Source organism: Streptomyces sp. NPDC059373 (assembly GCF_042751495.1).
GTDB lineage: Bacteria > Actinomycetota > Actinomycetes > Streptomycetales > Streptomycetaceae > Actinacidiphila.
Genome location: NZ_JBHYXC010000001.1, coordinates 316492 through 371996, shown reverse-complemented (window position 1 = coordinate 371996; position 55505 = coordinate 316492). Strand labels below are relative to the sequence as shown.

Genomic DNA, 55505 nt, shown 5'->3' with positions numbered 1-55505 from the left:
GCCGGGTCCTCCGGGAGCGCGACGTAGTCCGTCGTGGCGGAGTACTCGGCGGCGGCGATGCCGGCGCGGCGTCCGAAGACGTTGATGTCGAGCAGCGAGTTGGTGCCGAGGCGGTTGGCGCCGTGCACGGATACGCAGGCGACCTCGCCGGCGGCGTACAGGCCCGGGACGACGGTGGTGTTGTCGGACAGGACCTCACCCTCGACGTTGGTCGGGATGCCGCCCATGGCGTAGTGCGCGGTCGGCTGGATCGGGATCGGGTCCGTGTAGGGCTCGATGCCGAGATACGTACGCGCGAACTCGGTGATGTCCGGGAGCTTGGCGTCCAGCTGCTCCGGCGGGAGGTGGGTGAGGTCGAGGTAGACGTGGTCGCCCTCGGGACCGCAGCCACGGCCTTCGCGGATCTCGGTGTAGATGGCGCGCGAGACGACGTCACGCGAGGCGAGGTCCTTCATGACGGGCGCGTACTTCTCCATGAAGCGCTCGCCGTCCTTGTTGCGGAGGATGCCGCCCTCACCGCGGGCGCCCTCCGTCAGCAGGATGCCCATGCGCCAGATGCCCGTCGGGTGGAACTGGAAGAACTCCATGTCCTCCAGCGGCAGTCCGCGCCGGTACGCGACGGCCTGGCCGTCACCGGTCAGGGTGTGCGCATTGGAGGTCACCTTGAAGAACTTGCCGGTGCCGCCGGAGGCGAAGATGACGGCCTTGGCCTGGAAGACGTGGATCTCACCGGTGGCCAGCTCGTAGGCGACGACGCCGGCGGTGCGCTGCACCCCGTCGACCTCGGCCAGCAGCAGGTCCAGGACGTAGAACTCGTTGAAGAACTCCACGCCCTCCTTGACGCAGTTCTGGTACAGCGTCTGGAGGATCATGTGGCCGGTGCGGTCCGAGGCGTAGCACGAGCGGCGCACGGCGGCCTCGCCGTGGTTGCGGGTGTGCCCGCCGAAGCGGCGCTGGTCGATGTTGCCCTGCGGCGTCCGGTTGAACGGCAGGCCCATCTTCTCCAGGTCGAGGACCGCGTCGATGGCCTCCTTCGCGAGGATCTCGGCGGCGTCCTGGTCGACCAGGTAGTCACCGCCCTTGATCGTGTCGAAGGTGTGCCACTCCCAGTTGTCCTCCTCGACGTTCGCGAGGGCGGCGGCCATGCCGCCCTGGGCGGCGCCGGTGTGGGAGCGGGTGGGGTAGAGCTTCGTCAGCACGGCGGTACGGCTGCGCTTGGTCGACTCGATGGCCGCGCGCATGCCGGCGCCGCCGGCGCCGACGATGACGGTGTCGTACTTGTGGATCTGCATGAGGGGTCGCTTCCCTGTCCCAGCCCTGGCTTAGCGGATGTTCGGGTCGAAGGTGAAGATCACCAACGTGCCGAGCAGGATGGTGAACGCTGTCGCCGTGAACAGCAGCGTCTTGAGCCAGAACCGGGTGTTCGCCCGTTCGGCGTAGTCGTTGATCACGGTACGCAGGCCGTTGCCGCCGTGCAGCATGGCCAGCCACAGCATGATCAGGTCCCAGCCCTGCCAGAACGGCGAGGCCCAGCGGCCGGCCACGAAGGCGAAGCCGACCTTGGTCACGCCGCCGTCCAGCACGAGCTGGATCAGCAGGTGGCCCAGGACCAGCACGACGAGCACGACGCCGGACAGGCGCATGAACAGCCAGCCGTACAGCTCGAAGTTGGTCCGGGTGGCACGCGGGGTGCGCTTGGTGCGGGCCCGCGGGGCCTCGATGTACGGGGCCGGGTTGTCCGGGCTGAAGGCGGCGCTGGAGGCGCTCAGCTCCACGGAGTCGGTCGAAGACATGTGCTCAGCTCCCGAACAGGACTCGTGCGGCGTGGCCGAGGACGGGGTAGATCGCGCCGAGCATCAGCACGATCCAGACCCCCATCACGGTCCACAGCATCTGCTTCTGGTACTTCGGGCCCTTGGACCAGAAGTCGACAGCGATGACGCGCAGGCCGTTCAGGGCGTGGAACAGGATGGCCGCGACCAGTCCGTACTCCAGCAGGCTGACGATCGGCTGCTTGTAGGTGGCGACCACCTTGTCGTAGTCCTCGGGGGAGACACGGACGAGCGCGGTGTCGAGGACGTGGACGAACAGGAAGAAGAAGATGAGGACACCGGTGACTCGATGAGCCACCCATGACCACATGCCTTCCCGGCCGCGGTAAAGCGTTCCAGCCGGCACGGAAAAAACCCTCCGGGAGCGGGGTGGGGGCCTGCCGGCTTCGGTGTCGGTCGCGACCCGGCCGGGTACGGTCCACCGGCCCCGGCCATCGTAGCGACGGCTTGTCGGGTCCGTCCCGCCGGGTCGGCCAGGTGTGATCGATCCCGCACGGTTGGGTGCATGTATCAGGGAACCGGATGCCTACGTCCGGCTCGGGGCATGGGCTCCGGCCACCAGCCGGGTGAGCCGGCCCCGGGTGACGCGGCGCAGCTGGTCGGCTGCCGTGGCGCGCTCCTCGTCGGGCTCGTGGAGGAGCCGGGCGCGGATGCCGGCGAGGAGGTGGTCCAGCAGCTCGTCGGGGTGGACGCCGTCCAGGGCCATCACGAAGACGTGCCCGAAGCGCGCCTCGTACGCGGCGTGGGCGGCCCGCAGCGCGGTGAGCGCCGCCAGCCCGCCCCGGGGCGGCAGCGGGGCGGTCGCGGCGGCCTCGGCGGCCAGCGCCGCGCAGAGGTCGGCGGGGGCCAGGTCGTACGCGGCCTCGTCGGCGGCGGCCAGCAGGGAGGCGAGGTCCGGGTAGGGGCGGTGGGCCGCCACACGTCGGGCCCAGCGCAGGCTGCCGCAGCACGCGAGCAGGGTGGCCTCGGCGGCGTCGGCCGGGGCGTCGTTGAGCAGGGTGAGGCCGGTGGGCCGGTCCGCTCCGCCACGGGACTGGGGCGGGAGCCTCGGATACTCGGGCACGCCGGCTGGGGTGTCGCTGGACAGCGGTGGGCTCCTGAGGGACCTGATGAGGACGGCTGTGGGACGTGTTGTGGGATTGCTGTGGAGCGCGGGCGCAGCCACCGTATCGGCGGATGTTCGCGAGTGTCCGACGGATGCGCGAATTTCACCCGTACGTGAGCGAAAGCGGACGGACGACCTCCGGGCAGCGGCGTTCACCGTTCCGGCTTAGCGTTCACGCATGGTGCATCTGTGGTCAAAGTTCGCTTCCGTCGCCGGTGTGGTGTCGGTCATCGCGGCCGTATTCGCACCCGAGCCCGTCACCGCGGCAGCCGCCGCCGTACCCGCGATCCCGTCGATCCCAGCGGTCCGCTCCTTCACCCCCAGCGCAGGCGGGACCTGGCATCCCGGCCCCGACACCCGGGTCGTCGCCCCCGCCGGCAGTGCCGTCGAGGACGAGGCGCGGCTGCTGGCGTCCGAGCTGAGGGTGCCGTACGCCAATGGCCCAGCCCGCCAGGGGGACGTCTCACTTTCACTCGAATGGGTTAACGGCAATCCTGAGTCGTACGAGATGACCAGTTCGGCGGCCGGCATCACCGTGCGCGGCACCACCGACGCCGGCGTCTTCTACGGCACCCGCACCCTGCTCCAGGTGCTGCGCGCCAAGGGCGGCTTCCCGGCCGGCGTGATCCAGGACCGGCCCGACCGGCCGCAGCGCGGGCTGATGGTGGACGTCGGCCGCAAGTACTTCACGCGCGGCTGGCTGGAGGCGCGGATCCGCGAGATGGGCGACCTCAAGCTCAACGAGCTCCAGCTGCACCTCAGCGACAACCAGGGCTTCCGGATCCAGAGCACCACCCACCCGGAGGTCGTCTCGGCCCGGCACCTCAGCAAGGCCGACATCCGCGCCATCGTCGCCCTCGCTGCCCAGCGGCACATCACCGTCATCCCCGAGATCGACAGCCCCGGACACCTCGGCGCCGTCCTGGCCGCCCACCCCTCGCTCCGGCTGCGCAACGCCTCCGGCACGGTGGTCAAGGGCGCGCTCGACATCTCCAGGGCCGGGTCCGCGACCCTCGTCGACGACCTGCTCAAGGAGTACGCGCCGCTGTTCCCGGGACCGTACTGGCACCTCGGCGGCGACGAGTACGGCGCGCTGACCGTGGCCGACCCGCAGAGGTCCTTCCCCCGGCTCGCCGCCTACGCCCGCGCCCGCTTCGGCCCGCAGGGCACGGTCGCCGACGCCGCGACCGCCTGGCTCAACGACCGCGCGGCCCTGCTGCGCGGCTACGGCAAGACCACCGAGGCCTGGAACGACGGCTTCTTCACCAGCGGCCGGTCCTGGCCCGACGCCGGCCGCCAGGTCGACTACTGGTCCAGCAACAAGCAGCGCGGCCCGCTGCCCGAGACGTATCTGAGGGAGGGCCGGCAGCTGGTCAACCTCAACTCCTGGTACCTCTACTACGTGCTCGGCGGACCGGCCAACTTCCCCTACCCCACCGGCCGGGCCATCTACGAGCGCTGGACCCCCGCCCTCGTCTACCGCAACCGCACCGTCCCCGCCGCGCTCGCCGGCGCCGACCGCATCCTCGGCGGCCGGCTCGCCATCTGGTGCGACGACGCCGCCGCCCAGACCCAGGGCCAGATCACGGACGGCATCCGGATGCCGCTGCGCGCCCTCGCCCAGAAGACCTGGGACCCGCGCCGCCCGACGCTGACCTGGACGGACTTCAAGAACCTTGCCGCCAGGGTGGGTTAGGCGGACTAGGCTCCGCGTCCGTGACGAAGTCCCTGGCCTTCATGACCGCCACCGTGCTGGCCGCCTGCGTCGCGGCGAACGCCGCCCTGCTGGTGGCCCAGGTGCGCCAGTACGGCACCGCGTACGGCACCGAGGCCGCGAACCGGGCGAGCATGTGGACCGACAACCTCACCGGCATCCGCAGCGGGCTCATGGCCCTGACGGCGCTGGTGTTCCTGCTCTGGCTGCGACGGGCCAGGACCGTCGCCGAAGCGCTCAGCCCGGAGGGCCACCGGCACGGCTTCGGCTGGGTCGTCGGGGCGTGGCTGATCCCCGTCGTCCAGTACTTCCTGCCCAAGCGCGTCATCAACGACATCTGGGCGGCCAGTTGTCCCCCGGACCGCGTACGGCGGACGAGCGTGCCGCTCACGTCATGGTGGCTGTTCCTCGTAGCCGCGGTCACGTACACCGGCTGGGGCTGGAACCACACGCGGAACGCCCGGGGGACCGACGAGGTCAGGGCGGCGCTGCAGGACGCGATGATCGGCGCCGGGCTCTACCTGGTGACGGGGGTGCTGGCCGTCGTGGTCGTGCTGGAGCTTTCGCGCATGCAGCGGGAACGGCTCGCCGAACTGTGAGGCGGCCGGGGTCCGCCTCCCCCCACAGGAGCGTCCCCGACCGCCCTGTTAAGTACAGCGCCGCCGGAGCCGAAAGTGTCACACCTTCGAGGTGTGACGATTTTGTTCGATTCCACGCTGTAGAACTTGGGGGTGGTTGTGGGGGAAAGCGGACCGAGCCTCAAATAAAGGGGACGGCGTGGTCAGGAGCGGGGGGCGGCGTCGTTCACCCATGGACGACGACGCGGAGCTCGGAGCGGCGGTCGAACGTGCCCAGGGCGGCGACGAGGCCGCGTTCACGGTGGTCTACCGCCTGGTCGACCCGCTGTTACACGGCTACGTACGCGCCATCGTCGGCCCCGCCGACGCGGAGGACGTGACCTCCGAGACCTGGCTGGAGATCGCCCGCGACCTCGGCCGGTTCCGGGGCGACGGCGCCGGATTCCGTGGCTGGGCGGCCACCATCGCCCGCCACCGCGCCCTGGACCATCTGCGCTGGCAACGCTCCCGCCCCCGGGTCACCCTCCTCGAACAGGACGTCCTCGAACTCCCCGGCGCCGAGGACACCGCCGCCCAGGCCCTGGAGAACCTCGCCACCGAGCAGGCCATCGCCCTCATCGCCACCCTCCCCCCGGACCAGGCCGAAGCCGTCCTGCTGCGCGTCCTCGTGGGCCTCGACGGCACCTCGGCCGCCCGCGTCCTCGGCAAGCGACCCGGCGCTGTCCGTACGGCCTCGTACCGTGGCCTGAAGCGGCTGGCACGGCTGCTCGGCTGAGGCCGGACGCAGCGTGGCAGGATAGGGCGCCTGTGCGAGGGGGGTACCGAGACGTGGATCTGGCGACCGCGGTGCGCGCGGCGCAGGAGGGGGACGAGGAAGCCTTCCGGGTCCTGTACCGCGCGGTGCAGCCGCAGCTGCTGCAGTACGTACGGGGCTTTGTCGGCGTCGCCGACGCCGAGGACGTGGCATCGGAGGCATGGCTGCAGATAGCCCGCGACCTGGCGTCCTTCCGGGACCCCGGGTCCGGCGACACCGGCGACGCCATACGCGGCTGGACGGCCAGGATCGCCCGCAACCGTGCCCTCGACCATCTGCGGGCGGTGGGGCGCCGCCCGGCGACCGCCGTCGGGGTGGAGGAGCTGCTCGACCGGCCCGCCGAGGAGGACACGGCGGAGGAGGCGGTGGCGGCCGTGGGGACAGGCCGGGCGCTGGCCGCGATCGCGTCCCTGCCCAGGGACCAGGCCGAGGCGGTCCTGCTGCGGGTCGTGATGGGCCTGGACTCCAAGAGCGCGGCCAAGGTGCTGGGCAAACGGCCTGGCGCGATGCGGATGGCGACCAGCCGGGGGCTGCGGCGGCTGGCTGAGCTGCTGGAATACGACGAGGGGCCTTCGAGTGTGACGTTTTCGGTGTCTCGAACGCTTGAGGACATGAGATGAGCGATAACCGAGGACCCGCCCGGTCGGACGACTGGCTCGACGCCGCCACCGCGGAGCGGCTGCTGCGCGGTGCGACGGACCTGGACACGGCCGACACGCGCGCTGACATGCGCGCCGACATGCGCACCGCCGATCGCACCGCCGTGCTGGCCGGGTTGCTCGCCGCCGCCTCGGCACCGGCCGCCCTCGACCCGGTCCGCGAGGAGGCGGCGGTCGCCGCCTTCCGTTCGGCCCGCGACGAGGGCACCCTCGCCGCGGGCGTACGCCACCGGAGCCGGGCCGACGACTGGCGCCGGCCCAGGGGGCTGCGGCACGTCGCCCGTTCGGCGAAGGCGGTCACCGGTGCGCTCTTCGCCACGGCCGCGCTGGGCGGGGTCGCGGTGGCCGCCGCCGTCGGCGCGCTGCCGACCTCCTTCGGCGGCGGTGCCCCGGGTCCCGCGCCCGTCCACAGCGGCGGCTCCGCCCACCGTTCCGGCTCCGCTGCCCCCGGCGGATCCGCGTCCTCGGCGCCCGACCGTGAGCGCCCGGCGGGCGGCGCCTCGCGCGGTGTGGCCAGCGGCACGCCGTCCTCGCCCGCCGGCACCACGGACTACCAGGCGCTGTGCAGGGCGTACCAGGACGGCAAGGGATTCGAGAAGCTCAGGAGCGTGGCGGGCGGCGGCCGGCACCAGGTGCGCCGCTACTGCGCCGGGCTGCTGGGCGGTGGCGGCTCCGGCGACTCCCAGAACACCGGGCAGGACGGGAACGACGCGAACAACCAGCAGGACAGCACGAGCGACAAGAGCCAGCACGACGGCGGCGCGAGTGACAACAGTGGCAACGACCAGCCCAACGGGCCGGACCAGAACGCGAACTGATGACCGAGTGACGTTTCTTCGGTGCCCCGCGCTGTAGGAGGTGGGCCGATTGGTCATCGGCCAAGCGGGTCCGGGTTCTCCCCGTACCGAACGGACTCGCGCCAGGGCGTGGCCGGGCACATGCACCAACCCCCCGGCCCGGCCACGCCCCCGGGTGTGACATTTTCGGTCCACCCGGCGCTGTAGTGAATAGGCCGACTGGTCATCGGTCTGTCTGGACGCCTGGTCCCCCCGTACCGGGTGTCCTTCCGAGGAACGCGGGCGGGGCGTCTTTCCCCCCGCCCCGCCCGCGTCCTCTTTTTTTTCAGGCTCGTTCGCCTCCGCTGCGCTGAGCCACTGTCGACGGTCGATCGTGCTCGACTGCTCGTTCCTCGCAGCCTCCGCGCGTTCTCCCTCTCGACAGCGGCCGCTCCGCTTCGGCTCACTCGCCGACCCGGCACCGCAGATCCGTGGTGAACGCCGGCTGTCAGGGGCTCACCAGTAGACGACGACCTTGTCGCCGATCCGCACCTGGTCGAAGAGGGCGGAGATCCCGCTCAGGTCGCGGACGTTGACGCAGCCGTGGGAGGCGCCGGCGTAGCCGCGGGCCGCGAAGTCGGCGGAGTAGTGGACGGCCTGGCCGCCGCTGAAGAACATCGCGTAGGGCATGGACGTGTGGTAGATCGTCGAGACGTGGTGGCGGCTCTTGCTGTTGACCGTGAAGGTGCCCTCGCGGGTCGGGGTGTACTGCGAGCCGAAGCGCACGTCCATGGACCTGAGCACCTTGCCGTTCACGACCCAGGACAGGGTGCGGCTGGTCTTGCTGATGCACAGCACGCGGCCGGTGAGGCAGCGCTTGTCCAGCTTGGCGACCGGGCGGGTGGTGGACGGATACATGGCGGCGTGCGTCGGCTGCCGGGTCAGGGAGCGCAGGGTGCTCCAGGTCGTCCTGGTGACCGTGCCGGAGGCGGTGAGGCCGTGCTTGGCCTGGAAGGCGCGGACGGCGGTGGCGGTCACGCTGCCGTAGTAGCCGGTGGGGGAGAGGGTGAAGTGGCCGAGCTGCTTCAGCCGGGCCTGGAGCTCGCGGACCTGGGCGCCGTTGGAGCCGGGAGCCATGAGGGGCTTCGGGGCGACGGCCTGCTTGGTGGCGGTGGGTGTGGCCGTGGCGGTCGTGGTGGGCGTGGGCTGGTTGGACGTGGGAGCCGCGCTCGGCGAGGCGTCCGTGGCGGACGCGGACGCCGGGGCGGAGGACTGCGTGGCCTGTGCGGTGCAGCCGACGACCGAGGCCATCGCCAGGACGGCGGCTGCGGCCAGAGCTATTCGTGCCGACACATTGTCCCCCTCAATGTCTTCGTATCCCGTAGACACAATTCCCGGCGGTGTAGTTCCGCGAACATGGCATAAGACTGTGAGCAAGGTCCCAGCGTGCGGGCCTCCACCGGCCGCACGCCCGCGACTACAGTCCGTTGCTGAGAGCAGCACCCTTACTGAGCGGTAGCAAAGTCGCTGCAAGCCTGAGCGGGAGGCGTGAACCCATGGCGCGCGAGTCTGAGTCCGGACTGCCCATCGAGCCGGTCTACGGTCCGGACGCCCTCGACGGCTGGGATCCGGCGGAGAAGCTGGGTGAGCCCGGCGCGTACCCCTTCACCAGGGGTGTCTACCCGTCCATGTACACCGGCCGCCCCTGGACCATGCGCCAGTACGCCGGCTTCGGCACCGCCATCGAGTCCAACGCCCGCTACAAGCAGCTGATCGCCAACGGCACCATGGGCCTGTCCGTCGCCTTCGACCTGCCGACCCAGATGGGCCACGACTCCGACGCCGCCATCTCGCACGGCGAGGTCGGCAAGGTCGGCGTGGCCATCGACTCGGTGGACGACATGAAGGTGCTGTTCGACGGCATTCCGCTGGACAAGGTGTCCACGTCGATGACGATCAACGCGCCCGCCGCTCTGCTGCTTCTGCTCTACCAACTCGTCGCCGAGGACCAGGGCGTCACCGCCGACAAGCTCACCGGCACCATTCAGAACGACGTCCTCAAGGAATACATCGCGCGGGGGACGTACATCTTCCCGCCGAAGCCCTCCCTGCGGCTGATCGCGGACATCTTCAAATACTGCAAGGCCGAGATCCCGAAGTGGAACACCATTTCGATCTCCGGTTACCACATGGCCGAGGCCGGCGCGTCCCCCGCGCAGGAGATCGCCTTCACGCTCGCGGACGGAATCGAATACGTTCGTACGGCGGTTGCCGCCGGCATGGACGTGGACGACTTCGCGCCCCGGCTGTCCTTCTTCTTCGTATCTCGTACGACAATCCTGGAAGAGGTCGCAAAATTCCGTGCGGCCAGGCGCATTTGGGCCCGCGTCATGCGCGACGAATTCGGCGCCAAGAACCCCAAGTCCCAGATGCTGCGCTTCCACACCCAGACCGCCGGCGTCCAACTCACCGCCCAGCAGCCCGAGGTCAACCTCGTACGCGTCGCCGTCCAGGGCCTCGCGGCGGTTCTCGGCGGCACGCAGTCCCTGCACACCAACTCCTTCGACGAGGCGATCGCGCTCCCCACGGACAAGTCCGCCCGGCTGGCGCTGCGCACGCAGCAGGTCCTGGCGTACGAGACCGACGTCACGGCGACCGTGGACCCCTTCGCGGGGTCGTACGTGGTCGAGAAGATGACCGACGAGGTCGAAGCCGCCGCCCTGGAGCTGATGCGGAAGGTCGAGGACCTCGGGGGCGCCGTCAACGCCATCGAGCACGGCTTCCAGAAGAACGAGATCGAGCGCAGCGCCTATCGCATCGCCCTCGAGACCGACTCCGCCGAGCGGGTCGTCGTCGGCGTCAACCGGTACAAGCTCGACGAGGAGGAGCCGTACGAGCCCCTGCGCGTCGACCCCGCGATCGAGGCCCAGCAGGCCGACCGCCTCGCCGCGCTGCGTGCCGGGCGCGACCAGGGGGCCGTCGACAACGCCCTCGCCGCCCTCCGTAAGGCCGCCGAGGGCACCGACAACGTCCTCTACCCCATGAAGGACGCCCTGCGCGCCCGCGCCACGATCGGCGAGGTCTGCAACGCCCTCCGCGAGGTCTGGGGCACGTACGTCCCCACCGACGCCTTCTGATCTTCTGACGCCGCGGCTCAGCCCAGCGCCGCTCGCTTCAGCGCCATCGCGCGCCGTGCGACCCGGCGGACGGCCGGGCTGCGGGGGATGAAGGCGAGCGGGGCGGGGACGGCGCCGGGGAGGGCCAGGGCGGTGAGGCGGCGGCGCTTGAAGTAGCGCCAGGAGCCGTTGTCGAGGCCGGCCGCGAGAAAGGCGACGGCCTCGTCGCGCAGGTGGGGGTAGGAGTGGGACTGCATGCAGTAGCCCACGGCCCGGAGCAGCGGGTTGAGGTCCGGCCGGACGGCGGCCGGGGCGCCAGGGTCCGCGACGTCGGGGATGAGGGCGTCGACCAGCGTGACGGGGATCCGGTTGCTGTTCTGGTAGGGCGAGAGCCGGTCCAGGAGCAGGCCGGTGCCGGTGCGGGCGACGGGGATGCCGTAGAAGGCGGACGCGGTCATCAGGGCGGTGGAGAAGCAGCCGATGACGATCGCCGGGCGGAGGCGTTCGTAGACCACCTCGGCCAGCACCGGTGAGTCGAGGACGGTGAGCTTGGCGCCGAGCGCGTCGGCCGCCTCCTCCAGCCGCCGCGACCAGTGCGCCGGGGCCGAGGGATGCGGCTTGAAGACCACGTCGCGGTGCCCGAGGGCGACCGCGCCGCGCAGCATCGTCAGGTGCAGCTCCTCCTCCTCGGCGGCGGTGAGGATGTCGAGCGCGGTCAGATACTGGCCGAGCAGCAGGGCCGCCGCCTCGGGCAGGCCTGCGAGATCCGCCCCGGGCTCGGACGCCTCGGCCACCTCCACGAGGACCTTGGTGAAGGCCCCGGCCGGCACGACCTCCGCCTCGACCCCGTACTCCGACAGCAGCAGCGGCCGCAGGCCCGGCACCAGGTCCAGGTGGAGCAGGCGGTTGATCCGGGTGGTGACCAGCGGTTCGAGCTTGTTGCGGGTGGGGCCGTACGACATGAGGCCGTCGGCGTAGACCTCCACCTGGGCGGAGGGGAAGACGTTGACGAGCGCGAGGGCGGGCTCGACCTGGATCGACTCGACGACCAGCCGCAGCTCGTCCTCGCCGAGGTCCCAGAGCTGCCGCAGATTCCGCTCCCACAGCGGCACGTCCTCGTTGCGCGGGGACCAGCCGCCGGGGTGGAGCGGCGCGATCGCCTCGTTCCAGTGCAGGACACCGTCGAAGCGGCCGCGCAGCGCCTCGAAGCCGGGCGTGGTGTCCAGCGCCGGGGTGGTCTCGGGCACGGCTGCGTTGTTGCTGACCAGCAGCAACCGCCGCTCCGCCGGGGGGAATCGGCCCGCGTCCAGGGCGGCGGCCAGGGTGGCGGCGCCGTAGAGGGTCGACGCCATGAAGATCTGCGTACGACGCATCAGGCGGCTGCCTTTCCGGTGCCGGTCATGGCCACCCGGCGACGCAGCCGGCGCAGCCGCACGCTCCGCTCGACGTCCATGGAATCCAGCGCCTCCGTCAGTACGTCCTGCGGCATCGCCTTCAGCGCGGCGGCGCTGAGCGTCTTGAGCCTGCGCGCGACCGGAGCCTCGAAGCGCTCGATCGAGTTGAGATGGTGGGCGATGATCGCGCAGTACGTGCGCACCGCCTTGGGCATGAAGCGGTCGGCCTCGGGGTCAGCGGCCGTCTCGGCGAGCACCTGATCGAAGGAGCGGATGAAGTCGAGTTGACGGACGTCACCGATCTGGGTGAGAGATGTGGAGACTCCACGCCGGTAGAAGACGCCGAGCAGCCCGACGACCGCGAAGGACTTCGCCTCGCGGTGCAGCCGCCAGATCCACGGCCGGTCCTCGGCGGTGCGCAGCCCGTCGGGGAAGTGCAGCAGCCCGGCGTCGACGAGCCGCCGGTGGTAGATCCCGGCCCAGGCGTACGCGTAGTCCACCGAGGTCGACCGGTCGGCGGGCAGGATCGCCTCGCGCGGGTCGAGCCGCACACCGCGGCGGCCCTGCGGGACACGGGCGATGGTGCGCTTGCGGCCGTGGCAGACGACGTGGTCGGTGCGGACGAAGTCGGTGCCGAGGGATTCGACGGAGTCGAGCAGTTGGGGCAGATAACCCTCGGCGAGCCAGTCGTCGCCGTCGAGGAAGGTGAGGTATTCGCCGCGTGCCGCGTCGATTCCGGTGTTGCGGGCGGTGGCGAGACCACCGTTTCTCTCGTGCGAGATCAGCCGGGCTCCCGGAAGTGAAGGGACCGCCCGTTCGAGGATTTTCGGAGTTTCATCCGTCGCCCGGTCATTGACGAGAATGAATTCGAAATCCGATCGGGCGTTCGCACGGAGACTTCGGAGCATGTCCGGTGCGAAAGTCTGAACATTGTAGAACGGCACGATTACCGAGAGCTTTACCACCTTCCGCACTTTAGGGCGGTGGCGCCCGAAGGCGCTACGCGCCACCCACTTCAGGGTGAACGTAGGGTGCGGAAAGTGTGAATCCGCTGCCATAGCGGACAGGTTCGCCATTCGGAGGTGTGTTGTTAACCTTCCGTTGTCCTTGTGTATGAGACCCGCTCGGAAAGGATTCCTAGCGTCTTGGACGTGCCAGAAAGTACCGCCGACCCACTTCGGGTCATCGTGCTCGCCGATTCGGACACCCGTTGGAAATGGGGTGCGCTGACGGCTCGCCGTATAGCCCCCGGTGCCCGCCTCGACGGACGACTGCTCCGCGGCCGGGCCACCCCTACCGCGCGCCAGCTCGCCGAGGTCGGCATCCCCGCGGACTCCCTGCGCGAGGTCACGGCCGCGGCCTTCCTGGACGAGATGAAGGGCTCGGCGGACAGCTCCCCGGACACCCCCGACGTACTGATCCTCTCCTGCGTCGGCGGCACCGTGCAGGCGCTGCTGCACGGCCTCGCCCGCGCCTGGTGCGGTGCCCCCGCCCGCCCGGTCGTCGTCACCGGCTATGTCGGCGTCGTCTACGAGAAGCTCGCCGACGGCCTGTTGCTGCGGGCCGGCGCGGACCTGGTCCTGGCCAACAGCGCCCATGACGCGGAGCGCTTCCGCGAGGTGTACGCGGGTGTCGGGGCGACCGCGGCAGCGGACAGCGTCGTCGAGACCGCGCTGCCCTTCCTGGAGGGCGCCCCCTACGAGCCGTCCGCTGACCGTCCGTTCACGGTCGTCTTCGCCGCCCAGCCCTCCGTCCCGGACAACCGCGCCGACCGTACGTACCTGCTGCGCCGGGCGGTTGAGCACGCCGGCTCCCACCCCGGCCGCGAGGTGCTGGTCAAACTCCGCAGCAAGCCCGGTGAACAGACCACGCACATCGAGGAACAGCCCTACCAGAAGCTGGTCGCCAAGCTCGATCCGCCGCCCAACCTCAAGCTGGTCTACGGCCACATGGGCGAGGTCCTCGACCGCACCGACCTCCTGGTCACCGTCTCCTCGACGGCCGCCCTCGAAGCGATGCACCGCGCCATCCCGACCGCCGTCCTCACCGACCTCGGGATCCGCGAGCCGCTGGGCAACCACCACTTCCTCGGCTCGGGCGCGTACGCCTCCTGGGACCAGCTCGACGCCGGCCTCGTACCGCAGGCCGACCCCGCCTGGGCCCGGGCCCACGGTGTCGCCGCCGACGGCGACCCCTTCGGCGCCGTACGCGACAGGGTCACCGCACTCGCCCGAGCCGCCGAACTGCCGCCGCTCGCCCCGTACTACACGCCCGGTATCGCACCCGGCTACCTCCCCGGGGTGCTCGCCCGCCACGGCCTGGACCCGAAGGGCGACCCGCTGCCCGGCACCGCCACCGGCGCCGAGTCCGCCGCACCCGGCGCCCTGAACCGCCTGGCGCGCCGCGCCGCCCGCACCGCCTACCGCCAGGGCGTGCAGCGCGTCGCGCCCGTGATCCGCCGCTGGGGGCAGCTGTGACGACCCCGAGCGTGCACCAAGGAGTCCCCATGCCAACCGTGTTGGCCGTCATCCCCGCCCGGGGCGGGTCGAAGGGCGTGCCCGGCAAGAACCTCGCCCCGGTCGGCGGCGTCCCGCTGGTCGCGCGGGCCGTACGGGCCTGCCGTGAGGCCCGCCTGGTCACCGACGTACTCGTCTCGACGGACGACCCGTCGATCGCCGAGGCCGCCCGCTCGGCCGGCGCCGAAGTCGTGCTGCGCCCGGCCGACATCGCGGGGGACACCGCGACCAGCGAGGCCGCGGTGCTGCACGCGATGGACGCGTACGAGGCGATGAGCGGCAGCAAGGCCGACGTGGTCCTGCTCGTGCAGTGCACCAGCCCGTTCATCACCCGCGAGGACATAGAGGGTGTCGCGGCCGCGGTGATCGAGGGCGGCGCCGACACCGCGCACACCGTCGCCCCCTTCCACGGCTTCGTGTGGCGCGAGGACACCACCACGGACGGCCACGGCGTCAACCACGACAAGGCCACCCGCCCGCGCCGCCAGGACCGGCCGCAGGAGTTCCTGGAGACCGGCGCCGCCTACGCGATGCGCGCCGACGGATTCCGCTCCCGGGGGCACCGCTTCTTCGGCCGCACCGCGCTCGTACGGACCGACCCGGCCCGGGTCCTGGAGATCGACGAGCCGGACGACCTGGCCCGCGCCCGCGCGCTGGCGCCGTTGGTGGACGCCGGAACCTCGTCGGGCATGGCCGGACTCCCCACCCGCGAGGACGTCGACGCGGTGGTCATCGACTTCGACGGCACCCAGACCGACGACACGGTGCTCGTCGACTCCGACGGACACGAGACGGTCGCCGTGCACCGCGGCGACGGGCTCGGCATCGCCGCCCTGCGCGACGCCGGGCTGCCCGTCCTCATCCTGTCCACGGAGACCAATCCGGTCGTCGCCGCGCGCGCCCGCAAGCTGCGGGTTCCCGTACTGCACGGCATCGACCGCAAGGACCTCGCACTCAAGCAGTGGTGCGAGGAGCAGGACATCGATCCGCAGCGGGTCCTGTACGTCGGCAACGACGTCAACGACCTCGGCTGCTTCGAGCTCGTCGGCTGGCCCACGGCCGTCGCCAACGCCCACGACATCGTCAAGGGCCTGGCCCGTTCCATCACCGCTACATCGGGAGGGCACGGCGCGATCCGCGAGGTCGCTGCCTGGATTCTCGGCCCCTCCCTGTCCCGAACCCCTCGAAGGGATCTCTCCCAGTGACCACCAACACCGCCCGCCTCCGCACGATCGGCGACCGCCTCGTCGGCACCGGCCAGCCCGTCTACGTCACCGGCGAGATCGGCATCAACCACAACGGCAGCCTGGAGGACGCCTTCGCCCTGATCGACGCGGCCGTCGTGGCCGGCGCCGATGCGGTGAAGTTCCAGAAGCGCACGCCGGAGATCTGCACCCCGCGCGACCAGTGGGACATCGAGCGCGACACCCCCTGGGGCCGGATGACCTACATCGACTACCGCCACAAGGTGGAGTTCGACGAGGCCGGCTACCGCGCCATCGACGAGTACTGCACCAAGAAGGGCATCGACTGGTTCGCGTCCCCGTGGGACGTCGAGGCCGTCGCCTTCCTGGAGAAGTTCGACAACATCCGCGTCCACAAGGTCGCCTCCGCCTCCCTCACCGACGACGAACTGCTGCGCGCCCTGCGCGCCACCGGCAAGACCGTCATCCTCTCCACCGGCATGTCCACGCCGCGCCAGATCCGGCACGCCGTCGAGGTCCTGGGCAGCGACAACATCATCCTGTGCCACGCCACGTCCACGTACCCGGCGAAGAACGAAGAGCTCAACCTGCGGATGATCAACACCCTGCAGCGTGAGTTCCCGAACGTGCCGGTCGGCTACTCCGGCCACGAGATCGGCCTGCAGACCACCCTGGCGGCCGTCGCCCTCGGCGCCACCTTCGTCGAGCGCCACATCACCCTGGACCGCGCCAACTGGGGCTCCGACCAGGCCGCTTCGGTGGAACCCCAGGGCCTGGACCGCCTGGTCCGCGACATCCGCATCATCGAGCAGGCCCTCGGCGACGGCGTCAAGAAGGTCTACGACGGCGAACTCGGCCCGATGAAGAAGCTCCGCCGCGTGCCCGGCGTCATCGCCGAGCAGGAGGCCGCCGAGGCCGAACTGGCCTCCGCTGCGCCCGAGAGCGTCTCGGCCTGACCGACATGAGCGAAACTCTGGCACTCGTAGAGAGCCCCGTTCAGCTTCTCAACGTGCTGGAGTGGGCGCATGTCAATCCTCCGGCGTCACCGTCGGCGGCGCGTCCCGGAGTGGCCTCGGCCGCTCCGGGACGTCGCCCGCTGACGGTCGTCGTGCTGTCCCCGAAGGACGTGATGAGCCGGGGGCAGCTTCGGCGTATGACCGAACTCGCCATGGACGAGGGCCACAACGTGCGCTGGTGTGAGCCGCGTTCCTCGCGGTCCGCGCTCGCGAAGATCGCGACGGAGCTGGCGCCCGAGCTGCGCAGAGCACGGCGGATCGTCCTCGGCGACCCCTTCTCACGGCTTGTGCAGGTGCTGCTGCCGCTGAGCCGCGCCCGCCAGATCACAGTCGTGGACGACGGCACCGCCACCATGGAGTTCACCGAACTGCTCGCGCGCGGCGCGCGGCTGGTGCGCTGGCACCGCAGCGGACGGCGCCGCTCGCCCGCCGACGCCGCCTTCGGGGCCTTCGCCTCCGCCGCCCGGCGCCGGCTCACCCCCGGGCACGGCCGTGAGGTCGAGCTGTTCAGTTCCATGCCCGCGACACCCCCGCCCGGCATGGCGCTGCGGGCCAACCGCTTCGGCTGGACCAGGGCGCGGTTCGGCCCGCCGCTCATCACGGCCAGCACCGACATCGTCGGGACGTCGCTCGTCGAGACCGGTGTCGTGGACCCCGAGCGCTACCTCTCGGCTGTCGGAGCACTCGCCCGCACCCACGACGCCACCCGCTACTTCGCCCACCGCCGCGAAAGCCCCGACAAGCTGCGCGCCCTCGCCGCCGCCACCGGCCTGGAGATCGTCCGCCCCGACCTGCCCCTCGAACTCGTCGCCCGGCGCGGTCCGATAGGGCATACGGTCCTGAGCTTCCCCTCCACGGTCCTGCACACCCTTCCGCTGGCCCTCCAGGGCACCGGCGTCCGCATCATCCCCTGCGACGTCGACCCCGCCTGGCTCACGGAGAACGCCTCACCGCGGGCCCAGGGGTTCCTCGCGTCGATCACGGACACGGCCAAGGTCTGACAGGACATCAGTAGCCCCACCCACCCGTGTCGTTCGACCTTGCGTAAGCTCCCGGTCACCAACCGCTCACCCTCCCCCGATTGGCTGGCCGCATGGCCCAACGTGTCGCGGTCCTCGCCGACAGCACACTCGACGGCGACTCCCGCGCCCACCGGGTGGCCGCCGCTGCCGCCGGAGCCGGATACGACGTCACCCTCATCGGCCGCGCCGCCCCGGACCCCGGGCCCGCACCGCCCGGGGTACGGGTCTTACGGGTGTCCGTCGCCGAGACCCTGCACCGGCACCGGCTGCGCCGCCCCCGTCCGGGCCTGCGCCGGCCGCTGGCCTACCGGGGAGCGGACGCGTACGAGTACCGCAACGCCCGCCTCACCGCGCAGGCGGCCCTCATCGCGACCCGCAGCGCCGAGCTGGACGTCGTCCACCGCCCGCTGCCGCTGAAGGCCGCCGCCCGGGTCGGCCACGCCGGCGCCCACCTCGTGCAGGCCGTCCGCCGGGCCTGGACGGCGGTGCGCTCCGCGCAGTACCGGGCCGCCGTACGGAACCGGACCACGCCGGGCGGGCCGCTGGACAGGGCGGTGGTCACCCTCACCCGCGGCCTGCGCGGCACCGCGGCCTGGCGGCGGCTCGACCCGCTGCTGCTGGACCTGGAGATCGCGTACGGCCCGGTGCTGGACGAGCTGCGCCCGCACCTCATCCACGCCCTCGGCCACCGCACCCTCGGCACCGCCGTCCGGGCCGCCTACCGCGCGGAGGGCGCCGGGCACCGTATCGAGGTGGTCTGGGACGCCTTCGCCCGGCGCGCCTCCTCCCACCGCGGCACCGCCGCCCGCGACGCCCACGAACGGGCCTACGCACCGCTGGCCGACGGCGTCGTCACCGTCGCCGACCCCTACGCCGACCTGCTCCGCAAGCGCCACGCCCTCTCCGCCACCCCGACGGTCGTCCTCAACGCCCCGCCCTACGATCCGCGCCCCGTGCCCTCGCCCGGCGTACGAGAGGCCTGCCGCCTCGCCCCGGACATTCCGCTCCTCGTGCACAGCGGCGCCGTCGCGCCCTCGCGCGGGCTGCTCACCGTCATCGAGGCGCTCCCCAAGCTGTACGACCTGCACGCCGCCTTCGTCGTCCCGGACCCGGCCGACCCCCACCTGCTGGCCCTCACCGACCGCGCCGCCGAGCTGGGCGTCGCCCGCCGTCTGCACGTCCTGCCCTATGTGCAGCCCGCGGACATCCCGGCCTTCCTCTCCTCCGCCGACATCGGTGTCCTCCCCGTCCACCACCTCCCCCACCGGCAGCTCGCGCTCCCGACCCGCTACTTCGAGTACGCCCACGCCCGCCTGCCCGTCGTCGTCTCCGACGTCCGCGCCATGTCCGCCGCCACCCTCGAACTCGGCAACGGCGAGGTCTTCCGCTCCCTCTCCACCCCCGACTTCGTCCGCGCCGTCGGCGCCGTCCTCACCAATCCGCGCCGCTACCGGAAGGCGTACGACCGTACGGACACGCTGCGCGTCCGGTCCTGGCAGACCCAGTCGGCCCCACTGCTCGACCTCTACGGGAGGCTGCTGGGGCCGGGCCGGGAGGCGTGACACGTACCCGCGACGCGTCGCGGTCGACCGAGGCTTGAGTCACCATGGACTGGCAAGGAGCAAACTGGAGTGATACCCCTGGACGGATCGGGATAAGCACCGAATGGGGGTCCAGTTCTTCTTCGCGGAGAATGATTTTACGGCGATGTAGCGATCAGGAGCCCAGATGCGGTCTAGCCTGTCGGAGGTGAACGACTCACCATCCGAACCTTCCGAACCGTCCGAGTCCGAGCCGTACAGCGTGCTGTCCGGCGGACTGCCGGAGCCGATGCGTGCCGAACTGATCGCCTTCAGGCGGGACTTGCACATGCATCCCGAGCTGGGCCGGCAGGAGTTCCGTACGACGGCCGCGGTCAAGGACCGGCTGGAGCGGGCGGGCCTCAAGCCATGGGTGATGCCCGGTGGCACGGGTGTGGTCTGCGACATCGGCGGGACCGACCCCGACCGGCCCCGGCTCGCGCTGCGGGCGGATCTGGACGGACTGCCGATTCCGGACACCAAGCGGGTGGAGTACCGCTCGACCATTCCGGGCCGGGCACACGCCTGCGGCCACGACGTGCACACCACGGTGGTGCTGGGCGCGGGCCTGGTGCTGGCCGAGCTGGAGCGCGAGGGGCGGCTGCCCCGGCCCGTACGGCTGATCTTCCAGCCGGCCGAGGAGGTCATGCCGGGCGGCGCGCTGGACGCGATCAAGGCCAATGTGCTGGACGGCGTCGGCCGGATCCTGGCCGTGCACTGCGACCCGAAGGTGGAGGTCGGCCGGATCGGGCTGCGCCAGGGGCCGATCACCTCGGCCTGCGACCGCCTCGAGCTGTCGCTGGACGGCGCCGGCGGCCACACGGCCCGCCCGCACCTGACCACCGACCTGGTGATGGCGGCCGCGAAGATGGCCACCGAACTGCCGGCCGTCCTGGCCCGCCGGGTCGACCCGCGCTCGGGGCTGAGCGTGGTGTGGGGCCGTATCCAGTCGGGCCACGCCTGCAACGTCATCCCGCAGCACGCCGAGCTGGAGGGTACGGTCCGCTGCCTGGACCTGGGCGCCTGGCGCGACGCCCCGGATCTCATCCACGAGGTGATCGACCAGGTCGCCGGGATGTACCGGGCGAAGTGGGAGCTGACGTACCACCGGGGTGTGCCGCCGGTGGTGAACGAGGCGGACTCCACCGAGCTGCTGCGGGACGCGATGACCGCCCGCTACGGCGCGCACAGCGTCGAGGACACCGAGCAGAGCCTCGGCGGCGAGGACTTCTCCTGGTACCTGGAGCAGGTGCCGGGCGCACTGGCCCGGCTCGGCGTACGGCCCTTGGGGGACACGGCCAAGCACGACCTCCATCAGGGTGATTTCGATGTGGACGAGGGTGCGATCCAGGTCGGGGTGGAACTCTTCACTTCGGCTGCCCTGCTGGTCTGACGCTGGGTGACCGTGCCGCGACGGGCGGTTCACCTGGCCGAAATGCGTCGATCCGATAACGGGTCGCCAACCCCCCTTTACCTGACATCTACGCGCGTTAAGCTCCCGGTTAAGCCAGCGCCGGACGGGGCGCTTCGAGTTGAAGGGGTACCCTCTTGCGCCGGGTCACCAAGATCACCGCCGCGGGCATTGCCTCCGCGGTGCTCGCGCTCAGTGCCACCGCCTGTGGTAGCAGCTCCAAGTCCGACACCTCCTCCAGTGGCGGCCTGAAGGTCGGCATCGCGTACGACGTCGGTGGCCGTGGCGACCACTCGTTCAACGACTCCGCCGCCGCCGGCATCGACAAGGCCAAGAAGACCTTCGGCATCACCGATGTCAAGGAGCTCACGGCCAAGACCGCCGACACCGACGCGGACCGCGAGACCCGGCTTGAGCAGCTCGCCGGCGCGGGCTACAACCCCGTCATCGGCGTCGGCTACTCCTACGCGACCGCGATGGCGGCGGCCGCGAAGAAGTACCCCAAGGTCGACTTCGGCATCGTCGACTCGGTCGTCTCGGCCAAGAACGTGGACAGCATCACCTTCACGGAGGAGCAGAGCTCCTACCTGGCGGGTGTCGCGGCCGCGCTGAAGACCAAGACCAACAAGATCGGCTTCATCGGCGGTGTCGACATCCCGCTGATCAAGAAGTTCCAGGCGGGCTTCGACCAGGGCGTCGCGGACACCAACTCCAAGGCCAAGGTCACCGCCCAGTACCTGAGCCACGGTTCGGACCTCTCGGGCTTCGCCGACCCCGCCAAGGGCAAGGAAGCAGCCCAGGGCATGCTGGACGCGGGCAACGACGTCATCTACGCCGCGGCCGGCTCCTCCGGCAACGGCGCGATCGAGGCCGTGGCCGGCAAGAAGGGCACCTGGGCGATCGGTGTCGACTCCGACCAGTACCAGGACACCTCGCTCGCCAAGTACAAGAACTCGATCCTGACCTCGGCGCTGAAGAACGTCGACGTCGCGGTCTACGACCTGATCTCGTCCGTCAAGAGCGGCACCCCGCTGACCGGCACCCAGACCTACAGCCTGGCCAAGGACGGCGTCGGCCTCTCCTACAGCGGCGGCTTCATCGACGACATCAAGACCCAGCTCGACGCCGCCAAGAAGAAGATCGTCAACGGCGACATCAAGGTGAAGACCACCGTCTCCTGACACCGGCCCCCGCGGTCACTGTCCGGACAGCTCGAAAGCGAGGCTCGGTGGGGCGAGAGCGCAGGCTCTCCCCTCCCGGGCCTCGCCCATGTGCCGGTCCCGGCGTCCGGATAGTGTTTCCGGGTGCGGGCCTGGACGGTAGTTTCCGATCTGGCCACGCCCAACTATGGATCTGACAACGCTACGCGCGTAGAGTTCGATCCTCGCGATACCTTCGCCACCACCGCCCCCACATGCCCCCCGCTCTTTTCCCGCGAGGAGAGTGCGCCATCAAAGCGTCCAGTCCGAATGCCGTAGAGCTCCGCGGCATTACCAAACGATTCCCCGGCGTCGTGGCCAACCACGACATCGACATCACCGTGCGCCGCGGCACCGTCCACGCCCTCATCGGCGAGAACGGGGCCGGCAAGTCGACCCTGATGAAAATCCTCTACGGCATGCAGAAGCCGGACGAGGGCACCATCACCGTCGACGGCGAGAAGGTCACCTTCCACGACCCGGGCGACGCCATCGCCCGCGGCATCGGCATGGTGCACCAGCACTTCATGCTCGCCGACAACCTCACCGTCCTCGAGAACGTCGTGCTCGGCAGCGAGAAGCTGCACGGCATCGGCGGCAAGGCCCGCGCCAAGATCAAGGAGATCTCCGACGCGTACGGCCTCGGGGTGCGCCCCGACGCTCTCGTCGAGGATCTCGGTGTGGCAGACCGTCAGCGCGTGGAGATCCTCAAGGTTCTCTACCGAGGCGCCCGCACCCTGATCCTCGACGAGCCGACCGCGGTCCTGGTCCCGCAGGAGGTCGACGCGCTCTTCGACAACCTCCGCGAGCTCAAGGCCGAGGGCCTGACCGTCATCTTCATCTCGCACAAGCTGGGCGAGGTGCTGTCGGTCGCCGACGAGATCACCGTCATCCGGCGGGGCACCACGGTCGGTTCCGCCGACCCGAAGCACACCACGACCAAGCAGCTCGCCGAACTGATGGTCGGCAGCGAACTGCCGTCGCCGGAGACCCGCGAGTCGACGGTCACCGATGTGCCGATGCTGGGCATCGAGGGGCTGCACCTCTCCGAGATCGACCTGGAGGGCATCGAGCGCATCGTCCTGGACCAGATCACCCTCACCATCCACAAGGGTGAAGTCCTGGGCATCGCCGGAGTCGAGGGCAACGGCCAGGCCGAACTGGTCGAGGCCATCATGGGCATGCTCGACCCCGACGCCGGCCGCATCACCCTCGGCGAGGACGACATCACCCACGCCCCGACGCGCAAGCGCCGCGAGGACGGCATCGGCTACATCCCCGAGGACCGCCACCGCCACGGCCTGCTGCTCGAGGCCCCGCTGTGGGAGAACCGTATCCTCGGCCATGTCACCGAGCGCCCCAACAGCAAGGGCGCCCTCCTCGACCCCGGCGCCGCCCGCCGCGACACCGAGCGGATCGTGCGCGAGTACGACGTCCGCACCCCCGGTATCGAGGTCACCGCGGCCTCGCTGTCCGGCGGCAACCAGCAGAAGCTGATCGTCGGCCGCGAGATGAGCCACCTGCCCAAGCTGCTGATCGCCGCGCACCCCACCCGGGGCGTGGACGTCGGCGCCCAGGCACAGATCTGGGACCAGATCCGCGAGGCCCGCCGCGAAGGCCTCGCGGTACTGCTGATCTCCGCCGACCTGGACGAGCTGATCGGCCTGTCCGACACCCTGCGCGTCATGTACCGCGGCCGCCTGGTCGCCGACGCCGACCCCGCCACCATCACCCCCGAGGAGCTCGGCTCCGCGATGACCGGCGCCGCCTCCGGTCATCTGGAGCACGGCGATGACACTGGGGGAGAGGACCGATGAAGAAAATCGACAAGGAGCGGCTGCTCCTCGCCATCGCCGCCCCCGTACTCGCGATCGCCGTCTCGTTCGTGGTGACCGCCCTGGTGCTGGTCGCCACCGGCAAGCAGCCGTTCGACGCGTTCAACATCATGTTCCAGTACGGCGTCAAGAGCGACAGCCAGGTCTACATCCTCGACAAGGCGACGACGTACTACATCGCCGGTCTCGCGGTCGCCATCGGCTTCCGTATGAACCTCTTCAACATCGGCGTCGACGGCCAGTACCGGATGGGCGCCTTCTTCGCGGCAGCCGTCGGCGGCGCCGTGTCGCTGCCGAGCTTCCTGCAGATCCCGCTGATCATCCTGGTCGCCATGCTGGTCGGCGGCATGTGGGCGGGCATCGCCGGTGTGCTGAAGACGACCCGCGGCGTCAGCGAGGTGATCGCCACCATCATGCTGAACGCGATCGCCACCTCGATCATCGCCTATCTGCTCCAGCCCGGCCGGCTCGGCCACCTGGACGCCGCCCAGACCCAGGTGTCGACCTCGCCGCTGCCCGCCTCCGGTCACCTCTTCAACTTCAACATGGGCGAGCTGAACGGCGACATCTACGGCTTCATCGTCGTCGCCGTCCTGCTCGGCATCGCCTACTGGTTCGTACTCGGCCGCACCCGCTTCGGCTTCGACCTGCGGGCCGTCGGCCAGTCCGAGTCGGCCGCCGAGGCGAGCGGCGTCAGCGTCAAGCGCATGGTGATCACCAGCATGCTGATCTCCGGCGCCATGGCCGGTCTGATCGGTATGCCGACGCTGCTCAACGACGCGCACCAGTTCGGCACCGAGTTCCCCGCCGGTGTCGGCTTCGTCGGTATCTCCGTGGCGCTGCTCGGCCGCAACAACCCGGTCGGTGTCGCGCTGGCCGCGCTGCTGTGGGCCTTCCTGGAGCGGACCTCGACCCAGCTGGAGTTCGAGAACTACGACAAGGAGATCGTCGGCGTGATGCAGGGCGTCATCGTCCTGAGCGTCGTCATCGCCTACGAGGTGGTCCGCCGGTACGGGATCAAGCGCCAGCAGCAGAAGGTCGGCGAAGAGCTCGCCGCCCAGGCCAAGAACAAGCAGGAGGTGACGGCGTGACTGCCACGATGACCAAGACCCCGCCGCCTGCGGCGCCCAAGGCGGCCAAGGCCGGCAAGCGCAGGCTCTCCCTCCCGGTGATCCTGCTGATCATCGCGGCAGCGCTCGCGCTCGTATCCGTCGTACGGATCATCACCGGCCAGGGCCAGCTCACCGCCGAGGGCCAGATCAGCGCCGCACTCGGCCTCGCCGTGCCGATCGGCCTGGCGGGCCTGGCCGGCCTGTGGTCGGAGCGGTCCGGCGTGGTCAACATCGGCCTCGAGGGCATGATGATCCTCGGCACCTTCTTCGGTGCCTGGGCCGGCTGGCAGAGCAGCCCCTGGATCGGTGTCCTCACCGGCATCCTCGGCGGCATGCTCGGCGGCCTGGTCCACGCCATCGCCACCGTCACCTTCGGCGTCGACCACATCGTCTCCGGTGTGGCGATCAACATCCTGGCGTTGGGCATCACGCAGTACCTCGCCAAGCTGTGGTTCAACACCGGCGACGCCGCGACCAAGGGCGGCAACCCCAAGCAGTCGCCGCCCATCGACAGCCTGCCCACGGTCACCGTGCCGGGTCTGTCGAGCTGGCTGCACGACATCGAACAGCACGGCTGGTTCTTCGTCTCCGACCTCGCCGGCATCCTCGGCGGCCTCGTCACCGACCTGTCGGTGCTGACGATCCTGGCCGCCCTGCTCTTCGTCGGCAGCTTCTTCGTGCTGTGGCGGACGTCCTTCGGCCTGCGGCTGCGCTCCTGCGGCGAGAACCCGATCGCCGCCGAATCGCTCGGCGTCAACGTCTACCTCTACAAGTACATCGCCGTGATCATCTCCGGCGGCCTCGCCGGCCTCGGCGGCGCCTTCCTGGCGATGGTCCCCTCGCACATCTACCTCGAGGGCCAGACCGGCGGCCGTGGCTACATCGGCCTCGCCGCGATGATCTTCGGTAACTGGCGGGTCGGCGGCCTGGCCACCGGCGCCGGGCTCTTCGGCTACGCCGACGCGCTGCAGCTGCGCAACGGCGGCCCGACCGTCCACGCGCTGCTGCTCCTGCTCGTGGTCCTGCTGGCCGCGCTGGCGGCGTGGAAGCTGTGGAAGAAGTCGTACGTCCAGGGTGTGATCAGCGCCGTCATGGCCGGGCTGGTGCTGGTCTGGTTCCTGATGACGGACCAGGTCCCCGACGACTTCGTCGGCGCCACGCCGTACGTCGTCACCCTGCTGGTGCTCTCCCTGTCGGCACAACGGCTGCGGATGCCCAAGGCTGACGGCATGCGCTATCGAAAGGGCCAGGGCAAGTGACCTCCTCCGCTGAGTCCGCCGAGGCCGCCTCGATCGACTGGGAGGCGCTGCGGACGCAGGCCCGGGATGTCATGTCCCGGGCCTACGTCCCGTACTCCGAATTCCCCGTGGGTGTCGCGGCCCTGGTCGACGACGGCCGCGTCATCTCGGCCTGCAATGTGGAGAACGCCAGCTACGGGCTCGGGCTGTGCGCCGAGTGCGGGCTCGTGTCCGCCCTGCACGCCACCGGGGGCGGCCGGCTGGTCGCCTTCACCTGCGTCGACCGCGCGGGCAATCTGCTCATGCCGTGCGGCCGGTGCCGCCAGCTGCTGTGGGAGCACGGGGGCCCCGAGCTCCTGGTCGACATGGCGGGTGGGGTGCGCACCATGCGGGACGTCCTGCCGGACGCGTTCGGCCCCGAAGACCTGATCAATCGTTAGGAACGTAACGAACTATGGCTAGCGACACTATGGACGCCATCTCCGTCATCCGTACGAAGCGGGACCGGGGCCGTCTGAGTGACGAGCAGATCGACTGGGTCATCGACGCCTACACGCGCGGCGTGGTCGCCGACGAGCAGATGTCGGCGCTGGCCATGGCCATCCTGCTCAACGGCATGGACCGCGCCGAGATCGCCCGCTGGACCGCCGCGATGATCGCCTCCGGCGAGCGCATGGACTTCTCCTCCCTGCCGCGCCCCACCGCCGACAAGCACTCCACCGGCGGCGTCGGCGACAAGATCACCCTGCCGCTGGCGCCCCTCGTCGCGGCCTGCGGCGCGGCTGTCCCGCAGCTCTCCGGGCGCGGGCTGGGCCACACCGGCGGCACGCTCGACAAGCTCGAGTCCATCCCCGGCTGGCGGGCCCTGCTGTCGAACGACGAGATGATCGGCGTCCTGCGCGACACCGGCGCCGTTATCTGCGCGGCGGGCGACGGGCTCGCCCCGGCCGACAAGAAGCTCTACGCACTCCGGGACGTCACGGCGACGGTCGAGGCCATCCCGCTCATCGCGTCCTCGATCATGTCCAAGAAGATCGCCGAGGGCACGGGATCGCTTGTCCTGGACGTCAAGGTCGGCTCCGGCGCCTTCATGAAGAACCTGGAGCAGGCGCGGGAGCTCGCGTCGACCATGGTCGGGCTCGGCACCGACCACGGCGTCAAGACGGTCGCCCTTCTCACGGACATGTCCACGCCGCTGGGCCTGACGGCAGGCAACGCGCTGGAAGTCCGCGAGTCCGTCGAGGTCCTCGCGGGCGGCGGCCCGGCCGACGTCATCGAGATCACCCTCGCCCTGGCCCGCGAAATGCTGGACGCCGCGGGCCTCAAGGACGCCGACCCGGCCAAGGCTCTGGCCGACGGCTCCGCGATGGACGTCTGGCGCCGGATGATCGCCGCCCAGGGCGGCGACCCCGACGCCGCCCTCCCGGTGGCCCGTGAGCAGCACATCGTCACGGCCTCCGCGTCCGGTGTCCTCACCGGCCTCGACGCCTACGCCGTCGGCGTCTCCGCCTGGCGCCTCGGCGCCGGCCGGGCCCGTAAGGAGGACCCGGTCCAGGCCGGCGCCGGCATCGAGCTCCACGCCAAGCCGGGCGAGTCGGTTACGGCCGGCCAGCCCTTGCTCACGCTGCACACCGACACCCCGGAGAAGTTCGACTACGCGCTGGCCGCGCTTGCGGGCGCCGTCGAGATCTCCCCGGCGGGTACGGCGTTCTCGGCGAAGCCCATCGTGCTGGACCGTATCGCCTGACCTGCGGTTCCCCGTACGAGGGAAGAGGCCCGGCGGACACCCGCCGGGCCTGTTCCTTTTCGCCGGACTCGGTCCGACGTACCCGCTTACGGCGCCGGTCCTGGTGCCGGTCCGGGGCCTCCGGGGCTGGGGGTCCTGGACCGACATATTTACGTGCGTGACGGGTCCGTCCGTTGCCTTGCCCGGCATGCCGCACACAAATATGCGGAGCGTCCAGAACCCCCACCCCTCCGACCCCGGCCCTCCCGTTTCGTCCTCGACTGCGGGCGGTGGCCCCGTTTTCTCGCCGGCTTCGGGGCGGCCGCGCCGGACTCCGTCAGCTTTGCGTCCGGCGGTCGGCATCGCTGCTTGGGCCCGCGTTCGCTTGCGTCGGCACGGTCGAGAGCCGGCCCGGTGGGCGGCCATCAGCAATAGGTGCGCGGAGCAGGACACCGGCCGGGGCGGCCACATCCGCCACGACGCTTGCGATGGCGTGAACTCAGCCTCCCGCGATCCGGTGATTCCGGGATAGCTGTCCCTCGAACCCGTCCGGCGGGTCGGCCTCCAGCGACGCGAAGTAATCACGCCGCTTCTTCGGCCAGTCATTGTGAAGGAGCGTCACATCGCATGCGGTCATGCGTCGATGCTCGCAGTCAGGTCCGACACTGACCGTGCGCCGAGCGGTATCACAGGCACCGGTCGCCGCGCGCAGCGGCACGGTTGGGTAGTGCTCCGCCCGACGACGGCGGGAGGGGTCGGGGTCGGAGGGGTGGGGGTCCTGGATGCTCCGCATATTTGTGTGCGGCATGCCGGGCAAGGCAGCGGAGGGGCCGTCACGCACGTAAATATGTCGATCCAGGACCCCCGGCCCCGGAGGCCCCGGCCCCGGCGGCCCCCGACCGGGCCGCCGGGGCGGTACATGGGCGGGATGTGTGCGAAGCCCGCGAAGCGGTGCGAGCCCGGCGTCAGGGATCGGAACCGGGCCGCCGGGGCCGGCTTACGCGGCCCGGACGGAGGCCCTGGCCTGGTGGGTGCCGTAGAGCGTGATGCAGGCGACGCACACAACGGCGGCCAGGGCGAGGGCGACGGTGCCGGACCAGCCGGCGGAGTGGTAGGCGGAGGCGCCCACGGTGCCGCCGAGGCTGGCGCCGAAGTAGTAGGCGGTGAGGTAGAGGGCGGAAGCCTGGGCGCGGCCGACCGTGGCGGTGCGGCTGACCGCGCCGGAGGCGATCGCGTGGCCGGTGAAGAAGCCGCCGGTGATGAGGACGAGCCCGGCGAGGATGAGCAGCAGGGAGCCGGACAGGGTGAGCAGCAGCCCGGCCGTGGCCAGCGCGACGGCGACGTACAGCGCACCGCGCCGGCCGAGGCGGGCGAGCAGCCGGCCGGAGCCGGCCGAGGCGGCCGTGCCGACGAGATAGACCAGGAAGATGAGGCCGATCGCGCTCTGGGAGAGGCTGAAGGGCTCGGCGGCGAGCCGATAGCCGAGCACCGTGTAGACGGCGCCGAAGACGGCCATGAAGAGCATCCCGATCAGGTACAGCCGCCGCAGCAGGGGGTTGCCCAGGTGCGAGGTGACCGTACGCCACAGGGCGGCCGGGTTGACCGGGCCCGGGCGGAAATGGCGGGTGGCGGGGGCGAGCATCCGGAAGGCGATGGCGCAGGCCAGGGCCATGAGGCCGACGGCGAGCAGGGCGACGCGCCAGCCCGCGTACTGGGCTACGGCGCCGGTGAGGATGCGGGAGCTCATGCCGCCGATGCTGTTGCCGGCGACGTAGAGGCCGATGGCCGAGGCGACCGCCTTGGGGTGGACCTCCTCCGCGAGGTAGGCCATGGCGGTGGCGGGGAGACCGGCGAGGGCGACGCCCTGGACCGCCCGCAGTACGACGAGCCAGGTCAGGTTCGGGGCGAAGGGGATGATCAGCGCCAGCCCCGCCGCGCTGAAGACCGAGGCCGTCATGACCGCCGTACGCCCGTACTTCTCGCTCAGCGCGCTCATCGGCAGCAGCGCGACCGCGAGCGCGGCGGTGGCCGCGGAGACGGTGAGGCTGGCCTGGGCGGGGGTGAGGGAGAGGCCGGCGGAGATCGCCGGGAGCAGCGCCTGTGTGGAGTAGAGCAGGGCGAAGGTGGCGAGGCCGGCGGCGAAGAGCGCGTACAGCGCGCGGCGGTAGCCGGCGCCGCCGGGGCTCAGCTTGGGCGGCAGGGGCGGCTCGGACGGCGAGGTCGAGGCGCCCACGCGGATCATGGTGGACGCCCCTGTATCGGCAGGAGGCATGCCACAAAACTAGGCCTGCCCCTTTCATGCGTCCAATGCACAAAGTGCGGATAATCGTTCCCATGGTGCATGAACACAGCTCACAGCGATCACTGTCACGAAGCAGTGACAGAAAAGACATCTCAGCCGCCGCCGATCTGGAGCCCGAGTCCTGGGCGACCGTGCTGGCGCCGCGCTTGGCGCAGTTCGCCGCTGTGGCCCGCCATGAGCATGTGACGCGGGCCGCGCAGCAGCTCGGCATGCCGCAGTCGACCCTGAGCCGGGCGATGGTCCGGCTCGAACTCGACCTGGGCGTCGCGCTGTTCGCCCGCCAGGGCCGGACGGTGTCGCTGACCCCGGCCGGGCGCGGCTTCCTGGCGTCCGTGGAGCGGGCGCTGGCCGAGGTGGAGCGGTCGGCCGAATCGGTGCGGGCCGACGCGGACCCGGAGGGCGGCCGGGTGGCCTTCGGCTTTCTGCACACGCTGGGTACGGAGACGGTGCCGGGGCTGCTGCGGACCTTCCGGGTGGACCATCCGCGCGTGCAGTTCACCCTCGTCCAGGGGTACGGCGAGGCGATGCTGGAGCGGCTGCGCGCGGGTGAGCTGGACCTGTGCCTGACCTCCCCGGTGCCGGACGCCCCGGATCTGGTCACCCGGCGCCTCGACGAGCAGCGGCTGCGGCTCGTCGTCCCGGAAGGCCACCGGCTGGCGGGCCGCAAGCGGGTCCGGCTCGCCGAGGCCGCCACCGAACTCTTCGTGACCCTCGAACCGGGCTACGGGCTGCGCCGGATCACCGACGACCTCTGCGCGGAGGCCGGCTTCACCCCGAGGATCGCCTTCGAGGGCGAGGAGGCCGAGACCCTGCGCGGTCTGGTGGCGGCGGGCCTGGGCGTCGCCCTGCTGCCGCCGCCCACGGTGCCGAGGCCGGGCGTGGCCGAGCTGAACGTCACCGCGCCGCGCGCCGTCCGCGAGATCGGCGTCTCCTGGCTCGGGGGCCATCCGGACACGCCGCCCGTTGCCGCCTTCAGGAAGTTCCTGATCGGCCGCAGGGGGCAGTTGCTGCCGGCGTAACCCTGTCGGCGACGTAGGAGGGGCGCTCAGTACGGCATGGGGCGCCCGGAGGGCGTCCGCAGGTCGGGTTCGCGGGGGGTGGTCGGCCTGGGCTTGCGGATCTTGATCTGGATACGCTGCATCGGGCTCACCTCACGGCCGGGGGCACGCCTCAGACGGCGGCCGGGACCAGTGTGTCGGTGGGGCGGCGCGGGCGGACGATCCGTCCGTCCGGCAGTATCTCCCCGGTGTCCTCGAAGAGCACGATGCCGTTGCACAGCAGACTCCAGCCCTGCTCGGAGTGCGCTGACACGACGTGAGCCGCTTCGCGGTCGGGCGCGTCCGCTGACGGACACGCAGGCTGATGGGAGCACATGGTGCACCTCGATCCTCTGGTCCGGATTCTGGCACCTCCCGGTGGAGCTGCCCTGGAAGAATCCTCTCGCCCGCCTCTGACAGTCGCCGTACGCCGTACGTTACGAGAGCGCGGACGTCACGAAGGCACGGTCCCGAAGCCCACCGCCAGCGGCATGCGCAGCCCCAGCGGCGGGGGAGCGGCCAGGGCGTCGGCGACGGGCCGGGCGAGGGCCCCGCCGAGAAGGGTGCCGAGGACGAAGTCGGCGGTGAGGGCGGCGACTTCGGGGCGGTGCTCCTGGAGCAGGTGGCCGTCGGAGTGCACCTCGAAGCGGCAGACGTCGCGATTGATCTTCTTGGCCCGTTCGGCGAGCCGGTACGACAATTCGGGGTCGGTGTCGTGGTCGTTGGTGCCGTGCACCATCAGGACCCTGCGCCCGATCAGCTGCTTCACCGGGTCCGGCTCGGTGCCGGCCGGCAGCCAGGGGGCGATCGCCACCACGGAACTGACCGCCGGGTGCCCCGCCGCCCGCAGCGCGGCCCGGGCGCCCATGTCCATGCCGACCAGGCACACCGGTATGTCGCCGTAGCGCCGGACGATCTCGTCGACCGCCCAGGACGCGTCCTCGGCGGGATGCGCGTGGCCCCCGTTCCAGCCCCGGAAGCGGTAGTGCACGACGTGCGCCGCCAGCCCCTCGTCCCGTCCGGCGCGGATCAGCCTGCGGCCCAGCGGCAGCATCGCCGCCACCGCCATCGGCGAACGGCGGCGCGTGCTCAGCGCATCGCCCCCCGGCAGCAGAAGCACGGCGGCGCGCACGGTTTCGTACGACTCCCGCCGTGCTGCCGGTACCAGTCCTGCCGGGACCAGGCCCGGAGTTATCTGTCTGCCCAACCGCGCACCACGCACAGGCAAAGCTTGCGAAGCCATGGCAGAACCATGGCAGACATTCAGGTGTGCACGAACTGACCAGCAGGTCAATTTTCCGCATCGCCCCGAAGATCTACGCGCGTAGGCCCCGTAGGCGCTATCGTGCGGTAATGACGAGCTCAAGCCTCAGCCTCCCGGACGCGGACCAGATCCGCCGTGCGCCGAAGGTGCTGCTGCACGACCATCTCGACGGTGGCGTCCGCCCGGGGACCGTCGTCGACCTCGCCCGCGAGTCGGGCTACTCCGCCCTGCCCGAGACCGATCCGGCCCGGCTCGGCGCCTGGTTCCGGCAGTCCGCCGACTCCGGCTCACTCGAACGCTACCTGGAGACGTTCTCCCACACCGTCGGCGTCATGCAGACCCGTTCGGCACTCGTCCGGGTCGCCGCCGAGTGCGCCGAGGACCTGGCCGCCGACGGCGTCGTCTACGCCGAGATCCGGTACGCGCCCGAGCAGCACCTCGAAGCCGGGCTCTCCCTGGAAGAGGTCATCGAGGCCGTCAACGAGGGCTTCCGCGAGGGCGAGCGCCGCGCCCACGAGGACGGCAACCGCATCCGCGTCGGCGCGCTGCTCACCGCGATGCGGCACGCCGCCCGCTCCCAGGAGATCGCCGAACTCGCCAACCGCTACCGTGACCTGGGCGTCGTCGGGTTCGACATCGCCGGCGCCGAGGCGGGCTTCCCGCCCACCCGCCACCTCGACGCCTTCGAGTACCTCAAGCGCGAGAACAACCACTTCACCATCCACGCCGGCGAGGCCTTCGGCCTGCCCTCCATCTGGCAGGCGCTCCAGTGGTGCGGCGCCGACCGCCTCGGGCACGGCGTCCGCATCATCGACGACATCCACGTCGCCGACGACGGCTCGGTCAAGCTCGGCCGGCTCGCCTCCTACGTACGCGACAAGCGCGTGCCGCTGGAGATGTGCCCGACCTCCAACCTGCAGACCGGCGCGGCCTCTTCGTACGCACAACACCCCATCGGGCTGCTGCGGCGGCTGCACTTCCGGGTCACCATCAACACCGACAACCGGCTGATGAGCGGCACGAGCATGAGCCACGAATGCGAGCGGCTGGTCGAGGCGTTCGGCTACACCCTCGACGACCTGCAGTGGTTTACGGTCAATGCGATGAAATCAGCGTTCATCCCTTTCGACGAACGTCTTGCGATGATCAACGACGTGATCAAGCCCGGCTACTCCGAGCTGAAGGCCGAGTGGCTCTTCCGGCAGACCCTCCCAACACCCCCTGTGGCCAGGGGGTCCGGCCCGGCCGAGGCCTAGCGGCGGCGGCCCGGGGTCGGCGGCGCGGCCCGGAATGCGGGCGATGACGGCGGAAAGTGGCTGCGCGCGTCCAGTTGCGCGGGTCGCGCCATCGTCGATACGTTCCGAAGTCGCGTGGTCACATCCTGTCATCGCGCGCCGCACCAAGCACCATCCCCCATCGCGAGGACCGCAACCATGAAGACCGGAACCGTCAAGACCCTCGGTGTCGCCGCGCTCGGCATCGCCTTCGCCGGCGCCGCCGCCGGCTCGGCCTCCGCCGCCCCGTCCGAGAGCGCGATTCCGGCGCTGCCGGCGCTTCCGGTGGCCGTGCCGGCCGCCGACATCGCCAAGGCCCTGCCGCTGGGCCAGGTCTCGCAGGCGCTGCCCACCAAGACCGCCCACGTCGTCCCCGGCGTCATGGACACCCCCCGGGGCCTCGGCACCCTCCTCGGTGGCCTCCCCACCGGCGCGCTGCCGCTGGCCGGCGCCCTGCCGCTGGGCGGCTGACACCACCCCCCGTACGCAAGCGAAAGCGGGCCGCACCCTGTCACAGGGCGCGGCCCGCTTCCGTACGGTCAGACGGCGTAGCCCGCGCTCTTCTCCGAGGGCAGCAGCACCCAGAGCGCGAGATACACCAGGAACTGCGGCCCCGGCAGGAGGCACGACAGTACGAAGATCACTCGCATCGTCATCGCGGACGTGCCGAACCGGTCGGCAAGCCCGGCGCATACCCCGGCGATCATCCGGCCGTTACGGGGGCGGACCAGTGCGGACATGGGAGGCTCCTTCGTGGATGGTTCAGCGGTTCGGCTGATGACTCCACGCTACGAGCCCATAGGGGGCGAATCGTCGCTCTACGGGGCGACGCCGACCCTGGGAATCGTCGGGGTGGGCCCCTGAGACCGCCGATGCGGCACCCCGGCGCGGCGGCGTAGCCGGTGACGCACGGCGGGGACCACGGCGAGGTAGGCCAGCGCGACGCCGACGGTGTTGAGGAGCAGGGCGTCGACGTCGAAGATCTGCCCGGGGACGCCGGTCTGGAGGAACTCCACGGCGAGGGAGACCATCAGTCCCGCGAAGACGGTACGGGCGAAGGAGCCGAGCCCCGAGACGACGACGCGACCGCCGGCCATCGGGAGCAGCACGCCGAGCGGGGCCAGGAGGGCGAGCCCGGCGCCGAGGCGTCGGGCGGCCAGCAGGGGGTCGGGCTGGGCGAGGTCGGCGCGGATGGTGGCGAGCGGTCGCAGATTGGGGGCGTCGACCCAGGCGACGTACTGGGGACGCAGCATCAGCCACCCGATGAGTGCCAGGTACGCCGCAGCGAGAACCAGGCCCGCCGCGCGCACTTTGGGGAGAGAGCCGTCGCGCCGCACGCCTGCAAGGACGCAGGTCATCACACAGCGGTTCCCGCAGTCCGCGTGGCATTGGCCCGCAGGTCCTCGGTGCAGCCGTAGCGGTGCGGGGCTGCGGAGCCCAGTCCGCCGAGTACGACGGTGCCGTCCGTGGAGCCCGCCGCCGTACCGGCGAAGGTGCACACCAGTTGCGCGAGGGCGAACGGCGGGAGCTCGTCCAGCGGGATGCTCAGCCGCAGGGCGTCCGCCGGGTCGGTGCGGCGCGCTGCGATGAGCTTCAGGTCGTCGGGCACGGCGGTGGCGAAGCCGGCCGAGGACTCGTCCGGGCCGGGTTCGCGTTGCAGCTCGGCCAGCAGCCGGTCCGCCGTGGCGAGCCGCCCTGTGATCGGGGCGGCGGACGCGGCGGACGCGGCCCGCCACACGGGGCTGACCTGGGCGCCCCGGCACACGAGATAGAGCCGTACGGAGTCGGCCGAGGTGCCGGCCGACGCCGAGGCGCTCGGGGCCGTACACGACACGCGGGACGGCGCGGCCCCGGCGTCCACCGGTACGGACGTGGCGCGGATGCCGCACGCGGACGCGGCGGCGGTCACCGTGAGGACCGCCCCCAGCGCGGCGGCGACCCGCCGACGGGCGGTACTCACTCGTTCTCGCTCCCTTCCAGGGGCGCTTCCTTGGGCATGGGCAGCCGCAGGGTGAACACGGCCCCGCCGCCCGGCAGGTTGGCGGCGGTGATCCCGCCGCCGTGGATGTGCGCGTTCTCCAGCGCGATGGACAGGCCCAGCCCGCTGCCCTCGGAGCGGGCGCGCGAGGCGTCCGCCTTGTAGAAGCGGTCGAAGACATGCGGCAGGACGTCCTCGGGGATGCCCGGGCCGTTGTCCGCGACCTCGATCACCAGCTCCTCGCCGACCTGCCGGACCTTGACCCGCACCGGGGAGCCGCCGTGCTTGAGGGCGTTGCCGATCAGGTTGGCCAGGATGACGTCCAGGCGGCGCGGGTCCAGGCGTACGAAGATGCCGCGCGGCGCGTCCAACTCCACGGAGTCCAGCCATGCGCGGGCGTCCATGCAGGCGGTCACCTGGTCGGCGACATCGACCTCGTCGGAGACCAGCTTGGCGGTGCCCGCGTCGAAGCGGGTGACCTCCATCAGGTTCTCCACCAGCTCGTTCAGCCGCCGGGTCTCGGAGACCACCAGCCGTACGGCGGGAGCGATCAGCGGGTCGAACGACTCCGCCTCGTCCTCCAGCACCTCGGCGACGGCGGTGATCGCGGTCAGCGGCGTACGCAGCTCGTGCGACATGTCGGCGACAAAGCGGCGGCTGGCCGACTCCCGGGCGCTCAGCTCCTCGACCCGCTGCTCCAGGCGCTCGGCGGTGTGGTTGAAGGTCCGGGACAGATCCGCCAGCTCATCGGTGCCCGACACCCGCAGCCGCGTGTCCAGCTTGCCCTCGCCGAGCCGGCGGGCGGCGTCGCCGAGCCGCTGGACGGGCCGCAGCACCGTGGAGGCGGCGGCCTGGGCGAGCAGCGCGGCGCCGATCAGGGCGAGCGCGGTGGCGATGCCGAGCGACCAGGCGAGGGAGTTGAGATCCTTGCGCTCGGCCTCGAGGGACTTGAACATGTAGCCGGTCGGCCCGCCGCCGATCATCTTGGCGCCGCCCACCAGATAGGGCTGGCCGTGCAGATTCACCCGCTGCCAGTAGAGGTGGTACTCGGACGGGTCGTTCGGCTTGGGGTTCTTCTTCTCGACGGCCTTGCGGAGCGTCGCCGGGACGTCGGCGACCGCGAAGCCGCCGGGCTGGGACTTGCCGGCGCACTGGGTGTCCATCAGCAGCACCTGGTAGTTCTGCGTGCTGTTGGCTATGTCGGCGGCCGCCTCGCCGAGGTCCGTGCAGGACGCCGACGTCGACAGCGAGCCCGCGGTGCGGGACATCGCGTCGCGGAAGTCGTTGAGGGCCGCGTTCTGGGCGCGGGTCAGGACGGCGTCGCGGTTGAGCCAGTACGCGATCCCGGAGGCGGACACGGCGGCGGTCAGCGCGACCGCGGCGAACACCGCCACCAGGCGCAGCCGCAGGCTGGTGAGCCGCAGCAGCCGGGACTTCCAGCCGTTCAGCCGGGCGGCCTCGGACGGCTCGTCGTGATGGTGCTCCTTGGTCACTGCGGCGTGTCCAGGCGGTACCCGACGCCACGCACCGTACGGATCAGCGTCGGCGAGGACGGCACGTCCTCGATCTTCGCCCGCAGCCGCTGTACGCAGGCGTCCACGAGCCGCGAGTCCCCGAGGTAGTCGTGCTCCCACACCAGCCGCAGCAACTGCTGCCGGGACAGCGCCTGACCGGGGCGGCGGCTCAGCTCCAGCAGCAGCCGCAGCTCGGTCGGGGTGAGCTGGAGATCCTCGCCGTTCTTCGTCACGGTCATCGCCGACCGGTCGATCACGATGCTGCCGAAGGCCGCCGAGTCCGAGCTGTCCCGCTCGCCTCGCCGCAGCACGGCCCGGATCCGGGCGTCCAGCACGCGCGGCTGCACCGGCTTGAGCACATAGTCGTCGGCACCGGACTCCAGCCCGACGACCACGTCGATGTCATCGCTTCGCGCCGTGAGCAGGATGATCGGCAACTGGTCGGTCCGCCGGATCCGGCGGCACACCTCGAAGCCGTCGATGCCCGGCAGCATCACGTCCAGCACGATCAGGTCCGGCCGCTGCTCGCGCAGCAGTTTCAGCCCGTCCTCGCCCGACGCCGCGGCCACCACACGGTGGCCCTGGCGCGACAGGGCGAGTTCGAGGCTGGCTCGGATCGCGTCGTCGTCCTCGATCAGCAACAGGAAAGGCACGGTCGCATTCTCTCCTACGTACTCACGCGTGCGGTACCGCCGACGGCTGTGACGGGGCTGTGACACTCGGCGGACAGGGCCATGAAACTGGCGCGGCAGTCTATTGCTCACAGCAAGGCAGGCAGTACGAAACCGAAGCAGGCTCCACCGACGGGGGCGCGAAATGAACGCACTGCACAGCACGACGACCACCGCAGTACTTCAGCCGCGCCAGCACGCGTCGGTCAGGAGCACAGAGCTGTCCGGTGCCACGAGTGGACGGGGGTGCGTTCGTGGCACCGGACGTCAGGTGATCCGCACCCGAGCGCCGTACATGACGGCGATCGAGGGCGGTCACGGGGGGACCGACGGGGGAACAACCGGGGGATCCAACGGGGGATCCGCGTACAGGGAGGTCACGGGGGAACGGCAGACCACCTCGGCGGAGGCGGACTTCACCGCCTACGTCCAGGAACGCCGCGCCTCCCTGTACGCCACCGCCTACCACCTGACCGGTGACCGATACGAGGCCGAGGACCTGCTGCAGAGCGCGCTCTTCTCCACGTACCGCGCCTGGGACCGGATCAGCGACAAGGCCGCCGTCGGCGGCTACCTGCGCCGCACCATGACCAACCTGCACATCAGCGCCTGGCGGCGCCGCAAGCTCAACGAATACCCGACCGACGAGCTGCCCGAGCCCGTTACATCGACCGAGTCCGACGCGATGCGCGGCACCGAGCTGCGCGCCGTGCTCTGGCAGGCGCTCGCCAAGCTCCCCGAGACCCAGCGCACCATGCTGGTGCTCCGCTACTACGAGGGCCGCACCGACCCGGAGATCGCCGACATCCTCGGCATCAGCGTCGGCACGGTCAAGAGCAGCATCTGGCGCTCGCTGCGCCGGCTGCGCGAGGACGAGTCGCTCAGCTTCGGCGAGGGCGCGGAGGACATGGCCTTCGGCGAACTCGTCGCCTGATCCGGGGGGATACGGGGAGAGCACGGGGGTGGGGGAGGTAGGACCGTACGGCCGGGGGGTCTGTGCGGTCCTACCGCTTTTTCACGTCGCCACCGGCGCCTCTACGTCAACGGGCCGGCGGTCCACGCCCCGGATCCGCTCCAGCGCCTCGGCCCTGCCGCACACATGCGCCCCGAACGCCGCGTGCCGCGCCACGATCCCGCGTTCCGCCCGCATCAGCATCCAGCCCCTGCGCAGCAGGAACGGCACCGACTTCCGGCCTTCACGCAGGTCACGTACGAAACGCCGCCGGGCCGTCGTCACCGCGCCCCGGCTCAGGCAGATCGCGTCCGCCAGCAGCCCGAACCCGGCGCAGCGCGCCACGATGTCCGCCGCGAAGATCCCCTCCGCGATGAACAGCGGGGCCCCGCCGAGGTCCACCGGCGCCCGGCCGGTGATCGAGCTGGTCGAGATGTCGTACACCGGCACGGAGGTTCTCCCCGTCGCGCACAGCTCGGCGACGGCGGCCAGGGCGGCGTCCGCGTTCCACGACAGCGGCGAGTCCCAGTCCGTCCCGATCCCGTTGGGGAGGAGCGGGAGGGTCGGGTCGTCGCCCTCCTTGTAGAAGTCGTCCAGGCGGAGGATCGGCAGCCCCGTACGGGCGGCGAGGGAGGACTTTCCGGAACCCGAGGGTCCGGTCAGCAGGATGACGCGGGCGGCGGCAGGATGGCTGGGGCTCACGGGATATCAGTGTGGCGCATTGGGCCACCCGAGTGAGCATCCCGGACATGCTTTGGACGCGTGACGTTCAACCAAATACCGTACGTATCCGTATTGTCGCGCTACGAGACCAGGTGCCCCGATGCCGAACCGTACCCGCGCCGCGCTGCGCGCGGCCGTGACCGTGACCTCCGTGGCCGCCGCCCTCGCCTCGGCCGGCGTGGCGACCGCCCACGCGGCGAACGACGCCAACGACCTCAAGGCCGCCGCCGCCGGCAGTCACCAGGCGGGCCAGGCTGTCGTCGGCACGGTCAAGTACCTGCCGATCAACCCCCTGGCCCACACAGGCGTCAACCCCCTGGACAACTCCCTCGGCTCCCAGGTCGCCGACTTCAAGCCCGTCTCCACCGCCATGGTCACCGGCCCCCTCGCCGACAGCCGCTCCGTCTCCGAGCTCCCGCTCATCGGCAACACGGTGAAGAAGCTGCAGGCGGGCTGACGCCGCGGGGTTGTGGGACGTTCTCCCACAACCCGCCGTAAGGCGTCAGTACGACGAGCCTGACGCGCCGCTGCCGCCGGCTGGGTGCCAGACGGTCTTGGTCTCGAGGAAGGACGTGAGGCGCTCCGTGCCGGGGTCCGCGGCCCAGTCCACAGGCTGTGGACGGCGGACGCGCTTGAGGTTGTCGGCGGCCGCGATCTCGAGTTCCTTGGCCAGCACTTCCTCGGCACCGGCCAGGTCGATCGCGTTGACGTCCTGGTGGGCGGCGAGCGGCGTCGCGATCTCCGCCGTACGACCGGACAGCAGGTTGACGACGCCGCCGGGCAGGTCGGACGTGGCCAGCACCTCGCCCAGGGACAGCGCGGGCAGCGGCGCGGCCTCGCTCGTCACGACGACCGCCGTGTTGCCGGTCGCGATCACCGGGGCGATGACCGAGACCAGGCCGAGGAACGAGGACTCCTGCGGGGCCAGCACCGCCACGACGCCGGTCGGCTCGGGGGAGGAGAGGTTGAAGTACGGCCCGGCGACCGGGTTCGCGCCGCCGACGATCTGGGCGATCTTGTCGGTCCAGCCCGCGTACCAGACCCAGCGGTCGATCGCCGCGTCGACGACCGCGGCGGCCTTGGACTTGGACAGCCCCTCCGCGTCGGCCACTTCCCGTACGAACTGGTCCCGGCGGCCCTCCAGCATCTCGGCGACGCGGTAGAGGATCTGGCCCCGGTTGTACGCGGTCGCGCCCGACCACCCGGCAAAGGCCTTGCGGGCGGCGACGACCGCGTCACGCGCGTCCTTGCGGGAGGACTGCGGCGCGTTGGCGAGCCAGCGGCCCTTGGAGTCGGTCACCTCGTACACCCGCCCGCTCTCGCTGCGGGGGAACCTGCCCCCGACGAACAGCTTGTAGGTCTTGAAGACGGACAGCCGCGCTGCCTTGTCGGACTCGGACACCTTCATCGGTCGCGCTCACCCTCTCGCTCGCTGCGCTCGTTCGACGGCTCGGCTGCTCCGGCGAGGTACGCCTCCAGACCGTGGCGGCCGCCCTCGCGGCCGAAGCCCGACTCCTTGTAGCCGCCGAAGGGCGAGGTCGGGTCGAACTTGTTGAACGTGTTGGCCCACACCACACCCGCGCGGAGCTGGTTCGCGACCGACAGGATGCGCGAGCCCTTCTCCGTCCAGATGCCGGCCGACAGGCCGTACTGGCTGTTGTTCGCCTTCTCCACGGCCTCGGCGGGCGTACGGAAGGTGAGCACCGACAGCACCGGGCCGAAGATCTCCTCGCGGGCGATCCGGTGCGCCTGCGTGACGCCGGTGAAGAGCGTCGGGGCGAACCAGTAGCCGGACGACGGGAGTTCGCACGCCGGGGACCAGCGCTCGGCGCCCTCCGCTTCGCCGCTGTCGGCGAGGGCGGTGATACGGGCCAGCTGCTCGGCGGAGTTGATGGCGCCGACGTCGGTGTTCTTGTCGAGCGGGTCGCCGATCCGGAGGGTCGACAGGCGGCGCTTCAGGGAGTCCAGCACCTCGTCCGCGACCGACTCCTGGAGGAGCAGGCGGGAGCCGGCGCAGCAGACCTGGCCCTGGTTGAAGAAGATGCCGTTGACGATGCCCTCGACGGCCTGGTCGATGGGCGCGTCGTCGAAGACGATGTTCGCGCCCTTGCCGCCCAGCTCCAGGGTGACCTTCTTGTGCGTACCGGCGATGCTGCGCGCGATGGCCTTGCCGACGGCGGTCGATCCGGTGAAGGCGACCTTGTCGACGTCCGGGTGGGCGACGAGTGCGGCGCCGGCGTCCCCGTAGCCGGGAAGGATGTTGACGACGCCCTTGGGCAGGCCGGCCTGGCGGCAGATGTCCGCGAAGAAGAGGGCGGACAGGGGGGTCGTCTCGGCGGGCTTGAGGACGACCGTGTTGCCGGTGGCGAGGGCCGGGGCGATCTTCCAGGCGAGCATGAGGAGCGGGAAGTTCCAGGGGATGACCTGGCCGGCCACGCCCAGGGGCCTCGGGTTCGCGCCGTAGCCCGCGTGGTCGAGCTTGTCGGCCCAGCCGGCGTAGTAGAAGAAGTGCGCCGCGACGAGGGGGAGGTCGGCGTCGCGGGTCTCGCGGATCGGCTTGCCGTTGTCGAGGGTTTCGAGGACGGCCAGCTCGCGGGAGCGCTCCTGGATGATGCGCGCGATCCGGAAGAGGTACTTGGCGCGCTCGGCGCCGGGGATCGCCGACCAGGTGGTGAACGCCTTGCGGGCGGCCTTCACGGCCCGGTCCACGTCGGCCTCGCCGGCCTGGGCGACCTCGGAGAGGACCTCTTCGGAGGACGGGCTGACAGTCTTGAAGACCTTGCCGTCGGCCGCTTCGGTGAACTCGCCGTCGATGAAGAGCCCGTAGGAGGGGGCGATGTCGACGACCGCCCGGGACTCGGGCGCGGGTGCGTAGTCGAATGTCGTCATCGTGATCAGTCCACCGTCACGTAGTCGGGACCGGAGTAACGGCCGGTGCTCAGCTTCTGGCGCTGCATCAGCAGGTCGTTGAGCAGACTGGACGCGCCGAAGCGGAACCAGTCGTTGCTCAGCCAGTCCTCGCCGACCGTCTCGTTGACCAGGACCAGGAACTTGATCGCGTCCTTGGTGGTGCGGATGCCGCCGGCGGGCTTGACCCCGACCTGGACGCCGACCGCTTCGCGGAAGTCGCGGACCGCTTCGAGGAGGATGAGCGTGTTGGGCGGTGTCGCGTTGACGGCCACCTTGCCCGTCGAGGTCTTGATGAAGTCGGCGCCCGCGAGCATGCCCAGCCAGGAGGCGCGGCGGATGTTGTCGTACGTCGACAGCTCGCCGGTCTCGAAGATCACCTTGAGGTGGGCGGAGGTTCCGTCGGGGCGGACGCAGGCTTGCTTCACGGCGCGGATCTCGTCGTAGACCTTCAGGTAGTGGCCCGCCAGGAAGGCGCCGCGGTCGATGACCATGTCGACCTCGTCCGCCCCGGCTGCCACTGCGTCGGCCACGTCGGCCAGCTTGACGGGCAGCGCGGCGCGGCCGGCCGGGAAGGCGGTGGCGACGGAGGCGACCTTGACCCCGGAGTCGCCGAGGGACTCCTTGGCGACCTTCACCATGTCGGGGTAGACGCAGATCGCGGCGACCTTGGGGGTCGTACGGTCCAGCGGGTCGGGGTGGACGCCCTTGGCGCACAGCGCCCGGACCTTGCCCGGGGTGTCCGCGCCTTCGAGCGTGGTCAGGTCGATCATCGAGATCGCCAGGTCGATGGCGTACGCCTTCGCCGTCGTCTTGATCGATCGGGTGCCGAGCGTGGCGGCGCGGCCCTCGAGGCCGACCGCGTCGACGCCGGGCAGTCCGTGCAGGAAGCGGCGCAGCGAGCCGTCGGAGGCGGTCACGTCCGACATGGACGCCAGCCGGGCCGCGGCTTCGGGGCCGTGAGCGGGAACAGTGAGGGGCATGGTCACCAGAGCAGCATATCTACGCGCGTAGCGACTGTCACTAGGGCGGTGGCCGGCAGGGGAGCCGATACGGGACCGCAACCTTTGCGCTGGCCTCCCAGGGTAGCCGCGCGGCTCGGCAGGGGGTGGGTGGGGAATGGCTGCCGCGTGGGCTTCAGGCACAATCGGCCCATGACGAGCTCAGAGAAGTCCGCGCCGTACGCCGACCGCTCCTACCGGTCGGCCGCCGGGATCGCCGGGGGCGTGCTCGTGCTCGCCCTCGGCCTGTGGCTGGGCGGCGACGCGGTCTTCGGCGGCCACGGCCGCACGCCCTGGATCGCCCTGGCCGGGCTCCTGCTCGCCGTGCCGCTCGTTGTCGCGTTCACGCTGCGCCCTGTCGTCTTCGCGGGCGACGAGCGGCTGCGGGTGCGCAATCCGTTCCGTACGATCACCGCGCCCTGGGGTGCCGTCGAGGACATCCGCTCCGGCTACTCCACCGAGCTGTTCGCCGGCGGCCGGAAGTATCAGGTCTGGGCCATCCCGGTGTCCCTGCGGGCCCGCAAGCGCGCCGCGCGGCGCTCCGCGCGGGCCGACGTGTCGGTGGGTGGGAGTGACCCGGCGCGGGCTTGGTCGGACCAGGCGGTCGACGAGATCCGGGAGCTGCGGGATCGCCATGCGGGCAGTGAGGCCGGGCAGGGCGAGGTCAGCGTGCGCTGGGCCTACGAGGTGATCGGGCCTGCGGTGGTGGGTGCGGTTGTGCTCGGGATTCTGCTCGCGGTCGGGTGACGGGTCCGGGGCCTTCGGGGGGCGGGCCCTGCGCCGATCCCTTGCGGGTTGCGGTGGCGGTTGTGCTCGCGGTCGGGTGACGGGTCCGGGGCCTCCGGGGCGGGGCCCTGGACCGACATATTTACGTGCGTGACGGGTCGGTTCGTTGCCTCACCCGGCATGCCGCACACAAATATGCGGAGTGTCCAGGACCCCACCCCTGCGACCCCGGCCCCTCCCGGTGCGTTCTTTTGCGGTCCGGCGCCCTGGGCGTCTGGTGGCCGGAATTGTACGGTCCGGTACGCGCCTCTCTTGCTCTCCGTAGATCCCCGCGCATCAATGAGCGCTGCCTTATCCGACGGGTCGTCAGCGAAGGGATCTCCCATGAAGACCAAGTTAGGCATCGGCCTCACGGCTATCGGCGCGGCTGCGCTCCTGGCGCTCGCGCCGAGCGCCGCTGTGGCGGTGACTCCCGACACGGCCTCGGCCACGTACGACTGCGGTACGTGGGGCGGGGGCACCGCCCAGCTCGCCGCCACGCAGGACGGCACCACGGCCACCATCACGCTCACGTCGTCGGTCACCGCGCCGATCGCGATCGGGGCGGACGCGCTCAGCGCGGATCTGCTGCTCACCCTCAACGGCGGCAGCACCCAGACACACTTCACCGGCACCGCGAACCCGGCGATGGCTGCCGGTGATCCCATTGAGGTCGGCCCCCTGACGGGCACGGTGGCCTCGGGCGACAGCCTCGACTCGTACCTGGCGACGGGTGACGCGTACTCGCTTCAGATCGTCTACCTGGGCATCGCCGTGACCTGCCAGGCCACCACCGTTCAGGGTCCGGGGCCGTTCGTCTTCTGAGACCCCTGTTGTTCAAAGGCGCCGGGCCCCTGCGGTGCGTGCAGGGGCCCGGCGCCGGCATCGGTGATCATCGGCGGCAACAAGTCCCCCGACTCCTTCCCGGTTCTTCGGCGGTGTTCAGATGCTGATCAGCCGGAGGCGATGGCCGCACAGTCGGACCATGTCATCGATGTCGGACGTGAGTATGGCGACCGGCCCCGGCTGGCGGAGGGCGGCTTCGGCGACGGTCGCGTCGATGGCGTACTTGTGTCCGTGCAGTCCGGCGGCCTTGAGGAGCTGTGCCGCTGCCTTGGCGGCGCGCTCGGTCACCGGCTCGACCTTCACGCGGGACAGCGACCATTCCAGTCGAGCCAGGTCGACCCGGGAGTGGCTGACCTCGACAATGGTGTTGGCGCTGACGACGAGATCTGCACCGGAACGGTGGAACGCGTGGATCATCGCCAGCACCTTGCGATCCTGTGCGATCCACGCGGACAGTCCCTCGGAATCGAGGACGACGGATTCGATGTCCGTGCTCAAGCCGCACTCGCTGGGCCGTGCGCGTCGCCGGTACCGAAGATCCGGGCGTGAGCCTCGGCCATCTCCTCTTCGGTGAAAGCCCCGTGCTCCTCCTGGTAGCGCCGCAGATCCTCGCCGAGGAGGTGGTGCCTTATCTGACGGGCCACCGCCTCGGCCACATAGCCGGAGACGTTGTCGGTGAGCTTCTTCAGCTCTGCGACCTGCTCGGTCGGGAGGGTGACTGTGATGCGCGTCGTGTCAGCCATGGCGCTTAGCATACCGCGGTATGCGCCGCTGTGGCGGTCAGATGCCCGCCGCCTCCGAGAGATCGGACTTCAGGGCAGCCAGGACCGCGCCGGCGCGGGCGCGGGCGGAGGTGAGGTCGTCGGCGGCGGGGACGGGGATGACGACTTCGAGGTAGCACTTGAGCTTGGGCTCGGTGCCGCTGGGGCGGACGATGACGCGGGCGGAGGCGACGCCGGAGGTGGGGTTGCCGGCGAGGTGGTAGCGGAGGCCGTCGGTGGGGGGAAGTTCCTCGGTGCCCTTGGTGAGGTCTTCGGCGGAGGTGACCGTGAGACCGGCGAGGGCGGTGGGGGACGCCTCGCGGAGGCGGGTCATGGCGTCGGTGATGAGGGAGAGGTCGGCGACGCGGACCGAGAGCTGGTCGGTGGCGTGGAGGCCGTGCTGGAGGGCGATGTCGTCGAGGAGGTCGGTGAGGGTGCGGCCGTGCTGCTTGAGCTCGGCGGTGAGTTCGGCGACGGCGAGGGCGGCGCTGATGCCGTCCTTGTCGCGGACGCCGTCGGGGTCGACGCAGTAGCCCAGGGCCTCTTCGTAGCCGTAGCGGAGGTTGTGGACGCGGGCGATCCACTTGAAGCCGGTGAGGGTGTCGGCGTAGTCCAGACCCGCGGCGGCGGCGATGCGGGAGAGGAGGGACGAGGAGACGATGCTGGCCGCGAAGGTGCCGCTGGCGCGCTTGTGGACCAGGGCGGTGGCCAGGAGGGCGCCGACCTCGTCGCCGCGCAGCATGCGCCAGCCGGCGGGTGCGGCGGGGTCGGGGACGGCGACGGCGCAGCGGTCGGCGTCGGGGTCGTTGGCGATGACGATGTCGGGGTGGATGGATTGGGCTGTTTTGAATGCCAGGTCCATCGCGCCGGGCTCTTCCGGGTTGGGGAAGGCGACGGTGGGGAAGTCCGGGTCCGGGTCGGCCTGCTCCGGGACGACCGTGGGTGACGGGAAGCCGGCCCGGGTGAAGGCGGCCGTCAGCACCTCGTGGCCGACGCCGTGCAGGGGCGTGTAGACGACGGAGACGTTGCGCGGGGAGTGCTTGTCCACGACGGAGGCGGTGCGGGCGAGGTAGGCCTCGGTGACGGCGTCGTCGAGGGTGTCCCAGCCCTCGGTGGCCAGCGGTACGTCGGCCAGGGAGCCGACCGCGGCGATCTCGGCGGCGATGTCGGCGTCGGCGGGCGGCACGATCTGGGAGCCGTCGCCGAGGTAGACCTTGTAGCCGTTGTCCTGTGGCGGATTGTGGCTCGCGGTGACCATGACACCGGCCGCCGCGCCCAGGTGCCGGATGGCGAACGCCAGGACCGGGGTCGGCAGCGGGCGGGGGAGGACAGCCGCGCGCAGCCCCGCGCCGACCATGACGGCGGCGGTGTCGCGGGCGAAGTCGTACGACTTGTGGCGGGCGTCGTAGCCGATGACGACCAGGCCGCCGGTGCCGCCCTGCGCCTTCAGGTAAGCCGCCAGGCCCGCCGCCGCCCGGATCACCACCGAGCGGTTCATCCGCATCGGCCCGGCGCCGATCTCGCCCCGCAGACCGGCGGTGCCGAACTGCAGGGTCCCGGCGAAGCGGTCGGCCAGGTCCGCCGAGGCGGCCTCGTCGCCGGCCTCGGCGGCGGTCAGCACCGCCTCCAGCTCGCCCCGGGTGTCCGGGTCCGGGTCCTCGGCCAGCCAGGTGCGCGCCTGCCGGACGAGGTCGGTGGTCTCGCTTGCCACGTCATGCTCCTGCGGTGTGTGCGGGTTGTGGGGGGAGGGGCGGTTCTGCTGATTCCGTGCCGGACCGGTACCCGGCCGGGGCGCATGGCAACCGGCCGGGACCTTCCGCGGTCAGAGCCGGTTCAGCACCTGCGCGAGGAGGGAACCCATACGGGCCGCCGAGTCACGGCCGGCCTCCAGCACCTCTTCGTGGTTGAGCGGCTCGCCCGTCATCCCGGCGGCGAGGTTCGTGACCAGCGAGATCCCGAGCACCTCGGCGCCGGCCTCCCGTGCGGCGATGGCCTCCAGCGTGGTCGACATGCCCACCAGGTCGCCGCCGATCGCCCGGACCATCCCGATCTCCGCCGGCGTCTCGTAGTGCGGGCCGGGGAACTGCACGTACACCCCCTCTTCGAGGGTCTCGTCGACCTCCTTGCACAGCGCGCGCAGCCGGGGGGAGTAGAGGTCGGTGAGGTCCACGAAGTTCGCCCCGACGATGGGCGACGTCGCGGTGAGGTTGATGTGGTCGCTGATCAGCACCGGCTGCCCCGGGCGCATACCCACCCGCAGCCCGCCGCAGCCGTTGGTCAGCACGATGGTCTTGCAACCGGCCGCGACGGCCGTACGCACCCCGTGCACGACAGTCGCCACGCCCTTGCCCTCGTACAGGTGATTGCGCCCCAGGAAGATCAGCGCACGCACGCCGCCGATCCGCACCGAGCGCACCTTGCCGGCATGCCCGGCCACCGCGGGGGCCGGGAAGCCCGGCAGATCGGTGATGGAAAATTCGTGCTCGGCCGCCCCGAGCTCATCGGCGGCGGGAACCCACCCGGAGCCCATAACCAGGGCCACATCGTGGGTCTCTGCACCGGTCAACTCGCGCAGTCGCGCCGCCGCCGCCTCTGCGGCCGCGTGCGGGTCGGCCTGCGGGCCGCCGGTGATGTCGGAGGAAGGGAGGGAGTTCACGTGGACGAGCGTAACGGCTAACGGCCTACGCGCGTAGACGTCCTATGTAGACCGCACCTGTTTTTCGGAGGATCCCACCGTTGACGCCCCCTGGGCACGGTCCCCATACCCCTCCCCGTCTCCCTTCCCCACGTCCCTGCCTGTGTTCCTCCCCACGCCCCTCCCCGTCTCCCTTCCCCCCGTCCCTCCCCGTGTTCCTCCCCACGCCCCTTCCCCATGTCCCTCCCCGTGTTCCTCCCGCATGTCCCTCCCCATGGCCCTCCGGTGCCCCGTCGGCGAGTGAGCCGAAGCGGAGCGGTCGCTGTCGAAAAGGAGAACGCGCGCAGTCCGCGAGGAACGAGCGGGCGAGCACGATCGACTGTCGACAGTGACTGAGCGCAGCGGAGGCGAACCGAGCCGCCAAAAAAAGGGGAAAGTCGGTACCCGTCCGGCGCACCGAGCCCCGGCGTCTTACGGAGGCGAAAGGGTGGCCGTCCGGGACCGAGCCCCGCCGTCCCACAGAGGCGAAACGGAAGCCGTCCGCCACCCCACCCCCGGCGTTCTGCGTGGCCGTCAGCCCGCCGAACGCCACCTCAACCCCGCCGAACGCCACCTCAACACGGCCGCTTCCGCAGCTCCATCACGTAGTCATGCGGCGCCCCCGCCGACTCCGCCGCGTCCGCGATCTCGCCGAGGTACCGGGCGGACGGCAGACCGCCCTCGTAGTCGTTGAGGACGTAGACCCACGCGGAACTGTCGCCGTCGAGCGTGTCGACCCGCACGAGGGCCCGGCGGTAGATGCCGAGCGGCACGCCCTCCCAGCGGTCCATGGAGTCCTCGTCGACCGGGGCGATGTCGTAGAGGCCGACGAAGACCTGGTGCAGGGGGTCCTCGACGAGGGTGGCGAGTGCGCCCTCCCAGCCCATCTGCTCGCCGCCGAACGTGAGCCGCCAGCCGCTGAGCCAGCCGGTGCCGCGCAGGGGGGAATGCGGGGCGCGGCGCGTCATGAGCCGGGCGTCGAGGTTGCCGGCGTACGCGGCGTAGAGCGACATGGTCAAGAGGGTACGGGAGACAGTCGTGGCCCCCGTAAGTGATCACTTGGCGCGTGCGGGACAATGGGGTACGTGACTCGGATCGTGATCATTGGTGGCGGACCCGGCGGATATGAGGCGGCGCTGGTTGCCGCACAGCTCGGCGCGGAGGTGACCGTCGTCGACTGCGACGGCCTGGGCGGGGCGTCGGTGCTGACCGACTGCGTGCCGTCGAAGACTCTGATCGCGACGGCCGAGGTGATGACCACCTTCGACTCGTCGTACGAAGAGCTCGGCATCATCGTGGCCGACGACACCCCGCCGCTGGAGCAGGCCGCCCGGGTGGTCGGCGTGGACCTGGGCAAGGTCAACCGCCGGGTGAAGCGCCTCGCTCTCGCGCAGTCGCACGACATCACGGCCTCCGTGACCCGCGCCGGGGCCCGCGTGATGCGCGGCCGGGGGCGGTTGGAGGGCATGCAGGCGATCGACGGGTCCCGCAAGGTCATCGTGGAGGCCGCCGACGGCAGCAGCGAGACGCTGACCGCCGACGCGGTGCTGATCGCGACCGGTGGGCGCCCGCGTGAGCTGGCGGACGCGCTGCCGGACGGCGAGCGGATCCTGAACTGGACGCAGGTGTACGACCTGATGGAGCTTCCGGACGAGCTGATCGTGGTCGGCTCCGGTGTGACGGGCGCCGAGTTCGCGGGGGCGTACCAGGCGCTCGGCTCGAAGGTGACGCTGGTGTCGTCGCGCGACCGGGTGCTGCCGGGCGAGGACCCGGACGCGGCGGCGGTGCTGGAGGACGTCTTCCGGCGGCGTGGGATGAACGTCATGGCGCGCTCGCGGGCGGAGTCCGCCAAGCGGGTCGGCGACAAGGTCGAGGTGACGCTGGCCGACGGCCGGGTCATCACCGGCAGCCACTGCCTGATGGCGGTCGGCGCGATCCCGAACACCGGGAACATGGGCCTGGAGGAGTCCGGGGTCAAGCTCAAGGAGTCCGGCCACATCTGGACCGACAAGGTGTCCAGGACCAGCGCGCCGGGTGTGTACGCGGCCGGTGACGTCACCGGGGTGTTCGCGCTCGCGTCGGTGGCGGCGATGCAGGGCCGGATCGCGATGTACCACTTCCTGGGCGACGCGGTGGCGCCGCTGAACCTCAAGACGGTGTCGTCGAACGTCTTCACCGACCCGGAGATCGCCACCGTCGGCTACACGCAGGCGGATGTCGACTCCGGCCTCATCGACGCGCGGTGCGTGAAGCTGCCGCTGCTGCGCAACCCGCGCGCGAAGATGCAGGGCATCCGGGACGGCTTCGTGAAGCTTTTCTGCCGCCCGGGTACCGGGATCGTGGTGGGCGGTGTGGTCGTCTCGCCGCGGGCGAGCGAGCTGATCCATCCCATCTCGATCGCGGTGGACAACAATCTGACGGTCGAGCAGATCGCGAACGCGTTCACGGTCTACCCTTCTCTGTCGGGATCGATCGCCGAGGTCGCGCGCCAGCTCCACACCCGTAAGACGGCCGCTGAGCTGTAGACCAAGGCTGTCGGACCGCCGGCTGAACGGAAGTTGTCCGTATAGCACTTCACGCCCGGTTTCGCGAACAACTTCTGTTAATCGGTGCAAACTGCTGATAGCGGATGGTCATTGGCGTTACTGTCAGTTTTGTGTTCGCAGCAGAACGTCGCCAACTGATCCTCGAAATGGTGCGCGCCAACGGGGCCGTGTCGCTCCGTGAGCTCGCCCGCGTCGTCCAGACCTCCGAAGTAACCGTACGGCGGGACGTGCGGGCGCTGGAGGCAGAAGGACTGCTCGACCGCCGGCATGGCGGTGCGGTACTGCCGGGTGGCTTCACCAGGGAGTCCGGCATTCCGCAGAAATCCCATCTAGCGGCCGCGGAGAAGACGGCGATCGCCGATCTCGCGGCAAGCCTTGTCGAAGAGGGCGAGGCCATCGTGGTCGGCGCCGGGACCACCACGCAGGAGCTGGCCCGCCGGCTCGCGCGGGTGCCGGGGCTGACCGTGGTCACCAACTCCCTGCTGGTGGCCCAGGCGTTGGCGCACGCGAACCGGGTCGAGGTCGTCATGACCGGCGGCACTCTGCGCGGCACCAACTACGCCCTCGTCGGAAGCGGCGCCGAGCAGTCCCTGCAGGGGTTGCGGGTGTCCCGGGCCTTCCTGTCCGGGGCCGGGCTCACCGCCGAGCGCGGGCTCTCCACCTCCAACATGCTCTCCGCGAGCGTCGACCGGGCGCTGGTCCAGGCGGCGGCGGAGGTCGTGGTGCTGGCCGACCACACCAAGCTCGGTACGGACACGATGTTCCAGACCGTGCCGACGGACGTCATCACGCGCCTGGTGACGGACGAGCCCGCGCCGGGGGACGAGCGGGCCGCGACCGAACTTCAGGCGCTCGCCGATCGGGGGGTCCATGTCGCCGTCGCCCCGCTCGGTGGAGCGGACAACGGCCACCCCGGCGGGAGCACAGGGTCCGCGGGGGGCCGGCGTCGCGACCTTCCGCCGGTGCCGGGGCCGCGACGGCATCCCCATCCGGGTCATCCCGGGCAGTCGTCGGCGCAGCTCCGGGCGGCGCAGCTCGCGGGAGAGCAGCAGGCGCAGGCCGCACGGATCGCCGACCTGGCGCCCCGGCGGCGATAGCGCTGCCCCATGGGCCAACGAGGACAACCGGTCAACGGGTCCGACCGGTCAACGGGTCCGACCTGTCAACGGTCCGACCTGTCAACGGTCCGACCGGTCAACCGGCCTTCGCCCGCAGGCCGTCCATGATCAGGCCCATGAGGCGGCCGAAGAGTTCCCGGTCCTCCGGGCTCTTCTCGGCGGCCAGGAGGACCGCGTGGGTGAGCTTGAGGAGGTCGGCGATCTCCGTGTCCTCGCGGACCTCGCCGGCCTCCTGAGCGCGTCGTAGCAGCGCCCCGCCGGATCCGCGCAGCCGGTCCCGGCACGCGGCGGTGAAGGGGTTCTGGGAGGCCATCAGGATGGCCGCCACGCCTCGGTACATGGCGGTGTGCAGCGCGACGTCCCGCAGCCAGAGGCGGAGTGCCTCGGTGGGCGGGTCGAGGGTCAGCAGTTCGGTGCCGCGCACGCTGAGCGCGTCCAGTTCGGTCTCGAAGACGGCGGTCATGAGGGCGGTACGGTCCGGGAAGTGCCGGTAGAGCGTGCCGATTCCGACGCCGGCGCTGCGTGCGATGTCCTCCAGGGCCACGTCGCTGCCGTGGGTGACGAAGGCCTGTCGGGCCTCCTCCAGCAGCCGGTCGTAATTGCGCCGCGCGTCCGCGCGCATCGGCCTTGAGCCCGCGCCACTTGCTACCGCCACCACAGCCTCCTTCGATCCGGCCTCCAGAATCCCATGGCGTAAACGGAGGTCACCTCCGTATAGTGAGCGGAGGCAACCTCCGCTTTGCTCAAGTCTGCCTGGAGGCACTCACTCATGTCTACGTCCGTCAACGTCCCGGCGGCCAAACCCTCCACCAGCCCCGACCGGGAACGTCGTCCTCTCATCGCCCTCTCGGCCATCATCGGTGCCCAGCTGATGCTGCTGCTCGACGCGACCGTCGTGACCGTCGCGATCCCCGGCATCGGCTCCGACCTGGGCTTCTCCCCGACCGGTATGTCCTGGGTACTCAATGTCTACACCCTCGCCTTCGGCGGTCTGCTGCTCCTCGGCAGCCGCATCGGCGACCTCATCGGCCGCCGTACCGCCCTGGTCGCCGGCGTGCTCGCCTTCACCGCCGCCTCGGTGCTCGGCGGCTTCGCGCCCAGCGGTCCGTGGCTGCTCGTGGCCCGTACGCTCCAGGGCGCGGCGGCGGCACTGGCCGCCCCCAGCACGCTGGCGTTGATCACCACGACCTTCAAGGAGGGCCCAGACCGCAATCGCGCCCTCAGCCTCTACTCCGCCGTCGCCGGCGCGGGCTCCGGGATCGGGCTCATCGTCGGCGGCCTGCTCACCGACTACGGCAACTGGCGCTGGGTGTTCTTCATCAACATCCCGCTCGGGGCCGCCGTCGCCCTGCTCGTCCCACGCCATGTCGCCGAAACCCAGCGGCACCGTGGCGGCCCCTTCGACCTCACCGGAGCCCTCACCGGCACGCTCGGGATGGCCTCGCTGGTCTACGCGTTCATCCGCGCCGCGGAGGAGGGCTGGGGCGACGGCCGGGCCATTGCGAGCTTCGCCGCGGCGGGCGGGCTGCTGGCCGCCTTCCTGGTCAACGAGACCCGGGTGCGGCGGCCGTTGGTGGTGCTCCGGCTCTTCGCGGACCGCAACCGCGCCATCGCGTACGCGTGCATGCTGCTGATCCCCGCGGGGATGTTCGGGATCTTCTACTTCACCACGCAGTACCTGCAGACCGTGCGCGGCTACAGCCCGCTGAAGACCGGCCTCGCCTTCCTGCCCATGGTCGGGCTGATGTTCGTCACCGCCCGCACGGTCCCGCGCGTCGTCGCCCGCTTCGGCGCGAAGCGGTCCGTGATGGTCGGCGGTCTGCTGACCACCGGCGGCACGGTCTGGCTCGCCCAGCTCGCGACGGGCGACGGCTACGCGGCCGCGCTGCTGGGGCCGCTGATGCTGGTGGGAGTGGGCATCGGCCTGACGATGATGCCGCTCAACACGCTCATCCTGTCCGGGGTGCGGCCCCAGGACGCGGGCTCGGCGGCCGGGCTGCTGCAGACCATGCAGCAGATCGGCGGCAGCCTGGGCCTGTCCATCCTGGTCTCCGTCTTCGGCACCGCGACCCGCCACGGCGGCGCCGGGAGCGACTTCGTACACGGCGCCTCGGCCGCCTTCGCCGCCGCCGCGGTCTTCACGGCGCTGGCATGGCTGCTGGCCCTCGCCGTACGGGCCCCTGCGCGGCGCTGAAACGGGCGGGGCCCGGAACCTCACCGGTTCCGGGCCCCGTTCCGTACCGGAGGTCAGTCCTTGATCTCGCAGATGACCGCGCCGGAGGAGACGGACGAGCCGACCTCCGCCGCGAGGCCCTTGACGGTGCCCGTGCGGTGGGCGTTGAGGGGCTGCTCCATCTTCATGGCCTCCAGGACGACGATGAGGTCGCCTTCCTGGACGGTCTGGCCCTCTTCGACGGCGACCTTGACGATCGTGCCCTGCATCGGGGAGGCGAGCGTGTCCCCCGAGGCGGCGGAGCCGGCCTTCTTGGTGGCGCGGCGCTTGGGGCGGGCGCCACCGGCGGCGGCGGTGCGGGCGAGGGTCATGCCCAGCGACGCCGGGAGGGAGACCTCCAGGCGCTTGCCGCCGACCTCGACGACAACGGTCTCGCGGCCCGCTTCCTCGGCCTCCTCGTCGACCGCGGGGGCCGCGAAGGCGGGGATGTCGTTGACGAACTCGGTCTCGATCCAGCGGGTGTGGACCCGGAACGGGTCGCTGGTGAACGCCGGGTCGGTGACGACCTTGCGGTGGAAGGAAATGGCCGTGGCCATCCCCTCGACCTCGAACTCGCCCAGGGCACGCGCCGCGCGCTGCAGGGCCTGCTCGCGGGTGGCGCCGGTGACGATGAGCTTGGCCAGCAGCGAGTCCCACGCGGGGCCGATGACCGAGCCGGTCTCCACGCCCGCGTCCAGCCGGACGCCGGGGCCCGACGGCGGGGCGAACGTGGTCACCGTGCCGGGAGCGGGGAGGAAGTTACGTCCCGGGTCCTCGCCGTTGATACGGAACTCGAAGGAGTGACCGCGCAGCGGCGGGTCGTCGTAACCCAGCTCCTCACCGTCGGCGATGCGGAACATCTCCCGTACGAGGTCGATACCGGTGACCTCCTCGGAGACCGGGTGCTCGACCTGGAGACGGGTGTTGACCTCCAGGAAGGAGATCAGACCGTCCTGGGCGACCAGGAACTCGCAGGTGCCGGCGCCGACATAGCCCGCCTCGCGCAGGATGGCCTTGGAGGCGCGGTAGAGCTCGGCGTTCTGCTCCTCGCTGAGGAAAGGCGCGGGGGCCTCCTCGACGAGCTTCTGGTGGCGCCGCTGCAGCGAGCAGTC

54 protein-coding genes (2 of these 54 only partly in view) are annotated in these 55505 nt (G+C 71.0%); 28 read left to right on the top strand and 26 right to left on the bottom strand.

Going from position 1 to position 55505, the window contains the following annotated elements; all coding sequences use genetic code 11:
- From sdhA to ACFXJ5_RS01675, 4 genes are all read right to left on the bottom strand, one after another.
- Positions 1–1292: the 5' portion of a succinate dehydrogenase flavoprotein subunit gene (gene sdhA, locus ACFXJ5_RS01690; protein ID WP_384625360.1), read on the bottom strand. 463 nt of this gene lie to the left of the window's left edge; 1292 of the gene's 1755 nt are visible here — the first part of the coding sequence; its start codon is at positions 1290–1292; its stop codon lies beyond the left edge, outside the window.
- A gap of 30 nt (positions 1293–1322) precedes the next feature.
- Positions 1323–1793 (bottom strand): succinate dehydrogenase hydrophobic membrane anchor subunit, encoded by a 471-nt coding sequence (locus ACFXJ5_RS01685; protein WP_384625358.1) that lies wholly within the window; start codon positions 1791–1793, stop codon positions 1323–1325.
- A 4-nt stretch (positions 1794–1797) separates the two neighbouring features.
- Positions 1798–2178 carry a succinate dehydrogenase, cytochrome b556 subunit gene (sdhC, locus tag ACFXJ5_RS01680; RefSeq protein WP_127358730.1) on the bottom strand — a complete coding sequence of 127 codons (381 nt, stop codon included), beginning with the start codon at positions 2176–2178 and terminating at the stop codon, positions 1798–1800.
- Positions 2179–2358: 180 nt separating this feature from the next.
- Positions 2359–2895: a 2-oxo-4-hydroxy-4-carboxy-5-ureidoimidazoline decarboxylase gene (locus ACFXJ5_RS01675; RefSeq protein ID WP_384625355.1), complete on the bottom strand. Its 537-nt coding sequence runs from the start codon at positions 2893–2895 to the stop codon at positions 2359–2361.
- Between the two features lie 220 nt (positions 2896–3115).
- On the opposite strand from ACFXJ5_RS01675, the gene ACFXJ5_RS01670 reads away from it, so the two are divergent.
- From ACFXJ5_RS01670 to ACFXJ5_RS01650, 5 genes are all read left to right on the top strand, one after another.
- Positions 3116–4633: a family 20 glycosylhydrolase gene (locus tag ACFXJ5_RS01670; RefSeq protein WP_384625352.1), complete on the top strand. Its 1518-nt coding sequence runs from the start codon at positions 3116–3118 to the stop codon at positions 4631–4633.
- A gap of 20 nt (positions 4634–4653) precedes the next feature.
- Positions 4654–5250 carry a DUF4328 domain-containing protein gene (locus ACFXJ5_RS01665; protein WP_384625349.1) on the top strand — a complete coding sequence of 199 codons (597 nt, stop codon included), beginning with the start codon at positions 4654–4656 and terminating at the stop codon, positions 5248–5250.
- Between the two features lie 211 nt (positions 5251–5461).
- The gene (locus ACFXJ5_RS01660; protein WP_384625346.1) at positions 5462–6004 is read left to right on the top strand and encodes an RNA polymerase sigma factor; all 543 of its coding nucleotides are present in this window, start codon (positions 5462–5464) and stop codon (positions 6002–6004) included.
- Between the two features lie 59 nt (positions 6005–6063).
- The gene (locus ACFXJ5_RS01655) at positions 6064–6663 is read left to right on the top strand and encodes an RNA polymerase sigma factor (protein ID WP_384626530.1); all 600 of its coding nucleotides are present in this window, start codon (positions 6064–6066) and stop codon (positions 6661–6663) included.
- Positions 6660–7520 (top strand): hypothetical protein, encoded by an 861-nt coding sequence (locus ACFXJ5_RS01650; RefSeq protein ID WP_384625343.1) that lies wholly within the window; start codon positions 6660–6662, stop codon positions 7518–7520. The genes ACFXJ5_RS01655 and ACFXJ5_RS01650 overlap by 4 nt, the downstream gene beginning before the upstream one ends.
- A 474-nt stretch (positions 7521–7994) precedes the next feature.
- On the opposite strand, the gene ACFXJ5_RS01645 is transcribed toward ACFXJ5_RS01650, so the two are convergent.
- The gene (locus ACFXJ5_RS01645; RefSeq protein WP_384626528.1) at positions 7995–8789 is read right to left on the bottom strand and encodes a peptidoglycan-binding protein; all 795 of its coding nucleotides are present in this window, start codon (positions 8787–8789) and stop codon (positions 7995–7997) included.
- A 245-nt stretch (positions 8790–9034) separates the two neighbouring features.
- On the opposite strand from ACFXJ5_RS01645, the gene ACFXJ5_RS01640 reads away from it, so the two are divergent.
- Entirely contained in the window at positions 9035–10615 is a 1581-nt protein-coding gene (locus tag ACFXJ5_RS01640) for a methylmalonyl-CoA mutase (RefSeq protein ID WP_384625340.1), read from the top strand.
- Between the two features lie 17 nt (positions 10616–10632).
- Here ACFXJ5_RS01640 and ACFXJ5_RS01635 read toward each other — a convergent pair whose 3' ends face one another.
- On the bottom strand, positions 10633–11967 hold the full coding sequence (locus ACFXJ5_RS01635; protein ID WP_384625338.1) for a polysialyltransferase family glycosyltransferase: 1335 nt from the start codon (positions 11965–11967) through the stop codon (positions 10633–10635).
- A complete protein-coding gene (locus tag ACFXJ5_RS01630) occupies positions 11967–12953 on the bottom strand; it encodes a glycosyltransferase family 2 protein (protein WP_384625335.1) in 987 nt (328 codons plus the stop codon). Before ACFXJ5_RS01630 ends, ACFXJ5_RS01635 begins: the two co-directional genes overlap by 1 nt.
- Positions 12954–13139: 186 nt before the next feature.
- Here ACFXJ5_RS01630 and ACFXJ5_RS01625 point away from each other — a divergent pair, with 186 nt between their 5' ends.
- The 12 genes from ACFXJ5_RS01625 (at position 13140) to ACFXJ5_RS01570 (ending at position 27869) form a co-directional block, all read left to right on the top strand.
- Positions 13140–14465, top strand: a complete 1326-nt coding sequence (locus ACFXJ5_RS01625; protein WP_384625333.1) for a DUF6716 putative glycosyltransferase — start codon at positions 13140–13142, stop codon at positions 14463–14465.
- 29 nt (positions 14466–14494) lie between these two features.
- The gene (locus tag ACFXJ5_RS01620) at positions 14495–15709 is read left to right on the top strand and encodes a cytidylyltransferase domain-containing protein (protein ID WP_384625330.1); all 1215 of its coding nucleotides are present in this window, start codon (positions 14495–14497) and stop codon (positions 15707–15709) included.
- A complete protein-coding gene (locus ACFXJ5_RS01615; RefSeq protein ID WP_384625327.1) occupies positions 15706–16665 on the top strand; it encodes an N-acetylneuraminate synthase family protein in 960 nt (319 codons plus the stop codon). Before ACFXJ5_RS01620 ends, ACFXJ5_RS01615 begins: the two co-directional genes overlap by 4 nt.
- A gap of 5 nt (positions 16666–16670) precedes the next feature.
- The gene (locus ACFXJ5_RS01610) at positions 16671–17726 is read left to right on the top strand and encodes a hypothetical protein (protein ID WP_384625325.1); all 1056 of its coding nucleotides are present in this window, start codon (positions 16671–16673) and stop codon (positions 17724–17726) included.
- A gap of 92 nt (positions 17727–17818) precedes the next feature.
- Positions 17819–19309: a glycosyltransferase family 4 protein gene (locus ACFXJ5_RS01605; protein WP_384625322.1), complete on the top strand. Its 1491-nt coding sequence runs from the start codon at positions 17819–17821 to the stop codon at positions 19307–19309.
- A gap of 268 nt (positions 19310–19577) precedes the next feature.
- Positions 19578–20720 carry a M20 family metallopeptidase gene (locus ACFXJ5_RS01600; protein ID WP_384626525.1) on the top strand — a complete coding sequence of 381 codons (1143 nt, stop codon included), beginning with the start codon at positions 19578–19580 and terminating at the stop codon, positions 20718–20720.
- A 155-nt stretch (positions 20721–20875) separates the two neighbouring features.
- Positions 20876–21919, top strand: a complete 1044-nt coding sequence (locus ACFXJ5_RS01595; protein ID WP_384625319.1) for a BMP family protein — start codon at positions 20876–20878, stop codon at positions 21917–21919.
- Between the two features lie 233 nt (positions 21920–22152).
- Positions 22153–23754, top strand: a complete 1602-nt coding sequence (locus ACFXJ5_RS01590) for an ABC transporter ATP-binding protein (RefSeq protein WP_384625316.1) — start codon at positions 22153–22155, stop codon at positions 23752–23754.
- Entirely contained in the window at positions 23751–24863 is a 1113-nt protein-coding gene (locus ACFXJ5_RS01585; RefSeq protein ID WP_384625313.1) for an ABC transporter permease, read from the top strand. The genes ACFXJ5_RS01590 and ACFXJ5_RS01585 overlap by 4 nt, the downstream gene beginning before the upstream one ends.
- A complete protein-coding gene (locus ACFXJ5_RS01580; RefSeq protein WP_384625310.1) occupies positions 24860–26143 on the top strand; it encodes an ABC transporter permease in 1284 nt (427 codons plus the stop codon). Before ACFXJ5_RS01585 ends, ACFXJ5_RS01580 begins: the two co-directional genes overlap by 4 nt.
- On the top strand, positions 26140–26562 hold the full coding sequence (locus tag ACFXJ5_RS01575) for a cytidine deaminase (RefSeq protein ID WP_384625307.1): 423 nt from the start codon (positions 26140–26142) through the stop codon (positions 26560–26562). Before ACFXJ5_RS01580 ends, ACFXJ5_RS01575 begins: the two co-directional genes overlap by 4 nt.
- A 29-nt stretch (positions 26563–26591) precedes the next feature.
- On the top strand, positions 26592–27869 hold the full coding sequence (locus ACFXJ5_RS01570; RefSeq protein ID WP_384626523.1) for a thymidine phosphorylase: 1278 nt from the start codon (positions 26592–26594) through the stop codon (positions 27867–27869).
- Positions 27870–28845: 976 nt separating this feature from the next.
- Here the strand turns inward: ACFXJ5_RS01570 and ACFXJ5_RS01565 are convergent.
- The gene (locus tag ACFXJ5_RS01565) at positions 28846–30120 is read right to left on the bottom strand and encodes an MFS transporter (RefSeq protein WP_384625304.1); all 1275 of its coding nucleotides are present in this window, start codon (positions 30118–30120) and stop codon (positions 28846–28848) included.
- A 62-nt stretch (positions 30121–30182) separates the two neighbouring features.
- On the opposite strand from ACFXJ5_RS01565, the gene ACFXJ5_RS01560 reads away from it, so the two are divergent.
- On the top strand, positions 30183–31169 hold the full coding sequence (locus ACFXJ5_RS01560) for a LysR substrate-binding domain-containing protein (RefSeq protein ID WP_384625302.1): 987 nt from the start codon (positions 30183–30185) through the stop codon (positions 31167–31169).
- Positions 31170–31320: 151 nt separating this feature from the next.
- Here ACFXJ5_RS01560 and ACFXJ5_RS01555 read toward each other — a convergent pair whose 3' ends face one another.
- Both ACFXJ5_RS01555 and ACFXJ5_RS01550 read right to left on the bottom strand, forming a co-directional pair.
- The gene (locus ACFXJ5_RS01555) at positions 31321–31524 is read right to left on the bottom strand and encodes a DUF5999 family protein (RefSeq protein ID WP_384625299.1); all 204 of its coding nucleotides are present in this window, start codon (positions 31522–31524) and stop codon (positions 31321–31323) included.
- 117 nt (positions 31525–31641) lie between these two features.
- The gene (locus tag ACFXJ5_RS01550) at positions 31642–32430 is read right to left on the bottom strand and encodes an alpha/beta hydrolase (protein ID WP_384625297.1); all 789 of its coding nucleotides are present in this window, start codon (positions 32428–32430) and stop codon (positions 31642–31644) included.
- Positions 32431–32540: 110 nt separating this feature from the next.
- Between ACFXJ5_RS01550 and ACFXJ5_RS01545 the strand changes: the two genes are divergently transcribed.
- Together ACFXJ5_RS01545 and ACFXJ5_RS01540 are read left to right on the top strand one after the other, a co-directional pair.
- A complete protein-coding gene (locus ACFXJ5_RS01545) occupies positions 32541–33707 on the top strand; it encodes an adenosine deaminase (RefSeq protein ID WP_384625295.1) in 1167 nt (388 codons plus the stop codon).
- 177 nt (positions 33708–33884) lie between these two features.
- Positions 33885–34196 carry a hypothetical protein gene (locus ACFXJ5_RS01540; RefSeq protein WP_384625292.1) on the top strand — a complete coding sequence of 104 codons (312 nt, stop codon included), beginning with the start codon at positions 33885–33887 and terminating at the stop codon, positions 34194–34196.
- A gap of 68 nt (positions 34197–34264) precedes the next feature.
- Here ACFXJ5_RS01540 and ACFXJ5_RS01535 read toward each other — a convergent pair whose 3' ends face one another.
- From ACFXJ5_RS01535 to ACFXJ5_RS01515, 5 genes are all read right to left on the bottom strand, one after another.
- A complete protein-coding gene (locus tag ACFXJ5_RS01535) occupies positions 34265–34465 on the bottom strand; it encodes a PspC domain-containing protein (protein ID WP_384625289.1) in 201 nt (66 codons plus the stop codon).
- 78 nt (positions 34466–34543) lie between these two features.
- Complete coding sequence (locus ACFXJ5_RS01530) at positions 34544–35083, bottom strand: VanZ family protein (RefSeq protein ID WP_384625286.1); 540 nt, start codon at positions 35081–35083, stop codon at positions 34544–34546.
- A complete protein-coding gene (locus ACFXJ5_RS01525) occupies positions 35083–35685 on the bottom strand; it encodes a hypothetical protein (RefSeq protein ID WP_384625283.1) in 603 nt (200 codons plus the stop codon). Before ACFXJ5_RS01525 ends, ACFXJ5_RS01530 begins: the two co-directional genes overlap by 1 nt.
- Positions 35682–37196 (bottom strand): sensor histidine kinase, encoded by a 1515-nt coding sequence (locus tag ACFXJ5_RS01520; protein WP_384625280.1) that lies wholly within the window; start codon positions 37194–37196, stop codon positions 35682–35684. Before ACFXJ5_RS01520 ends, ACFXJ5_RS01525 begins: the two co-directional genes overlap by 4 nt.
- The gene (locus ACFXJ5_RS01515; RefSeq protein ID WP_127358882.1) at positions 37193–37870 is read right to left on the bottom strand and encodes a response regulator transcription factor; all 678 of its coding nucleotides are present in this window, start codon (positions 37868–37870) and stop codon (positions 37193–37195) included. The genes ACFXJ5_RS01520 and ACFXJ5_RS01515 overlap by 4 nt, the downstream gene beginning before the upstream one ends.
- 163 nt (positions 37871–38033) lie before the next feature.
- Between ACFXJ5_RS01515 and ACFXJ5_RS01510 the strand changes: the two genes are divergently transcribed.
- Entirely contained in the window at positions 38034–38822 is a 789-nt protein-coding gene (locus ACFXJ5_RS01510; protein ID WP_384625277.1) for a SigE family RNA polymerase sigma factor, read from the top strand.
- An 81-nt stretch (positions 38823–38903) separates the two neighbouring features.
- Here the strand turns inward: ACFXJ5_RS01510 and ACFXJ5_RS01505 are convergent, their stop codons facing one another.
- Positions 38904–39542, bottom strand: a complete 639-nt coding sequence (locus ACFXJ5_RS01505; protein WP_384625274.1) for an ATP-binding protein — start codon at positions 39540–39542, stop codon at positions 38904–38906.
- 121 nt (positions 39543–39663) lie between these two features.
- Here ACFXJ5_RS01505 and ACFXJ5_RS01500 point away from each other — a divergent pair, with 121 nt between their 5' ends.
- Positions 39664–40020 (top strand): hypothetical protein, encoded by a 357-nt coding sequence (locus ACFXJ5_RS01500; protein WP_384625271.1) that lies wholly within the window; start codon positions 39664–39666, stop codon positions 40018–40020.
- A 45-nt stretch (positions 40021–40065) separates the two neighbouring features.
- On the opposite strand, the gene ACFXJ5_RS01495 is transcribed toward ACFXJ5_RS01500, so the two are convergent.
- Genes ACFXJ5_RS01495 through deoC form a run of 3 tightly spaced genes read right to left on the bottom strand, consistent with a single transcriptional unit; the run spans position 40066 to position 43453 of the window.
- Positions 40066–40971, bottom strand: coding sequence for an aldehyde dehydrogenase family protein (locus ACFXJ5_RS01495; protein WP_384625269.1), 906 nt, complete (start codon positions 40969–40971; stop codon positions 40066–40068).
- The gene (locus tag ACFXJ5_RS01490) at positions 40968–42452 is read right to left on the bottom strand and encodes an aldehyde dehydrogenase family protein (protein WP_384625267.1); all 1485 of its coding nucleotides are present in this window, start codon (positions 42450–42452) and stop codon (positions 40968–40970) included. Before ACFXJ5_RS01490 ends, ACFXJ5_RS01495 begins: the two co-directional genes overlap by 4 nt.
- A gap of 5 nt (positions 42453–42457) precedes the next feature.
- Positions 42458–43453 carry a deoxyribose-phosphate aldolase gene (gene deoC, locus ACFXJ5_RS01485; RefSeq protein WP_384626520.1) on the bottom strand — a complete coding sequence of 332 codons (996 nt, stop codon included), beginning with the start codon at positions 43451–43453 and terminating at the stop codon, positions 42458–42460.
- A 171-nt stretch (positions 43454–43624) separates the two neighbouring features.
- Between deoC and ACFXJ5_RS01480 the strand changes: the two genes are divergently transcribed.
- On the top strand, positions 43625–44218 hold the full coding sequence (locus ACFXJ5_RS01480; RefSeq protein WP_384625265.1) for a PH domain-containing protein: 594 nt from the start codon (positions 43625–43627) through the stop codon (positions 44216–44218).
- 363 nt (positions 44219–44581) lie between these two features.
- Complete coding sequence (locus tag ACFXJ5_RS01475; protein ID WP_384625263.1) at positions 44582–45061, top strand: hypothetical protein; 480 nt, start codon at positions 44582–44584, stop codon at positions 45059–45061.
- Positions 45062–45178: 117 nt separating this feature from the next.
- Here ACFXJ5_RS01475 and ACFXJ5_RS01470 read toward each other — a convergent pair whose 3' ends face one another.
- The 5 genes from ACFXJ5_RS01470 to ACFXJ5_RS01450 form a co-directional block, all read right to left on the bottom strand.
- Positions 45179–45580 carry a PIN domain-containing protein gene (locus ACFXJ5_RS01470; protein WP_384625262.1) on the bottom strand — a complete coding sequence of 134 codons (402 nt, stop codon included), beginning with the start codon at positions 45578–45580 and terminating at the stop codon, positions 45179–45181.
- Positions 45577–45825 carry a hypothetical protein gene (locus tag ACFXJ5_RS01465; protein ID WP_384625261.1) on the bottom strand — a complete coding sequence of 83 codons (249 nt, stop codon included), beginning with the start codon at positions 45823–45825 and terminating at the stop codon, positions 45577–45579. Before ACFXJ5_RS01465 ends, ACFXJ5_RS01470 begins: the two co-directional genes overlap by 4 nt.
- A 37-nt stretch (positions 45826–45862) precedes the next feature.
- Positions 45863–47554 carry a phospho-sugar mutase gene (locus ACFXJ5_RS01460; protein WP_384625258.1) on the bottom strand — a complete coding sequence of 564 codons (1692 nt, stop codon included), beginning with the start codon at positions 47552–47554 and terminating at the stop codon, positions 45863–45865.
- A gap of 111 nt (positions 47555–47665) precedes the next feature.
- On the bottom strand, positions 47666–48499 hold the full coding sequence (locus ACFXJ5_RS01455) for a purine-nucleoside phosphorylase (protein WP_384625256.1): 834 nt from the start codon (positions 48497–48499) through the stop codon (positions 47666–47668).
- 593 nt (positions 48500–49092) lie between these two features.
- Positions 49093–49530, bottom strand: a complete 438-nt coding sequence (locus ACFXJ5_RS01450) for a gamma-glutamylcyclotransferase (protein WP_384625255.1) — start codon at positions 49528–49530, stop codon at positions 49093–49095.
- A 63-nt stretch (positions 49531–49593) separates the two neighbouring features.
- Between ACFXJ5_RS01450 and ACFXJ5_RS01445 the strand changes: the two genes are divergently transcribed.
- Together ACFXJ5_RS01445 and ACFXJ5_RS01440 are read left to right on the top strand one after the other, a co-directional pair.
- On the top strand, positions 49594–51042 hold the full coding sequence (locus ACFXJ5_RS01445) for an NAD(P)H-quinone dehydrogenase (protein WP_384625252.1): 1449 nt from the start codon (positions 49594–49596) through the stop codon (positions 51040–51042).
- Between the two features lie 167 nt (positions 51043–51209).
- The gene (locus ACFXJ5_RS01440; protein WP_384626518.1) at positions 51210–52160 is read left to right on the top strand and encodes a DeoR/GlpR family DNA-binding transcription regulator; all 951 of its coding nucleotides are present in this window, start codon (positions 51210–51212) and stop codon (positions 52158–52160) included.
- Positions 52161–52257: 97 nt separating this feature from the next.
- On the opposite strand, the gene ACFXJ5_RS01435 is transcribed toward ACFXJ5_RS01440, so the two are convergent.
- A complete protein-coding gene (locus ACFXJ5_RS01435; protein WP_384625249.1) occupies positions 52258–52836 on the bottom strand; it encodes a TetR/AcrR family transcriptional regulator in 579 nt (192 codons plus the stop codon).
- Positions 52837–52950: 114 nt separating this feature from the next.
- Between ACFXJ5_RS01435 and ACFXJ5_RS01430 the strand changes: the two genes are divergently transcribed.
- Positions 52951–54375, top strand: a complete 1425-nt coding sequence (locus ACFXJ5_RS01430; RefSeq protein ID WP_384625247.1) for an MFS transporter — start codon at positions 52951–52953, stop codon at positions 54373–54375.
- Positions 54376–54428: 53 nt separating this feature from the next.
- On the opposite strand, the gene ACFXJ5_RS01425 is transcribed toward ACFXJ5_RS01430, so the two are convergent.
- Positions 54429–55505, bottom strand: partial view of an acetyl/propionyl/methylcrotonyl-CoA carboxylase subunit alpha gene (locus ACFXJ5_RS01425; RefSeq protein ID WP_384625245.1) — the 3' portion only. The gene runs 678 nt beyond the window's last position; 1077 of the gene's 1755 nt are visible here — the last part of the coding sequence; its start codon lies off the right edge, out of view; the stop codon is at positions 54429–54431.

Excerpts from the sequence above, each read along its gene's own strand:
- ACFXJ5_RS01685 (WP_384625358.1), bottom strand. The coding sequence starts at position 1,793 with ATGTCTTCGACCGACTCCGTGGAGCTGAGCGCCTCCAGCGCCGCCTTC.
- ACFXJ5_RS01670 (WP_384625352.1), top strand. The coding sequence starts at position 3,116 with ATGGTGCATCTGTGGTCAAAGTTCGCTTCCGTCGCCGGTGTGGTGTCG.
- ACFXJ5_RS01660 (WP_384625346.1), top strand. The coding sequence starts at position 5,462 with ATGGACGACGACGCGGAGCTCGGAGCGGCGGTCGAACGTGCCCAGGGC.
- ACFXJ5_RS01650 (WP_384625343.1), top strand. The coding sequence starts at position 6,660 with ATGAGCGATAACCGAGGACCCGCCCGGTCGGACGACTGGCTCGACGCC.
- ACFXJ5_RS01645 (WP_384626528.1), bottom strand. The coding sequence starts at position 8,789 with ATGGCCTCGGTCGTCGGCTGCACCGCACAGGCCACGCAGTCCTCCGCC.
- ACFXJ5_RS01640 (WP_384625340.1), top strand. The coding sequence starts at position 9,035 with ATGGCGCGCGAGTCTGAGTCCGGACTGCCCATCGAGCCGGTCTACGGT.
- ACFXJ5_RS01635 (WP_384625338.1), bottom strand. The coding sequence starts at position 11,967 with ATGCGTCGTACGCAGATCTTCATGGCGTCGACCCTCTACGGCGCCGCC.
- ACFXJ5_RS01620 (WP_384625330.1), top strand. The coding sequence starts at position 14,495 with ATGCCAACCGTGTTGGCCGTCATCCCCGCCCGGGGCGGGTCGAAGGGC.
- ACFXJ5_RS01610 (WP_384625325.1), top strand. The coding sequence starts at position 16,671 with ATGAGCGAAACTCTGGCACTCGTAGAGAGCCCCGTTCAGCTTCTCAAC.
- ACFXJ5_RS01605 (WP_384625322.1), top strand. The coding sequence starts at position 17,819 with ATGGCCCAACGTGTCGCGGTCCTCGCCGACAGCACACTCGACGGCGAC.
- ACFXJ5_RS01600 (WP_384626525.1), top strand. The coding sequence starts at position 19,578 with ATGCGTGCCGAACTGATCGCCTTCAGGCGGGACTTGCACATGCATCCC.
- ACFXJ5_RS01590 (WP_384625316.1), top strand. The coding sequence starts at position 22,153 with ATGCCCCCCGCTCTTTTCCCGCGAGGAGAGTGCGCCATCAAAGCGTCC.
- ACFXJ5_RS01585 (WP_384625313.1), top strand. The coding sequence starts at position 23,751 with ATGAAGAAAATCGACAAGGAGCGGCTGCTCCTCGCCATCGCCGCCCCC.
- ACFXJ5_RS01570 (WP_384626523.1), top strand. The coding sequence starts at position 26,592 with ATGGACGCCATCTCCGTCATCCGTACGAAGCGGGACCGGGGCCGTCTG.
- ACFXJ5_RS01565 (WP_384625304.1), bottom strand. The coding sequence starts at position 30,120 with ATGCCTCCTGCCGATACAGGGGCGTCCACCATGATCCGCGTGGGCGCC.
- ACFXJ5_RS01560 (WP_384625302.1), top strand. The coding sequence starts at position 30,183 with ATGGTGCATGAACACAGCTCACAGCGATCACTGTCACGAAGCAGTGAC.
- ACFXJ5_RS01555 (WP_384625299.1), bottom strand. The coding sequence starts at position 31,524 with ATGTGCTCCCATCAGCCTGCGTGTCCGTCAGCGGACGCGCCCGACCGC.
- ACFXJ5_RS01550 (WP_384625297.1), bottom strand. The coding sequence starts at position 32,430 with ATGGCTTCGCAAGCTTTGCCTGTGCGTGGTGCGCGGTTGGGCAGACAG.
- ACFXJ5_RS01545 (WP_384625295.1), top strand. The coding sequence starts at position 32,541 with ATGACGAGCTCAAGCCTCAGCCTCCCGGACGCGGACCAGATCCGCCGT.
- ACFXJ5_RS01540 (WP_384625292.1), top strand. The coding sequence starts at position 33,885 with ATGAAGACCGGAACCGTCAAGACCCTCGGTGTCGCCGCGCTCGGCATC.
- ACFXJ5_RS01535 (WP_384625289.1), bottom strand. The coding sequence starts at position 34,465 with ATGTCCGCACTGGTCCGCCCCCGTAACGGCCGGATGATCGCCGGGGTA.
- ACFXJ5_RS01530 (WP_384625286.1), bottom strand. The coding sequence starts at position 35,083 with ATGACCTGCGTCCTTGCAGGCGTGCGGCGCGACGGCTCTCTCCCCAAA.
- ACFXJ5_RS01510 (WP_384625277.1), top strand. The coding sequence starts at position 38,034 with ATGAACGCACTGCACAGCACGACGACCACCGCAGTACTTCAGCCGCGC.
- ACFXJ5_RS01500 (WP_384625271.1), top strand. The coding sequence starts at position 39,664 with ATGCCGAACCGTACCCGCGCCGCGCTGCGCGCGGCCGTGACCGTGACC.
- ACFXJ5_RS01495 (WP_384625269.1), bottom strand. The coding sequence starts at position 40,971 with ATGAAGGTGTCCGAGTCCGACAAGGCAGCGCGGCTGTCCGTCTTCAAG.
- ACFXJ5_RS01490 (WP_384625267.1), bottom strand. The coding sequence starts at position 42,452 with ATGACGACATTCGACTACGCACCCGCGCCCGAGTCCCGGGCGGTCGTC.
- deoC (WP_384626520.1), bottom strand. The coding sequence starts at position 43,453 with ATGCCCCTCACTGTTCCCGCTCACGGCCCCGAAGCCGCGGCCCGGCTG.
- ACFXJ5_RS01480 (WP_384625265.1), top strand. The coding sequence starts at position 43,625 with ATGACGAGCTCAGAGAAGTCCGCGCCGTACGCCGACCGCTCCTACCGG.
- ACFXJ5_RS01475 (WP_384625263.1), top strand. The coding sequence starts at position 44,582 with ATGAAGACCAAGTTAGGCATCGGCCTCACGGCTATCGGCGCGGCTGCG.
- ACFXJ5_RS01465 (WP_384625261.1), bottom strand. The coding sequence starts at position 45,825 with ATGGCTGACACGACGCGCATCACAGTCACCCTCCCGACCGAGCAGGTC.
- ACFXJ5_RS01450 (WP_384625255.1), bottom strand. The coding sequence starts at position 49,530 with ATGTCGCTCTACGCCGCGTACGCCGGCAACCTCGACGCCCGGCTCATG.
- ACFXJ5_RS01445 (WP_384625252.1), top strand. The coding sequence starts at position 49,594 with ATGGGGTACGTGACTCGGATCGTGATCATTGGTGGCGGACCCGGCGGA.
- ACFXJ5_RS01440 (WP_384626518.1), top strand. The coding sequence starts at position 51,210 with ATGGTGCGCGCCAACGGGGCCGTGTCGCTCCGTGAGCTCGCCCGCGTC.
- ACFXJ5_RS01430 (WP_384625247.1), top strand. The coding sequence starts at position 52,951 with ATGTCTACGTCCGTCAACGTCCCGGCGGCCAAACCCTCCACCAGCCCC.